Genomic DNA, 56,807 nt, shown 5'->3' with positions numbered 1-56,807 from the left:
TTTGCCGAACGTAACCCTAAAGTGCCTGGTGAACTGCTCTACTTCCCAACACGTATGGATCCGGCGCTGAACAACATGGCGGATGAACGCCCGCAGACGGGCAAGCTGACGATTCTGGTCGGCAACTCCGGCGATGCGAGTAATGAGCATATTGCCGCCCTGCAGGCGATCCACCGTCAGTTTGGCGATACGGTCAATATCATTTTGCCGATGGGCTATCCGGCGAATAACGAGGCTTATATCGCCGCAGTACGCAGCGCCGGGCTGGCGCTCTTCAGCGCTGACAACCTGCGCATTCTCGATGAGAAAATGGATTTTGATGCCTATCTCGGGCTGCTCGCGCAGTGCGATCTGGGCTATTTCATTTTTGCCCGCCAGCAGGGGATCGGTACGATGTGTCTGCTGATTCAGGCGGGCGTGCCCTGTGTGCTGAACAGGGAAAACCCTTTCTGGCGCGATATGGTGGCGGAAGGCATTCCCGTTCTCTTTACCGGCGATGCGCTGGATGAGGCGGTGATTCGTGAGGCCCGCCGCCAGCTGTTAGCGGTGGATAAAAACGCCATCGCCTTTTTCAGCCCACATTACGAAACGCTGTGGCACAACGCGCTCCTTAACGCTGCGGGGATCAACGGATGAGCCCACTCGAATTTTGCGGACTGTTTGTTATCTGGTTGCTGGCGACGCTGTTTATCGGCACGCTAACCTGGTTCGAATTTCGCCGCGTACGTTTTAACTTTAACGTCTTCTTCTCGCTGCTCTTTTTGCTGACCTTCTTCTTCGGTTTTCCGCTGACCAGCGTGCTGGTGTTCCGCTTCAACGTTGGCGTTGCGCCGCCGGATATCCTGATGCAGACGCTGCTGGCGGCGGCCTGCTTCTATGGCATCTACTATGTGACCTATAAAACGCGGCTGCGCGCCTCGTCGTCGCTTACGCCGCGGCGTCCGCTCTTTACTATTAACCGGGTAGAGGCGCATCTGACGTGGGTGATCCTGATGGTCATCGCGCTGGTGAGCGTTGGCATCTTCTTTATGCACAACGGGTTTTTACTCTTCCGTCTGCACTCCTATAGCCAGATTTTCTCCAGCGAAGTCTCCGGCGTAGCGCTGAAGCGCTTCTTCTATTTCTTTATTCCGGCGATGCTGGTGGTCTACTTCCTGCGCCAGAATGCCCAGACCTGGCTCTTCTTTTTGGTCAGCACCGTGGCGTTTGGCCTGCTGACCTACATGATTGTTGGCGGTACGCGCGCCAATATCATCATTGCCTTCGCCATCTTCCTGTTTATCGGCATTATTCGCGGCTGGATCTCGTTGTGGATGCTGGCGGCGGCGGGCGTGCTCGGTATTGTTGGCATGTTCTGGCTGGCGCTGAAACGCTACGGGCTGGATGTGCGCGGTGATGAAGCGTTTTACACCTTCCTCTATCTGACGCGCGATACCTTCTCGCCGTGGGAAAACCTCGCGCTGCTGCTGCAAAACTACGACAAGATTGAGTTTCAGGGGCTGGCGCCAATTGTGCGCGACTTCTACGTCTTTATCCCCACCTGGCTGTGGCCATCGCGCCCGGGTGTTGTGCTTAACACCGCGAACTACTTTACTTGGGAAGTGCTGAATAACCACTCAGGGCTGGCGATTTCGCCAACGCTGATTGGCTCTTTAGTGGTGATGGGCGGCGCGTGGTTTATTCCGCTGGGTGCGGCAGCGGTGGGGCTTATTATCAAATGGTTCGACTGGGTTTATGCCCTGGGCAACCGGGAAACGAACCGCTACAAGGCGGCGATCCTGCACAGCTTCTGCTTCGGGGCGATCTTCAACATGATTGTGCTGGCGCGTGAAGGGCTGGATGCGTTCGCCTCTCGTGTGGTCTTTTTCCTCGCCGTTTTCGCTTTCTGCCTGCTGGCGGCGAAACTGCTGTACTGGCTATTCGATAGCGCCGGGTTGATACAGCGTCGCGGCGCGCGCGCGGTCAAGCCGCTCTCCCAGTTGTAAAAGGATCAAACATGACGGATAAGACGGCGGCACCGCTGTATGATCTGCGCGGCCTGAAGTTGATTGGCTGGCGCGATATGCCCCACGCGCTGGATCATCTCTTCGGTGACGGGCGCGTAGAGCAGGGCACGCTGGTGGCAATCAATGCCGAAAAAATGCTGACGCTGGAAGATGATGCCGAGGTTCGCGCGCTGATTGAGGCGGCGGAGTTTAAATACGCCGATGGCATCAGCGTCGTGCGCTCAATACGCAAAAAGTTTCCGCAGGCGCAGGTCTCCCGCGTGGCGGGTGCCGATTTGTGGGAAGCGTTAATGGCGCGGGCAGGGGAGACGGGCACGCCGGTCTTCCTGGTGGGCGGTAAGCCGGACGTGCTGGCGCAAACCGTGCAGAAACTGCGTGACCAGTGGCAGGTGAATGTTGTGGGTTGCCAGGATGGCTACTTCAAACCCGAGCAGCGCGAGGCGCTGTTTGCAGCCATTCGCGACAGCGGGGCGAAGATCGTCACCGTGGCGATGGGCTCGCCGCGGCAGGAGATTTTTATGCGTGACTGTCGCCTTGTCTGTCCGGATGCGCTCTATATGGGCGTCGGCGGCACTTACGATGTCTTTACCGGACATGTTAAGCGCGCACCGAAATTCTGGCAGAACCTCGGCCTTGAGTGGCTATACCGTCTGCTGTCGCAGCCTTCGCGCCTGAAACGCCAGCTCCGTCTGCTGCGTTATTTACGCTGGCACTACAGCGGAAAACTCTGAACCCCTCCGGCGGCGCAATGCGCTGCCTTTCCCTCTCTGGCTGCTCTTTTATTGTGCGCTACCAGGATTTTTTATACACATCGTTTGCCATTTCCGTCGATTTAAGAAACCATTCGCTCTCTCATTGCAGCGCCGCGCTGATTTTGCGCCCTCCCTTTCGCGGGGCGGAGCAGTATCGCCTGCGATGAGATGAGGGAAACTCATAACAATAACCCGCGATGCGGGCGAAGCAAGAAGCAAATACAACAGAGGATTTATGGCCGAAAAACAACCCGAACTTCAGCGTGGGCTGGAGTCTCGTCACATTGAATTAATTGCCCTTGGCGGCACCATCGGCGTTGGCCTGTTTATGGGCGCTGCCAGCACCCTGAAGTGGGCTGGCCCGTCAGTTCTGCTGGCCTATATTATTGCCGGACTTTTCGTCTTCTTTATTATGCGTTCGATGGGCGAAATGCTCTTCCTTGAACCGGTCGCCGGGTCGTTCGCCGTCTACGCTCATCGTTACATGAGCCCCTTCTTTGGTTATCTCACCGCCTGGTCCTACTGGTTTATGTGGATGGCGGTAGGGATTTCGGAAATCACCGCCATTGGCGTCTATGTCCAGTTCTGGTTCCCGGATCTCGCCCAGTGGATACCAGCCCTGATTGCCGTTGGGCTGGTAGCGCTGGCGAACCTCGCGGCGGTGCGCCTGTATGGCGAGATTGAGTTCTGGTTTGCGATGATCAAAGTCACCACCATCATTGTGATGATCATCGTGGGCCTGGGCGTGATTTTCTTCGGCTTTGGCAATGGCGGTCACTCCATCGGCTTTAGCAATCTCACCGAGCATGGCGGCTTCTTCGCCGGCGGCTGGAAAGGGTTCCTCACCGCGCTCTGTATTGTTGTCGCCTCGTATCAGGGCGTTGAGCTGATTGGTATTACCGCGGGTGAAGCGAAAAACCCGCAGGTGACGCTGCGCAGTGCGGTAAGCAAGGTGCTGTGGCGCATCCTGATTTTCTATGTCGGCGCAATCTTCGTTATCGTCACTATCTTCCCGTGGAATGAAATTGGTACCAACGGCAGCCCGTTCGTCCTGACCTTCGCGAAAATCGGTATTACCGCGGCGGCAGGTATTATCAACTTTGTTGTGCTGACGGCGGCGCTCTCCGGCTGTAACAGCGGCATGTACAGCTGTGGCCGTATGCTCTATGCACTGGCGAAGAACCGCCAGTTACCGGCAGCGGTTGCCAACGTCTCGAAAAACGGCGTGCCGGCGGTGGGGGTGACTATCTCGATTATCATCCTGCTCATCGGTTCATGCCTGAACTACATCATTCCTAACCCGCAGCGCGTGTTTGTCTATGTCTATAGCGCCAGCGTGTTGCCGGGCATGGTGCCGTGGTTCGTGATCCTGATTAGCCAGCTGCGTTTTCGCAAGGTTCACAAAGAGGCGATTGCCAGCCATCCGTTCCGCTCGATGCTGTTCCCGTGGGCGAACTGGCTCACCATGGCCTTCCTCGTCTGCGTGCTGATTGGCATGGGATTCAATGAAGACACCCGTATGTCGCTGTTTGTCGGCGTGATCTTCCTGGCTGCCGTGACGCTGGTATATAAGCTATTTGGCTTCGATCGCCGTGCGGCAACGCCCCGGATGGGTGAATAAGAGACAAAGTGCGCAAAGCATAACCAAACGCGCATTTTTCTTCAAAAAAGCACTAGACAGCTGCCCCCGAAGTCCGTACTATCCACCCCCGCAACGGCGCTACGCGCCCGTAGCTCAGCTGGATAGAGCGCTGCCCTCCGGAGGCAGAGGTCTCAGGTTCGAATCCTGTCGGGCGCGCCATTTTAACCCGGCGCTTGAGCTGCGGTGGTTCGTGAATTATCACGATACCGCGTGAACAGATTTACAGTGGTGGCTATAGCTCAGTTGGTAGAGCCCTGGATTGTGATTCCAGTTGTCGTGGGTTCGAGTCCCATTAGCCACCCCATTATTTAGCAGTAAAAAGTTTCGTGGCGATGCGAAGGTGGCGGAATTGGTAGACGCGCTAGCTTCAGGTGTTAGTGTCCTTACGGACGTGGGGGTTCAAGTCCCCCCCCTCGCACCACAACTTTGATTGAACAAAAAAGTCAAAAAGCAGTAAAAACGGCGAGTAGCGCAGCTTGGTAGCGCAACTGGTTTGGGACCAGTGGGTCGGAGGTTCGAATCCTCTCTCGCCGACCAATTTTGAACCCCGCGTAAGCGGGGTTTTTTGTTTTCTGCGGTTCAGGTTTTCCTCATTTTCTCCCTGTTGCTCTTCAGCGACATTCTCATCAGGCGCTGTCGCCTATCAGCTACATGTAACCTATTGATTAAAAACCCTTTACCCAAAATGGCGTAGATATGTCGTCCCATAGCGACACATTGTGTCTGCACAGAAGCGTGTGAAGGCGCTCACTGCCCGCCAGCAGCCTGAATATAGAGGTTTATTAAAAGGTTGCGCGATATAACGTTTATTAATGCAGGGTTGGCACGCTATGTGCAATAATACTGGCGTAGATGCTCATTCCATCTCTTATGTTCGCCTTCTGGCCTCATAAACCCAGGAATGACGCAGAGCCGTTTTATGGTGCTTATCGTCCACCGAGAGATGTCGCTTCGGCCTCATCAAACACCATGGGCATAACGTTGAGTGAAGCACCCATTAGTTGTCAAAGACCTGTTTTAACGCCTGTCAGTGTATGCTGACAGGCGTTTTTTTATGGCGGGAGAAAGGAGAGGCTTCGCGCCACAGATAAACACTGTAACGCGAAGGGAAGGGCTTAAGCGGGCGGATTGTTCTGCAGCGTTAACAGCAGGCCATCGCGACGCATTGTTGCGGCCTCTTCAGGCTGGCGCAGGCGGTCGAGACAGTCTGCGAGCCAGGCGTAATCAAACGCATCCGGGCGCTGTTTCAGCGCAGCGCGGAATGCAATCGTCGCTTCCTGCCACTCACCATGTTTCATCAGCGACTGACCGAGCGTGCTCCACAGCAGCGGGCGATCGCCCTGCGTTTTGATCTGCTGGCGCAGCACTTTTTCAACCTGTTCCGGGTTATTAGTCTTCAGACGCGGGATCACCAGCACCAGACGATCGTCATACTGCCGCTTCAGGCCGTCGAGAATGATCTCCTGCGCGGTGTCATGATCGTCACACTCAATTAAGTGCTCCGCCATTGCCACCTGCAGCGCCACCTGATGACGCGTTTTACGGCTCTGATTCTTCCACCAGCCCTTCAGACCATCGCTGCCCTGATCGGCACGCGCCTGATCCATAATGCCGATCCACGCCTGCTGTTGCAGCATGTCGCGGTGCTCTTCATCGCCAACGTTAGCTTTCGCCATCGAAGGAATGATATCGAGCAGCGACGTCCACGCACCGGTGCGAATATAGGCCTGTTCCGCCAGACGCAGCACTTCCGGGTGGCGCGGCGCGATCTCCAGCAGTTTATCGACGCCGTGACGCGCAGCATGGTTCTCATTGCGCGCCAGTTGCAGACGAACGCGGGTGATCTCGACCGGAATCGGGTCATTCTCTGCCAGTTCGGCAGCGCGCTGGAGGTGCTGGTTAGCGCGCATTTCATCGCCGCGCTGCTGGGCGGCTTCCGCTGCCAGCAGATAGTTAACCAGCGGTTGTTCCGCGTGATCGGCATTTTTCGACATCAGCTTCTCAACCTGCTGATAATCGCCTTCCGCCAGCTTCAGCAACGCCTGTTCTGTCTGCTTGCGCGCGCGACGGCGCTTACGACCCATAAACCAGCCGCGGGTATGCGCGCCGGTACGGAAGATCCGACGCAGCAGCCACTCCAGGGCAAAGAAGACCACCAGCGTCAGCACCAGCATGATCGCCAGACCCGTGACGCTGGTTTCAATGTTGTAGTTATCCGTCTGGATCAGCACATAACCCTGATGCCCGGCGAGCATCGGGCCCAGCACGATCCCGGCGAGAAGCAGTGCAAAGAGCAATAATACTTTCAGCATGATTATTCTCCCTGCGCTGCATCGGCGGGCGCGGCGGGCGCCTGTTCAGACGGCACAGCGGGCTGCGCGAGCAGGTTGCGCACGCGGGTCTGCATCAATTTTTCCAGAATCGGCTGGCTCTGGAGCGATTCGGGCAGCTCCATGGCGATAGATTGCTGGCCGAGCTTATCCACCTCTTCGAGAAACGCTTTGGTGGCCGCATCGTCCGTATCGTAGTAGGCGCGAACCCACGTCGACACGTTATCCAGCGCCTGTTTATAGGTCTCTTCCTGATGACGCGGAACGGCCTGCGCCGCGACCAGCAGGCGCGAGCGGATGTTCTCACGCAGATAGACATCCTGATTCGGCGCTAACAGCGGCACGGCGGTTTCATCGCGGCGGCGAATGGTAATAAAGCTGTCCATAAAGTTGCGCCAGCTTTTTTGCAGGTTAACGCGCCACTCGCTGATGGAGCTTGAGAGCTCGCCGCTGTCGGAATCCATCGGCGAATCATCGTCGTTATTGTCGGCGAGTCGCAGGTTATCGATCTGGTTGGAGAGCTGGTTCAGCTTGAGAATGGCCCCGTCATAATCGACCTGCGTCACGGAGGAGAGACTGGCGATATCGTCGGTGATGGCACGACGTGCAGTAATCAGGCTCGGATCGTTCATATCCGCAAGACTTGCGTCAGCGCTTTTCAGCAGCGCGGCCGCGGTGGTGACATCCTGATCGCTCCACAGCTTACGGCCCGCCAGTTTGACGAGGAAATCAGCCTGCGCCAGCTGCCAGGTTTTGGCATCGGAGCCGGAGATGGTCGCGACTTTCTGCTGAACTTCATCAAGCTGCTTCGCCAGCGCTTCGCTTTGGCGTTTTTCTGCCGCCAGCGCATCAGCCTGCTGTTTAATCACCCCTTCCAGCTCAGTACGCTGCTTATCCTGCGTCTGTTGTAGCGCGATCAGCTGGTCGGCGATTTCGCCATTGCTGGTCTGCAGGGTTTTATTTTGATGCTTCACCCAGCCATAAAGCCCGGCGCCCGATGCCAGCGCAATAGCGATGGCGATCGCGCTTAGCGCGAGGCTGGTCCTGTTAGCGCGTCTCTTCTTCTCTGCTTTCTCCGGCAGCGGCGTTACGCCGTCAGCCGCTTTGGTCTCTTCAACCACGGCGGAGGAGTTTTCGTGTTCCGTCATTATGGCTTCCCATTATGAGAGTTATTGTAATGCGCGAAGCAGCGCATCGTTGTCGGCATTGTCAGCGACCTGAATCTCTTGCCAGCCCAGTTCCCGGGCAAGGTTCGCCAGACGTTCGCTTACCACCACCAGGCGGCAGCGAAGTAACCAGTTCTCCCGATACCAGGGAGGAATAAGTGAAAAAAGTTGCTGCAGCATTTCGCCGCTGGTGACCACCAGCGTTGAGACACCCCGCGTATGCCAGCGCATTGCTTCTTCTGCACCGTCATAAAATTTTGCACTGCGTTGATAACACTCGCAAAATTCAACATTCGCGCCGCGCTCAGTTAACGTTTCCGCCAACAGCTCGCGTCCGCCATTGCCCCGTAAGATTAGCGCATGCTTGCCCTGAACATCTTGCAATTCAGGTAATTGTAGCAACACTTCGCTGATTTCCCGGTCGTGAGGGTAGCGCACATCGATACCGCTTACCGTATGCAGCGCGAGCGCAGTGGTCCGCCCAATGGCAAACCAGGCCGGTTCCGTCGGGAAGGAGAGGCCAGCCTGCTGCAAATGGGCATGCGCGAAGGAGACAGCGTGCTGCGACAGCACAAACGCAAGGTCATTCGCGCCGAGCCTGGCAAGCTTACCGGGTAATAAAGGCAGCTCACGACCCGGCGTGAATTCAATCAACGGAAAGCTCCAGGCCACCAAACCCAGTGTGCGCAGTCGGCTCACTAACTCTTCCCCGGAGGGAGAGGGACGGGTGACCAGGATACTCATGCGGGGGCTTCTCCGTTGTAAATATCAGCAAGAATGGCGCGCGCGCCGTTATCCAGCAGCTCTTCGGCCAGCGAAATACCCATTTTTACTGCATCTTCCGGTTGGCCACGACGCTCGCCGCGTATCATCGTCGAACCATCCGGCGCGCCAACCAGCCCGCGCAACCAGAGTTCGCCGTTAATCAATTCAGCATAGCTGCCGATTGGCACCTGGCAGCCGCCTTCAAGACGGGTGTTCATCGCCCGCTCGGCTTTAACGCGGATTGCGGTCTCATCATGATTCAGCGGCTGCAGCAGCGCGCGGGTGCGCGCATCGTCAAGACGGCACTCAACGCCTACCGCGCCCTGGCCGACGGCCGGGAGTGAGATTTCCGGCGGCAGCGCCCAGCGTACGCGATCGCTAAGACCCAGGCGGTTAAGACCGGCGACGGCGAGGATAATCGCATCGTATTCGCCGTTATCGAGCTTGCTCAGGCGGGTGCCAACGTTGCCGCGCAGCGAGCGGATCACCAGATCGGGGCGCAGCGCAGCCAGCTGACACTGGCGACGTAAACTTGAGGTGCCGACAATACTGCCTGCGGGCAGTTCGTCCAGAGACGTATAACGGTTAGAGACAAAGGCGTCGCGCGGATCGTCGCGTTCGCAAATCGTCACCAGACCAAGTCCATCGGGAAAGTCGACCGGGACATCTTTCATTGAGTGCACGGCGATGTCGGCGTGGTTGTCGAGCAGCGCCCGTTCAAGCTCTTTGACGAACAGGCCTTTGCCACCCACTTTCGCCAGCGGCGTATCGAGGATCACATCGCCGCGCGTGACCATCGGCACCAGCTCAACGGCTAACCCCGGATGGCTCGCTTCAAGGCGCGCTTTTACATAATGTGCCTGCCAGAGCGCAAGCGGGCTTTGCCGTGTGGCAATTCTTAAAACATTGTCTACCATGCTTGATACCGTCAATTTCGTCCGTTGACCATCCTAACACTGTTGCATTAGGGTGTCAGTGTTCACGGTCGATTGCGGGTCTCGCGCCGCGCAACAGGCGCAGCGCGGGATGTAATTCGGAATTTACAGAGTGCGTTTAATGCTAAACTGGTTTGTAGCGCATCTTTCTTTACGGTCAATGAGCAAGGTGTTAGATTGATCACGTTTTAGACCATTTTTTCGTCTGTCCTCCCATAACGATAACGACGAAAAAAGGGCAACGGCTACTTTTGGATTTTCTGTCTACGCACCCCTTTTCAAGCTGCGGCCTACAAAACATCAGCATGAAGGTGTGTATAAAACATCAGGCGATATGTCTTGTACCTCTATATTGAGACGCTGAAACAGCGACTGGATGCCATTAATCAACTGCGTGTGGATCGCGCGCTTGCTGCCATGGGCCCTGCTTTTCAGCAGGTTTACAGTCTGCTGCCGACATTACTGCACTATCACCATCCGCTGATGCCTGGCTACCTTGACGGTAACGTTCCCAATGGCATTTGCCTCTACACGCCTGATGAAAACCAACTCCACTACCTGAACGAACTTGAGCTGAACCGTGGCCTGCCTGCGCAGGATGCGCCGACCGGCGAGCTGCCGATCACCGGCGTCTACTCCATGGGCAGCACCTCTTCGGTTGGGCAGAGCTGCTCTTCCGATCTCGATATCTGGGTCTGCCACCAATCCTGGCTCGATAACGACGAGCGCCAGCTGTTACAGCGTAAATGCAGCCTGCTGGAGAGCTGGGCGGCTTCCCTTGGCGTGGAAGTGAGCTTCTTCCTGATTGATGAGAACCGCTTCCGCCATAATGAAAGCGGCAGCCTCGGCGGCGAAGATTGCGGCTCAACGCAGCACATTTTACTGCTCGATGAGTTCTACCGCACCGCCGTGCGCCTGGCAGGTAAACGTATTCTTTGGAATATGGTGCCGGGCGACGAAGAGGAGAATTACGACGATTACGTCATGACGCTCTACGCGCAGGGCGTGCTGACCCCGAACGAGTGGCTCGATCTGGGCGGCTTAAGCTCGCTCTCGGCGGAAGAGTATTTCGGTGCCAGCCTGTGGCAGCTCTATAAGAGTATCGACTCGCCCTATAAAGCGGTGCTGAAAACCCTGCTGCTCGAAGCCTACTCCTGGGAATATCCGAATACCCGCCTGCTGGCGAAAGATATCAAACAGCGCCTGCACGATGGTGAGATCGTCTCCTTCGGTCTCGATCACTACTGCATGATGCTTGAGCGCGTCACCCACTATCTGGAAGCGATTGAGGATCCGACGCGTCTTGACCTGGTACGTCGATGTTTCTACTTAAAAGTGTGTGAAAAACTGAGCCGCGAACGCGCCTGCGTCGGCTGGCGCCGCGAAGTGATCACGCAGTTAGTGAAAGAGTGGGGCTGGGACGAAGCGCGCCTCGCAATGCTTGATAACCGCGCTAACTGGAAAATCGATCAGGTGCGCGAAGCGCACAATGAGCTGCTTGATGCGATGATGCAGAGCTACCGTAACCTGATCCGCTTTGCCCGCCGTAATAATCTGAGCGTCTCCGCCAGCCCGCAGGATATCGGGGTCTTAACCCGTAAACTCTACGCGGCGTTTGAAGCGCTGCCGGGCAAAGTGACGCTGGTGAACCCGCAGATTTCACCGGATCTCTCCGAACCGAACTTAACCTTTATTCATGTGCCGCCGGGCCGCGCCAACCGTACCGGTTGGTATCTCTACAACCGTGCGCCGAACATGGACTCCATCGTCAGCCATCAGCCGCTGGAGTATAACCGCTACCTGAATAAGCTGGTCGCCTGGGCGTGGTTCAATGGCCTGCTGACATCGCGTACGCGCCTGTTTATTAAGGGCAACGGCATTGTCGATCTGCCGAAGCTGCAGGAGATGGTTGCTGATGTCTCGCACCACTTCCCGCTGCGCCTGCCTGCGCCGACGCCGAAAGCGCTCTACAGCCCGTGCGAAATCCGCCATCTGGCGATTATCGTCAACCTGGAGTACGACCCGACCGCGGCGTTCCGTAACCAGGTGGTGCACTTTGATTTCCGTAAGCTTGATGTCTTCAGCTTCGGCGAGCAGCAAAACTGCCTCGTTGGCAGCGTCGATCTGCTCTACCGCAACTCGTGGAACGAAGTGCGTACTCTGCACTTCAACGGCGAGCAGGCGATGATTGAAGCGCTGAAAACCATCCTCGGCAAAATGCACCAGGATGCCGCGCCGCCGGATAGCGTCGAAGTGTTCTGTTATAGCCAGCATCTGCGTGGCCTGATCCGCACCCGCGTGCAGCAGTTGGTCTCTGAATGTATCGAGCTGCGTCTCTCGACGACGCGTCACGAAACCGGGCGCTTTAAAGCGCTGCGCGTGGCGGGGCAAACCTGGGGCTTGTTCTTCGAGCGCGTGAATGTTTCGGTGCAGAAGCTGGAAAACGCTATCGAGTTTTACGGTGCCATCTCCCACAACAAGCTGCACGGTTTGTCGGTGCAGGTGGAGACCAACCACGTCGAGTTACCGGCGGTGGTGGATGGTTTTGCCAGCGAAGGGATTATTCAGTTCTTCTTTGAAGAGGCGGGGGAAGAGGGCTTTAACATCTATATTCTGGATGAGAGCAACCGCGCCGAAGTGTATCACCACTGCGAAGGCAGCAAAGAGGAGCTGGTGCGCGACGTAAGCCGCTTCTTCTCCTCTTCCCACGATCGTTTTACCTACGGCTCAAGCTTTATCAACTTCAACCTGCCGCAGTTCTACCAGATTGTGAATGTTGAAGGGCGTGCGCAGGTGATACCGTTCCGCAACCAGGCGATCAGCACCGCATCGCCAGCCAATCAGGATAACGCCGCACCGCTGTTGCAGCAGTACTTCTCCTGATATTGCTGCCCGGTCTCCCGGGCAGTGGGTCTTAGCGGAAAGTGACGCTTTCGCCTGCTTGCTGGCTTGCCGCCTGCTCCAGCAGATCCCAGAAGGTTTCGCCGCTGCGATCGCAGACCCACTCATCCCCTTTGAGATTGAAATGGTAACCGCCCTGTTTTGTCGCCAGCCACACCTGGTGCAGCGGCTCCTGACGGTTAATAATGATTTTACTGCCGTTCTCAAAGCTGAGGGTTAATACGCCGCCGTTGATTTCACAGTCGATATCGCTATCGCCGTCCCAGTCATCCAGGCGTTCTTCGATGGTGAGCCACAGGCCGTCGGCGAGGCGATGAAATTCTGAATCGTTCATTCTGCTTTCCTGTTTTTTATGATGGCCGCAGTATAACGCGAAACATTTCCCGTTGCCCTAAACGTGCAAACTCTTGCTTTTGTGTCTTCTCCTGCGATGATAGAGCGCAGTAAGAATCAACTCACAGGCAACGATAATGAAAGATCTGTTTCGCACGCTGGCCGTAGTGCTGACTCTGTTCAGCCTGACGGGCTGTGGTCTGAAAGGGCCGCTCTACTTCCCTCCGGCCGATAAAACCGCGCCGCCGCCAACCAAAACGCAGGAGAGCACGATCCAGCCTACTATTCCAAATAGTAACGATCGGGGCGATACCGGCTCGCCGACCCAGGTGAATTATTGACGTTACCGCTCTGTACCCGCGTAAATGGAGTAGATAATGCAGTTCTCAAAGATGCATGGCCTTGGCAACGATTTTATGGTCGTCGACGCGGTGACGCAGAATCTCTTTTTCTCCCCGGAGTTGATCCGTCGTCTGGCGGATCGCCATCTTGGCGTAGGCTTCGATCAGCTGCTGGTGGTTGAGCCTCCTTACGATCCAGAACTCGATTTTCACTACCGTATTTTTAACGCTGACGGCAGCGAAGTGTCGCAGTGCGGCAACGGCGCGCGCTGTTTCGCCCGTTTTGTGCGCCTGAAAGGTTTGACCAATAAACGTGACATTCGCGTCAGTACGGCGAACGGGCGTATGGTATTGAGCGTAACGGAAGATGAGCTGGTGCGCGTTAATATGGGCGAACCGAACTTCGAACCGTCGCAGGTGCCGTTTCGCGCGAACAAAGCTGAGAAGACCTATATTATGCGCGCGGCGGAACAAACCGTGCTCTGCGGCGTCGTATCGATGGGCAACCCGCACTGTGTTATTCAGGTCGATAGCGTGGAAAACGCGCCGGTAGAGACGCTGGGACCGGTGCTGGAGAGCCATGAGCGCTTTCCTGAACGCGCCAATATCGGCTTTATGCAGGTCGTCAAAACCGATCATATCCGCCTGCGCGTTTTCGAGCGCGGCGCAGGTGAAACGCAGGCGTGCGGAAGCGGTGCCTGCGCAGCCGTTGCCGTCGGCATTCAGCAAGGCTTGCTGGCGGAAAGCGTTCGTGTGGAGTTACCGGGCGGTCGACTTGATATCGCCTGGAAAGGCCCGGGCCAACCGCTGTACATGACTGGCCCGGCGGCACATGTCTATGACGGGTTTATTCATCTATGAAGCAACCAGGGGAAGAATTGCAGGAGACGCTGACGGAGCTGGAAGATCAGACCGTTGCCGACTATTTGGTGCGCCATCCTGACTTCTTTATCCGTAACGCGCGGCTGGTGGAACAGATGCGCGTGCCGCATGCGGTGCGCGACACGGTTTCTCTGGTGGAGTGGCATATGGCGCGCTCGCGCAACCACATCAACGCGCTGGAAGAGAACATGACGCTGCTGATGGAGCAGGCGAGCGCCAACGAAGGGCTCTTTTATCGCCTGCTGCGTCTGCAAAGCCGGCTGGCTTCCGCGCCAAGCCTTGATGAGATGCTGAACCGCCTGCACCGCTGGGCGCGTGATTTAGGGCTGGCAGGGGCCACGGTGCGCCTCTTTCCGGATCGCTGGCGTCTCGGCGCACCGTCGCGCTACACCCATCTCTCCCTCTCGCGTCAGGCGTTTGAGCCACTGCGCATTCAGCGCCTTGGTCACCAGCATCACTATCTGGGATCGCTCAACGGGCCGGAGCTGTTGCTGCTGTTGCCGGAAGCGAAAGCCATCGGTTCAGTGGCGATGTCGCTGATGGGGCAAGATGGCTCGCTCGGCGTGGTGCTGTTCAGCAGCCGCGATCCGCACCATTATCAACATGGTCAGGGTACCCAGCTGCTGGAGGAGATCGCGCAGATGCTGCCGGATCTGCTTGAGCGCTGGATCGCGCGCGCATGACCGCTTCGCCGCTCTTCCCGCTCGTTACCCGCTTTTTGCGTTACCTCGGCGTTGAGCGCCAGCTCAGCCCGATCACCCTGCGTAACTATCAGCGCCAGCTGGACGCCATTATGGCGATGGCGGACGATCTCGGCCTCAAAAGCTGGCAACAGTGCGATGCGGCTACGGTGCGCTCAATTGCCACCCGCAGCCGCCGCAAAGGGCTGGGCGCGGCGAGTCTCGCGCTACGGCTCTCGGCACTGCGCAGCTTCTTCGACTGGCTAGTGAGCCAGGGCGAGCTGCCCGCCAACCCGGCGAAAGGGATCTCGGCACCGAAAGCCGCGCGCCATCTGCCGAAAAATATCGATGTCGATGATGTAAACCGTCTGCTGGAGATCGACATTAACGATCCGCTGGCGGTGCGCGACCGCGCGATGCTGGAAGTGATGTACGGCGCGGGCCTGCGTCTGTCGGAACTGGTCAATCTCGATATCAAACACCTCGATCTGGAGAGCGGCGAAGTGTGGGTGCTCGGCAAGGGCAGTAAAGAGCGCCGCGTGCCGATAGGCCGCAACGCGGTGAGCTGGGTTGAGCACTGGCTCGATCTGCGCGAATTGTTTGGCGCGCAGGACGATGCGCTGTTCCTCTCAAAGCTCGGCAAGCGCATCTCGGCGCGCAACGTGCAGAAACGGTTTGCCGAATGGGGCATTAAGCAGGGGCTGAACAGCCATGTTCATCCGCATAAACTGCGCCACTCCTTTGCCACTCATATGCTGGAGTCGAGCGGCGATCTGCGCGGCGTGCAGGAGCTGCTCGGGCACGCCAATTTATCCACCACCCAGATCTATACCCATCTTGATTTTCAACACCTTGCTTCGGTCTACGATGCGGCGCATCCGCGCGCAAAACGGGGGAAATAATGCGTTTTTACCGCCCACCAGGCGAGATCTCGGCGATCACTTTCGACCTGGACGACACCCTTTATGACAACCGGCTGGTGATCCAGCGTACAGAGCAGGAGTCGCTGGCCTTTTTGCAGGGCTACCACCCGGCGCTCAGCACGCTGGAGAACAGCGAGTTCAAGCGTCTGCGCCAGGCGCTGCGCGAAACCGAGCCGGATATCTATCACGATGTCACCGAGTGGCGGCGACGTGCCGTTGAGCGCGCTATGCTCGATGCCGGGCTGACGGCAGCAGAGGCCGCGGCCGGTGCCGAAGCCGCCATGGCCAACTTTGCGCACTGGCGCAGCCGCATTGATGTCCCGGACGAGACCCACGACACGCTGGCGAAGCTGGCAGAAAAGTGGCCGCTGGTGGCGATCACTAACGGTAATGCGCAGCCGGAGCTATTCGGGCTCGGCGACTATTTCAAATTTGTTCTGCGTGCCGGGCCGGACGGGCGTTCGAAACCCTTTAGCGATATGTATCACCGCGCCGCTGAGCGTCTTGGCGTGCCCATTGGCAACATTTTGCACGTTGGCGACGATCTCACCACCGACGTTGCGGGCGCGATCCGCTGCGGCATGCAGGCCTGCTGGATCAAACCCGAGGGCGCAGATCTGCTGCAAGCCAGCGACAGCCGGCTGTTGCCACATATGGAAATTTCGCGGTTGGCATCCCTCACTACGCTGATATAATCACCCATTGTTCTGTATAAAATACCAGGGTTTTGGTGGCGGGCGCGGCGCGAATACGCCCACGCAAACCGGACCCTGGTACGCGAAGCGCCACCGGCGTTTTGTTCAATTCCTGATGACTACGCGACGGTACCTATGGACGTTTCTTATCTGCTCGACAGCCTCAATGACAAACAGCGCGACGCCGTAGCGGCGACACGCAGCAATATGCTGGTGCTGGCGGGAGCGGGAAGCGGCAAGACGCGCGTGCTGGTACACCGTATCGCATGGCTGATCACCGTAGAGAACTGCTCGCCCTTCTCGATTATGGCGGTCACCTTTACCAACAAAGCGGCGGCGGAGATGCGCCACCGTATCGGCCAGTTGATGGGCACCACCCAGGGCGGCATGTGGGTCGGCACCTTCCACGGGCTGGCGCACCGGCTGCTGCGCGCGCACCATATGGACGCGAAGCTGCCGCAGGATTTCCAGATCCTCGATAGCGAAGATCAGCTGCGCCTGCTCAAGCGTCTGATCAAAGCGATGAACCTTGATGAGAAGCAGTGGCCAGCGCGCCAGGCGATGTACTACATCAACGGTCAAAAAGATGAGGGCATTCGCCCGCACCATATTCAAAGCTTCGGCAATCCGGTGGAGCAGACCTGGCAGAAGGTCTACCAGGCCTATCAGGAGGCGTGCGATCGCGCCGGGCTGGTCGATTTTGCTGAGCTGTTGCTGCGCGCCCACGAGCTGTGGCTGAACAAACCGCATATTCTGCAGCACTATCGCGAACGCTTTACCAATATCCTGGTGGATGAGTTCCAGGATACTAACAACATTCAGTACGCGTGGATCCGCCTGCTGGCGGGCGATACCGGTAAGGTGATGATTGTCGGCGACGATGATCAGTCGATCTACGGCTGGCGCGGCGCGCAGGTGGAGAACATCCAGCGCTTCCTCACCGATTTTCCCGGCGCGCAAACCATTCGTCTTGAGCAGAACTACCGCTCTACCAGCAATATTCTGAGCGCCGCCAACGCCCTGATTGAGAACAACAATGGGCGTCTGGGGAAAAAGCTGTGGACCGAAGGGACCGCCGGCGAGCCAATCTCCCTCTACTGCGCGTTTAACGAGCTGGATGAAGCGCGTTTCGTGGTTAATCGCATCAAAGCCTGGCAGGACAACGGCGGCCAGCTGACGCAGTGCGCCATTCTCTATCGCAGCAACGCCCAGTCGCGCGTGCTGGAAGAGGCGTTACTGCAGACGAGCATGCCCTATCGCATCTATGGCGGCATGCGCTTCTTCGAACGTCAGGAGATTAAAGATGCGCTCGCCTATCTGCGCCTGATCGCTAACCGTAACGATGACGCCGCGTATGAGCGCGTGGTGAATACGCCGACGCGCGGCATTGGCGATCGCACTTTAGACGTTGTTCGCCAGACCTCCCGTGAGCGCCAGCTGACGCTGTGGCAGGCGACCCGCGAGCTGCTGCAAGAGAAAGCGCTGGCGGGCCGTGCGGCGGGCGCGTTGCAGCGTTTTCTTGAGCTAATCGACGCGCTGGCGCAGGAGACGGCGGATATGCCGCTGCATGTGCAAACCGACCGGGTGATCAGCGATTCCGGCCTGCGCGCGATGTACGAGCAGGAGAAGGGCGAAAAAGGCCAGACGCGAATTGAGAACTTAGAGGAGCTGGTCACCGCAACGCGGCAGTTCAGCTACAACGAAGAAGATGAAGATTTAATGCCGCTGCAGGCGTTCCTCTCTCACGCGGCGCTGGAAGCGGGCGAAGGGCAGGCGGACACCTGGCAGGACGCGGTGCAGTTGATGACCTTGCACTCGGCGAAGGGGCTTGAGTTCCCGCAGGTGTTTATTGTCGGCATGGAAGAGGGGATGTTCCCGAGTCAGATGTCCCTTGACGAGGGTGGTCGTCTGGAAGAGGAGCGCCGTCTGGCCTATGTCGGCGTCACGCGCGCGATGCAAAAACTGACCTTAACCTACGCAGAAACGCGTCGGTTGTATGGTAAAGAGGTTTATCACCGCCCTTCGCGCTTTATCGGCGAGCTGCCGGAAGAGTGCGTTGAAGAGGTACGTTTGCGCGCCAGCATCAGCCGCCCGGTCAGCCATCAGCGGATGGGCACGCCGGTGGCGCAGAGCGATACGGGCTATAAGCTTGGTCAGCGCGTGCGCCACGCCAAATTTGGCGAAGGCACGGTGGTGAATATGGAAGGCAGCGGCGAGCACAGCCGCTTGCAGGTGGCGTTCCAGGGGCAGGGTATTAAGTGGTTAGTCGCCGCCTATGCGAAGCTCGAAACCGTGTAACCTTCAGAAAAATATCATCATTTTGTAATATTCTGCTAGCCTTATACGCTGAAGGGCAAATATTGCTCTTTAGCGTTTCGTTGCGTGTTGACGCCTCCTGAGTGCTGGCGTAACATGCGCGCACGATCACGCTAAGAGGACATTCGCCTTGGACACACCCAGTAGATGCTGGCTCAATTTCCTGGATTTCAGGAACAACTCCTAAGGCTTTCTCCTCACGCTGATGGCCTTAGAGGTTGTCGGCGACCCGCTTTATCCCCGTCGCGCTGAGTCAGACTGTTTAATGGTCTGAAACCCCAATTGTTTCTTGTGTGCCCTGCGAACTGTCCGATATTTTTTGCATTGGGAGTCCCGGCCATGCTGAGCGCATTTCAACTGGAAAACAATCGTTTAAGCCGTCTTGAGGCTGACGAAATCAAACACCTCGCCAGCTCGGTTTGGGTGGATTTGGTCGAGCCGGACGATGATGAACGTACCCGCGTGCAAACGGAATTGGGCCAGAATCTGGCTACGCGACCTGAACTGGAAGACATCGAAGCCTCGGCGCGTTTTTTCGAAGACGAAGACGGTCTGCACATCCACTCCTTCTTCTTTTATGAAGATGCGGAGGATCACGCAGGCAACTCAACGGTAGCATTCACCATTCGCGAAGGGCGTCTCTTTACCCTGCGCGAGCGCGAACTGCCCGCGTTTCGTCTCTACCGTATGCGCGCCCGCAGCCAGGAGATGGTTGACGGCAACGCCTACGAGCTGCTGCTCGATCTCTTCGAAACCAAAATCGAACAGCTGGCGGATGAGATTGAAAACATCTACAGCGATCTGGAAAAGCTCAGCCGCGTCATTATGGAAGGGCAGCAGGGCGATGAGTATGACGAAGCGCTCTCAACGCTTGCGGAGCAGGAAGATATCGGCTGGAAAGTGCGGTTGTGTCTGATGGATACCCAGCGTGCGCTGAACTTCCTGGTGCGCAAAGCGCGTTTACCGGCGGGTCAGCTTGAGCAGGCGCGCGAGATCCTGCGCGATATCGAATCGCTGCTGCCGCATAACGAATCCCTGTTCCAGAAGGTGAACTTCCTGATGCAGGCGGCGATGGGTTTTATCAATATCGAGCAGAACCGAATCATCAAGATCTTCTCGGTGGTATCGGTGGTGTTTCTGCCGCCAACGCTGGTGGCATCAAGCTATGGGATGAACTTTGAGTTTATGCCTGAGCTGCACTGGAGCTTCGGCTACCCCGGCGCGATTATCTTTATGATCCTCGCCGGCCTTGCTCCCTACCTCTACTTCAAACGCCGCAACTGGCTTTGAGGCGATAAAAAAAGGTTCAGCCTGTGCTGAACCTTTTTTCTTTACAGGCCCCAGGTCTGGATGCCTTTAACCTTATATTCGTGATACCAGACATTCGTTCGCATCATGATAAGCATGGGTACGATAAAGGAGAGGAAAGGGAAACCTATAAGAGCGGCGACTAATAATCCCAGTACGTTCAGCCCAATAGAGGTCAGCGCTTTTTTCCACAGGCCCAGGATAAAGAGATAAATACAGCCGAAGAAGAATGCGTAGAAGTTTTGGTTAACAGTTACTTTCTCCCCAAATTTCATCTGCTTAAACGCTTGTTTCCACGCCGGAGTAGGACGCCAGAATCCGGGGTAACCATTCTTTTCAAAAAAGGCGAAGCGATATTTCCACGTATCGCTCAGCGATTCATCTTTCTGGTAGTCATAGTCGTTGATAGTACTCATTTTCCTCTCCTGAAAAATCCTGTCTTTTAAACTAATTAGCTGTTTTTACTTCCGTTGGCGCGAACATAAACATAAAAAATACCAGGCCGTCGAACCAAATATAGAGCTGAGCGCCGAGCAGCAGATATTCATCATCCAGCACGAAACCTGCCGCGGAGACCACTGGCGAAATGAGATAAACCAGGATCGACAAAATGACGACATAACGCCCCTTTAATCCACTATCCCGGCAGCGCTGCGCATTGATATTGATCTTCACCCACGTGTAAACCAGCAGGCAGAGCAGTGGCAGTATGGGAAGCTTCGCCACGCTAACCATGGCAATTAAAAAAACAATATGCAGAAGCATAAAAGTAAGGAAATAGGGCTTACGCGCGAGGCATGCCTTGCCTGTTGGCCAAAAAATCCTGCGGATCATTTTTCCGGGTCGTCCTGAATAGCGTAATAATAAAGCGGCGAACATACCATTCAGTAGATTAATATGCGACGCGACGATCGAATAACCCACGAATATTTGTAGGTAGCGGGCGGCAATTCCGCCCGCCTGATTTGTTCCCTAAGCGGAATTAGCGTGTTTTACGCAACGCGCGCTGGGTATAAAGGGCATCCATTACGAAGATCGCCAGTGCCACCCAGATAAAGCCAAAGGTCACCATCTTATCCGCGCCGGGATGCTCACCGTAAAAGGTCACCGCCAGCAGGAACATCAGCGTCGGGCCGATGTACTGAAAGAAACCGAGGGTTGAGAGGCGCAGACGCGTTGCCGCCCCGGTAAAGCAGAGCAGCGGCACGGTGGTCACCACGCCCGCCGCGATCAGCAGCAGATTGAGCGACAGGCTGTTTTGCGACATATGGCTGGTCGGGCTATCGGTAATACCGAACAGCCAGATGGCCGCCACCGGCAGTAACCATAAGGTCTCTATCAGCATGCCGGTTTGCGCCTCAACGGCGATTTTCTTTCGCAGCAGACCGTAAAAGGCGAAGCTAAAGGCGAGGCCAAGGGCAATCACCGGCAGCGAGCCAAAGGTCCAGAGCTGCACCAGCACGCCGAGCGCGGCGAGGATCACCGCCAGCCACTGCATACGACGAAAACGCTCGCCCAGGAAAAGCATCCCCAGCAGGATATTGACCAGCGGGTTAATAAAGTAGCCGAGGCTCGCTTCCAGCATATGGTTATGGTTGACCGCCCAGATAAACAGCAGCCAGTTACCGCCCACCAGCACCGCAGAGACTGCCAGCAGCAAAATCTTTTTCGGCGTTTGCAGCAGCGCTTTCACGCTCTTCCACTGGCGGCTTACGCTTATCAGCGCCAGCATAAAAAAGAAGGACCAGATGACGCGGTGAGTCAGGATCTCATCGGCGGGAACATACCAAATCACTTTGAAGTAGGCGGGCGCGATGCCCCAGATAAAATAAGCGGCGAGCGCAAGTAATACGCCAAGCCGCGTCTGCTTTGCATCCATCAGAAAGACTCGTTGCGAAAATGTAACCGCATGGTACCCGATTTCGCAGGCCTGCTCACCCCACCATATAGGTAGCGGTTGCGCTGGCGATATGCACCTGCTCCTCGTTATGTAACTCCACGCGTGCAACCGCGACCTTATTACCGGCACGTAACAAACTGCTGCTGGCAGTAAACCGCGTACCGCGGCCGGGTCGCAGATAATCAACACGCAGATCAATCGTCCCCATGCGCGCCAGGCGCTGGCGCAGCTCCTCTTCGCTAATGGTTTCATGGCGGGTGAGGGTGCTGCCGACGCATACCAGCCCGGCGGCGACATCCAGCGCAGAGGCAATCACTCCGCCGTGGAGAATGCTCTGCGCCCAGTTACCGACCATCATCGGCTGGTTATTGAAATGCAGTTCTGCGAAGGCTTTTTCATAGCGCCCCAGCTCCAGGCCTAACGCACGGTTGTAGGGCATGTGATAGACAAAAATCTCGCCCACCATTTGCAGGGCTTGATCGGCGGTAAGAACGGCTGACATATCAATCTGATCCGATGAGTTAATAGAGTGTTAATTTTATGCTCAATGTTTGTTGATTGCTACTTTAAGAGCGATAGACGAGCAGTGACGCAAGAAATATGTAGAATACGTGCGGATAAGACTATTAACTAACTCAACAATAATTCGGAGCTTAAACCGATGCGCACCTGGCCGGGGTATATTTTCGCAGTGCTGGCACTGCCGTTTATGGCACTCGCACAAGAAGCAACCATCAAAGAAGTTCATGATGCGCCCGTTGTGCGCGGCAGCATCATCGCGAATATGTTGCAGGACCACGATAATCCGTTCACGCTCTATCCGTATGAATCCAACTATGTGCTTTATACCGATACCAGCGATCTGAATAAAGAAGCGATCCGCTCCTACAACTGGGCTGACAACGCGCGTAAAGATGAAGTGAAGTTCCAGATAAGCCTGGCCTTCCCCTTCTGGCGCGGCATTCTCGGGCCAAACTCAGTATTAGGCGGCTCCTATACGCAAAAATCCTGGTGGCAGCTCTCCAACAGCGGCGAGTCTTCTCCCTTCCGTGAAACTAACTATGAACCGCAGCTGTTCCTCGGTTTCGCCACGGATTACCGATTTGCCGGTTGGACGCTGCGTGACGTGGAAGTTGGTTTCAACCATGACTCCAACGGCCGCTCCGATCCCACCTCGCGCAGCTGGAACCGTGCTTACACCCGCCTGATGGCGCAAAACGGTAACTGGATGGTGGAAGTGAAGCCCTGGTATGTCGTAGGCTCCACGGACGACAACCCGGATATCACCAAATATATGGGTTACTACCAGCTGAAAATCGGTTACGAAATTGGTGAAGCGATCCTCAGCGCGAAAGGGCAGTACAACTGGAATACCGGCTACGGCGGCGCAGAAATCGGCCTCAGCTACCCGGTAACCAAACACGTTCGCCTCTATACTCAGGTTTACAGCGGCTATGGCGAATCGCTGATTGATTATAATTTCAATCAGACCCGCTTCGGCGTGGGCGTGATGCTCAACGATCTGTTTTAAGGCATTGCAGTTTCAGTCACAGGCGCTGAAAATAGCGCCTGTTTTTATTTCAGGCAAATGGGGTCAATGTGGCGCAGGCGGAAGTATTGAATCAGGAATCGCTGGCTAAACAGGTTTTACAAGAGACCTTTGGCTACCAGCAGTTCCGCCCTGGCCAGCAGGATATTATCGACACCGTGCTTGGCGGTCGCGACTGCCTGGTGGTGATGCCGACCGGCGGCGGCAAATCGCTCTGTTACCAAATTCCGGCGCTGGTGCTGGAAGGGCTGACGGTCGTGGTCTCGCCGCTTATCTCGCTGATGAAAGATCAGGTCGACCAACTGCTCGCCAACGGCGTGGCGGCGGCCTGTCTCAACTCGTCCCAGAGCCGCGAGCAGCAGCTTGAGGTGGTAAACGGCTGTCGCAACGGGCAGATCCGTCTGCTCTATATCGCGCCTGAACGCCTGATGCTCGACAACTTCCTTGACCAGCTGCGTCAGTGGAACACGGTGCTTATCGCCGTCGACGAAGCGCACTGTATCTCCCAGTGGGGACACGATTTCCGCCCGGAATACGCCGCGCTCGGCCAGCTGCGCCATATGCTACCCAACGTGCCTTTTATGGCGCTTACCGCGACCGCCGATGACACCACGCGCCGCGATATTGAGCGTCTGCTCAGCCTTAACGATCCGCTGATTCAGGTCAGCAGTTTCGACCGCCCAAACATTCGCTACATGCTGATGGAGAAGTTTAAGCCTCTCGACCAGCTGCTGCGCTATGTGCAGGAGCAGCGGGGCAAATGCGGCATCATTTACTGCAACAGCCGGGCGAAAGTGGAAGATACCGCCGCGCGCTTACAGGGCCGGGGCTTCAGCGCCGCGCCTTATCACGCCGGGCTGGAGAACGAGGTTCGCGCGCGGGTGCAGGAGCAGTTCCAGCGCGATGACCTGCAAATTGTGGTCGCTACCGTCGCCTTCGGCATGGGTATTAACAAACCCAACGTCCGCTTTGTGGTGCACTTCGACATTCCGCGCAATATCGAATCCTACTACCAGGAGACCGGTCGCGCCGGGCGCGATGGCCTGCCCGCAGAAGCGATGCTGTTTTACGATCCGGCAGATATGGCCTGGCTGCGCCGCTGCCTGGAGGAGAAGCCCGCCGGGCCGTTGCAGGATATCGAGCGTCACAAGCTCAACGCGATGGGCGCCTTTGCTGAAGCGCAAACCTGCCGTCGCCTGGTGCTGCTCAACTACTTTGGCGAAGGGCGTCACGCGCCGTGCGGCAACTGCGATATCTGCCTCGATCCGCCGCGCCAGTACGACGGTTTGCAGGATGCGCAGAAAGCGCTCTCCGCCATCTATCGCGTGAACCAGCGCTTCGGGATGGGTTATGTGGTTGAGGTGCTGCGCGGCGCGAATAACCAGCGTATCCGCGAGATGGGCCATGACAAGCTGCCGGTCTACGGCATCGGGCGCGAGCAGAGCCACGAACACTGGGTAAGCGTCATTCGCCAGCTGATCCATTTAGGCTTCGCTATGCAAAATATCGCCCAGCACTCGGCGCTGCAACTCACGGAAGCGGCGCGTCCGGTTCTGCGCGGTGAGGTGCCGCTGATGCTGGCGGTGCCGCGTATGGTGACGCTGAAGCCGAAGGTGATGCAGAAGGCGGCGGTCGGCAATTACGATCGCAAGCTGTTCGCCAAACTGCGTAAGCTGCGTAAAGCGATCGCCGACGAAGAGAACATCCCGCCGTACGTGGTGTTTAACGATGCCACGCTGATTGAGATGGCGGAGCAGATGCCGCTTTCGCCGGGCGACATGCTGAGCGTCAATGGCGTCGGCACGCGTAAACTGGAGCGTTTCGGCCAGGAGTTTATGGCGCTGATCCGCGCCCATGTCGACGGCGATGAAGAGTAGTCAGCCTGCGGGAAAAGTGTCAGGATAGCCTTTCACTGAATCTTTTCTCGCGAGTTCGCTATGTTAACGCTCTTTCTCTCCGTCATGACAGTGCACTTCATTGCGCTGATGAGCCCCGGTCCTGATTTCTTCTTTGTTTCTCAAACTGCCGTCAGCCGCTCGCGCAAAGAAGCGATGCTGGGCGTGCTCGGCATCACCGCCGGTGTAATGGTGTGGGCAGCGGTCGCGCTGCTTGGCCTCAACCTGATCCTCGCGAAAATGGCCTGGCTGCATAGCATCATTATGGTCGGCGGCGGGCTCTATCTCTGCTGGATGGGCTTCCAGATGCTGCGCGGCGCGCTGAAGAAAGAGACGGCGAACAGCGATGCGCCGCAGGTTGAGCTGGCGGCGGGCGGCCGTAGTTTTGTGAAAGGCTTGCTGACCAACCTCGCGAACCCGAAAGCGATTATCTACTTCGGATCGGTCTTCTCGTTGTTTGTTGGCGACAGCGTCGGCGCTCACGCGCGCTGGGGCATCTTTGTGCTGATTGTGGTAGAGACCTTCGCCTGGTTTACGCTGGTTGCCAGCGTCTTTGCGTTACCGCGCGTGCGTCGCGGCTATCAGCGAATGGCGAAGTGGATCGATGGCGTCGCCGGTGCGCTCTTCGCCGGGTTTGGTATCCATCTGATTATTTCCCGCTGATGCGAATTGCCGGATGGCGCGTGCGCTTATCCGGCCTACAAAGGTCACTACCTGATTTTGCATATGCCGGATGGCGCTTGCGCTTATCCGGTCTACAAAGGTCACTACCTGGTTTTGCATATGCCGGATGGCGCTGACGCTTATCCGGCCTACAAAGGTCACCACCTGGTTTTGCGTAGGCCGGATAAGGCGCAGCCGCCATCCGGCAAACAGACCGCACTCACGCGTGCCTTGCTGACGCCAATAACGCCCCCACCAGCACAAACAGCGATCCGAACACTTTATTCAATGCCTTCATCTGATGCGGGCCTTTGATCCACCCCGCGATGCGCCGCGCCAGCGTGGCATAACCAATCATCACAATGATATCGACCACGATGGTCGTCGCCCCAAGCACAACATACTGCATCACCTGCGGCTGATTGGGCGCGATAAACTGCGGGAAGAGGGCGGCGAGAAACACAATGCTCTTCGGGTTGGTGAGGTTCACAAACACCGCACGTTTAAACAGCCGCCCGCGTGATTGCGTCTGCGCCAGGGTATGGAGATCGAGCGCGCCTGCGGCGCGCCACTGCTGAATACCGAGCCACACCAGATAGGCTGCGCCCGCCCACTTCAGCACCTCAAACGCCAGCACCGAGCGGGAAAAGAGCGTGCCCAGACCGATCCCGACCAGCACGATATGGATGCCCAGCCCGGTCTGCAAACCGGCAATTGAGGCTGCCGCGCCGCGATAGCCGTGGCTAATAGAGGTGGTCATGGTATTGATCGCCCCGGAACCGGGGGAGAGGCTTAAAATCAACGATGTCAGCAGGTAGGCGAACCACCACTCGAAGGTCATGAGAAATTCCCTGGTTGTCGGTTTTTATGCCACAATACGCCATTGTCTGTGGAATTTGCTATTGGTCACAAAAAAACGATTTTACATGGCTAAAAGGGGCAAAATCCCGATGTTTCGGCAAAAAAAGGCGTGGGAAAGCAGAGAAAAAGCGTTCGCCGCATTCACCATGGGTCCGTTAATGGACTTCTGGCGATCGCGTGAAGAGGACGTGTTTACCGGCGTGGACGACGTGCCGGTCAGTTTTGTTCGTTTTCGCGCCCAGAGTAACGATCGAGTGATCGTGATCTGCCCTGGCCGTATCGAAAGCTACGTAAAGTATGCCGAACTGGCTTATGACCTGTTCCACCTTGGTTACGACGTGCTGATTATCGATCACCGCGGCCAGGGTCGCTCCGGGCGCATGCTGCCCGATGCGCACCGCGGTCATGTGGTGAAATTTAGCGACTACGTCGAGGATTTAGCCGCCTTCTGGGAGCAGGAAGTTGCCAGCGGCCCGTGGCGTAAACGCTATATTCTGGCGCACTCAATGGGCGGCGCGATCTCAACGCTCTTTTTACAGCGCTACCCGCACGCCTGCGACGCCATCGCGCTCTGCGCGCCGATGTTCGGCATTGTTATTCACCTGCCGGATTGGGTGGTGCGTCCGCTGCTGGAGTGGGCTGAGAGCTACCCGAGCATCCGCGACGGTTACGCTATCGGCACCGGCAGCTGGCGTCCGCTGCCCTTCGCCATCAACGTGCTGACCCACAGCCGCGAGCGCTACCGCCGTAACGTTCGTTTCTACGCCGATGAACCGACCCTGCGCGTCGGCGGCCCAACCTGGCACTGGGTGCGCGAAGGCATTCTCGCGGGCGAACAGGCGCTGGCAGGGGTGGAAAAAGATGCCACGCCGACATTACTGATTCAGGCAGAAGAGGAGCATGTGGTCGATAACCGCATGCATCAGCGCTTCTGCGAACGCCGCGCCGCCGCCGGTCACCCCTGCGAAGGGGGGAAACCGCTGGTCATCGAAGGCGCGTACCATGAGATCCTTTTTGAAAAGGACGCCATGCGCTCAGTCGCGCTCAACGCCATCGTCGATTTTTTCGATCGACATAACTGATGATTTATTGAGGTTAAATTTTCTTATGTACCAGGTTGTTGCCTCTGATTTAGACGGTACGCTGCTCTCTCCCGACCACACACTGTCGCCTTTCGCCAAAGAGACCTTAAAACTGCTGACCGCGCGCGGTGTGAACTTTGTCTTCGCTACCGGCCGCCACCACGTTGATGTCGGGCAGATCCGCGATAATTTAGATATCAAAGCCTACATGATCACCTCCAACGGCGCGCGCGTGCACGATACCGACGGAAACCTGGTCTTCACCCATAACCTCGACCGCGATATCGCCGCCGATCTCTTCGGCATGATGCATAACGAGCCGGAGATCATCACTAACGTCTACCGCGACGATGAGTGGTTTATGAACCGCCACCGTCCGGATGAGATGCGCTTCTTCAAAGAGGCGGTGTTCAAATACGCGCTCTACGAGCCGGGTTTACTGGAGCCGGAGGGCGTCAGCAAAGTCTTCTTCACCTGTGACAACCACGAAAAACTGCTGCCGCTGGAGCAGGCGATCAACGCCCGCTGGGGTGACCGCGTCAACGTCAGCTTCTCCACTTTGACCTGCCTGGAAGTGATGGCGGGCGGCGTATCGAAAGGCCATGCGCTGGAAGCGGTAGCGCACGCGCTGGGCTACAGCCTGAAAAACTGCATCGCCTTCGGCGACGGTATGAACGATGCCGAAATGCTGTCGATGGCGGGTAAAGGCTGCATTATGGCCAACGCCCATCAGCGGCTGAAACAGCTCCATCCGGAGCTGGAAGTGATTGGCACCAACGCCGATAACGCCGTGCCGAAATACCTGCGCAAGCTCTACCTTGGCCAAGATTGACAACTGTTCGATAAATAAACAGTCGTCAACCAAATAGTCAAACTTTGTACACCTGAGTTCGCTACAATGCGTGTCCTTTCACTTGAGAGACATTCATTGTGGCGTTACTGATCATCACCACCATTCTGTGGGCCTTCTCGTTTAGCCTGATTGGCGAGTACCTTGCCGGGCATGTCGACAGCTACTTTTCGGTGCTGATGCGCGTCGGGCTGGCGGCACTGGTCTTTTTACCCTTCCTGCGCACACGCGGCCATAACCTGCAAACTATCGGCTTGTATATGCTGGTGGGTGCGCTGCAGCTTGGCATCATGTATCTGTTCGGCTTCCAGGCCTATCTCTACTTAACGGTCTCCGAGTTCCTGCTCTTCACCGTGTTCACCCCGCTCTATATCACGCTGATTTACGACCTGCTGAGCAAACGCAGGCTGCGCTGGAGCTACCTGCTGAGCGCCGGGCTGGCGGTGATTGGCGCGGCGATCATCCGCTATGACAAAGTGAGCGATCACTTCTGGACGGGGCTGATCCTCGTGCAACTGGCGAATATTAGCTTTGCGATTGGCATGGTGGGGTATAAGCGCCTGATGGAGACGCGACCGATGCCGCAGCACAACGCCTTTGCCTGGTTCTATCTTGGCGCGTTTGTGGTGGCAGCAGTAGCGTGGCTGATAATGGGCAACCCGCAGAAATTACCCACCACCACGTTGCAGTGGGGCGTGCTGGTGTGGCTGGGCGTCGTGGCGTCCGGGCTCGGTTACTTTATGTGGAACTACGGCGCGACGCAGGTGGATGCGGGCACGCTCGGCATCATGAACAATGTGCATGTTCCTGCGGGGCTGCTGGTCAATCTTGCCATCTGGCAGCAGCAGCCGCACTGGCCCAGCTTTATTATTGGTGGTGCGGTGATAATGGCTTCGCTATGGGTACATCGCCGTTGGGTCGCTCCGCGCTCCGCACAAACGGCAGATGATCGCAGGCGTGATTCCGCGCTGAGCGAATAAACGCTTCCGTTACCGGCTGACGCTGCTCGCCGTCGCGTACCGCGGCGTACAGCCGGCTCCACAATCCCTCGCCGAGGGTTTTGGTCACAATCAGACCCTGGCGCTCAAAACTCTCCACCACCCAGTGCGGCAGCGCCGCAATCCCCATGCGTGCGGAGACCATCTGAATCAGCAGCAGCGTGTTATCGACGCTTTTCAGCGACGGGCTGACGCCTGCCGGTTGCAGAAAGTGCCGCCAGATATCAAGCCGGCTGCGCTGCACCGGATAGATGAGCAGCGTTTCACTGGCGATATCTTCCGGCGTGATATGCGCCACTGCTGCCAGCGGATGATCCGGCGCCAGCACCAGTCGCACTTCAAAATCAAACATCGGCGAATAGTGCAGGCCGCTGCGCGGCAGAATGTCGGAGGTGAGCACCACATCCAGCTCGCCCTGTTGCAAAGCGGGCTGCGGATCGAAGGTAACGCCAGATTTGAAATCCATCTCCACCTGCGGCCAGCTCTGGCGGAAATTCTCAAGCGCGGGGGTCAACCACTGAATACAGCTATGGCACTCAATGGCGATGCGTAAGGTGGTTTGCTGCGGCTCATTGCAGGCTTGCAGCGCGCGGCTAATCTGCGGCAGCACCTGATTAGCCAGTTGCAGCAAAATTTCCCCCTGCGGCGTAAAACGCAGCGGCTGGCTTTTACGCACAAACAGACGAAAACCGAGGCGCTGTTCCAGATCGCTGAACTGATGGGAAAGGGCGGATTGCGTCTGGTGCAGCGTTGCCGCAGCGGCAGCCAGCGATCCGCTATTTCGTAACGCTTGCAGCGTTTTCAGGTGCTTAATTTCGATCATGAAACTCTTTCACTCCGGCATGAATATTTTACGCTTGAGGAATACACAGTACATTCACATTATGGATGTGTAAACATCTGGACGTCCAAATCCTGCGTCTTTCGAATTAACGGTGCGTTGGCTGCGCTCATTCACCCCGGTCACTTACTTCAGTAAGCTCCCGGGGATTCATGAACTTGCCGCCTTCCCTTAATCCGAAATCCTTTGGATTAACTAATTGAAGAGGCTAATAAAATGACAGTAATCAACCACACCCTCGGTTTTCCTCGTGTTGGTCTGCGTCGTGAGCTGAAAAAAGCGCAAGAGAGCTACTGGGCCGGCAACGCCAGCCGTGAAGAGTTACTGGCGGTGGGCCGCGAGCTGCGCGCTCGTCACTGGGAGCAGCAGAAAGAAGCGGGTGTCGATCTGCTGCCGGTCGGCGACTTCGCCTGGTACGACCATGTTCTGACCACCAGCCTGCTGCTTGGCAACGTGCCGGCTCGTCATCAGAACAAAGACGGCTCTGTCGATATCGATACCCTGTTCCGCATCGGTCGTGGTCGTGCGCCGACCGGCGAACCGGCGGCAGCAGCGGAAATGACCAAATGGTTTAACACCAACTACCACTACATGGTGCCGGAATTCACCCAGGGCCAGCAGTTCAAACTCACCTGGACCCAACTACTGGACGAAGTAGACGAAGCGCTGGCGCTCGGCCACAACGTCAAGCCGGTGCTGCTTGGCCCGGTCACCTACCTGTGGCTGGGCAAAGTCAAAGGCGAGCAGTTCGACCGCCTGAGCCTGCTGAACGATATTCTGCCGGTCTACCAGCAGGTGCTGGCAGAGCTGGCGAAACGCGGCGTCGAGTGGGTGCAAATTGACGAACCGGCGCTGGTGCTGGAGCTGCCGCAAGCCTGGCTTGATGCCTTTAAACCGGCTTACGACGCGCTGAGCGGCCAGGTCAAACTGCTGCTGACCACCTATTTTGAAGGCGTTACGCCGAACCTCGATACCATTACTGCGCTGCCGGTGCAGGGGCTGCATGTTGATCTGGTTCACGGCAAAGATAACGTTGCGGAGTTGCATCAGCGCCTGCCGGCCGACTGGCTGCTCTCTGCCGGGCTGATTAATGGCCGTAACGTCTGGCGCGCCGATCTCACTGAGAAGTACGCGCAGATCAAAGAGCTGGTCGGTAAACGCCCGCTGTGGGTTGCCTCCTCCTGCTCGCTGCTGCACAGCCCCATCGATCTGAGCGTAGAAACCCGCCTCGATGAAGAGGTGAAAAGCTGGTTCGCCTTCGCCCTGCAAAAATGCCAGGAGCTGGCGCTGCTGCGCGATGCGCTCAACAGCAGCAATACCGACAAACTGGCGGAGTGGAGCGCCCCGATTCAGGCGCGTCGCCACTCAACCCGCGTGCACAACACCGCCGTTGCGAAACGCCTGGCGGCGATCACCGCACAGGACAGCCAGCGTCAAAGCCCCTACGCCGAACGCGCTCAGGCGCAGCGCGCCCGCTTTAATCTGCCAGCATGGCCGACCACCACTATCGGCTCCTTCCCGCAAACCACTGAAATTCGTGGCCTGCGTCTGGATTTCAAAAAGGGCAACCTCGACGCCAATAACTACCGCACCGGTATCGCGGAACATATTAAACAGGCGATTGCCGAGCAGGAGCGCCTGGGGCTGGACGTGCTGGTGCATGGCGAAGCCGAGCGTAACGACATGGTCGAGTACTTCGGTGAAAACCTCGACGGTTTCGTCTTTACGCAAAATGGCTGGGTGCAGAGCTACGGCTCCCGCTGCGTAAAACCGCCGGTCGTCATCGGTGATGTCAGCCGTCCGCAGCCGATTACCGTTGAGTGGGCGAAGTATGCCCAGTCGCTGACCGATAAACCGGTCAAAGGGATGCTTACCGGCCCGGTGACCATTCTCTGCTGGTCCTTCCCGCGTGAAGATGTCAGCCGTGAAACCATCGCCAAACAGATTGCGCTGGCGCTGCGTGATGAAGTGGCGGATCTGGAAGCTGCGGGTATTGGCATCATCCAGATTGATGAACCTGCCCTGCGCGAAGGGTTACCGCTGCGTCGCAGCGACTGGGATGCCTATCTGCAATGGGGTGTTGAAGCCTTCCGCCTTAACGCCGCAGTGGCGAAAGATGAGACGCAGATCCACACCCACATGTGTTACTGCGAGTTCAACGACATCATGGACTCTATCGCCGCGCTGGATGCCGACGTTATTACCATCGAAACCTCCCGTTCCGACATGGAGCTGCTGGAGTCCTTCGAAGAGTTCGAATACCCGAACGAAATCGGGCCGGGCGTGTATGACATTCACTCGCCAAACGTCCCGAGCGTTGAGTGGATCGAGGCGCTGTTGCAGAAAGCCGCGCAGCGTATCCCGGCAGAGCGTCTGTGGGTCAACCCGGACTGCGGCCTGAAAACCCGCGGCTGGCCGGAAACGCGCAGCGCGCTGGCGAACATGGTAAAAGCCGCGCAGAACCTGCGTCAGCAGTAATCAGCCTTACCGCGCCGCTGTTAAAAACGGCGGCGCGTCATTGCCTTAGCGCACCTTATCCCGCCTTCGTAACATGATTGTCAAACTCCCTTGTTTTAATCGTCGCAACGAAAACAGCGGGAGAGATCCATGAATAACAAACGTGTGCTGGCAGCAGTTGTGCTGGCTCTCATCAGTGCCTCGTCATGGGCAAAATCAACCTTAACGCTCTATACCAGCCAGCCGAATGACGATGCGCAGATGACCGTCAGCGCCTTCGAAAAAGCGCACCCGGATATTGAAGTGAAGTGGATCCGCGACGGCACCAGCAAGCTGATTGCCCGCTTGCAGGCAGAGTTAGCCGCCGGAAGCGCCGCGCCGGATGTGCTGCTGATTGCCGACAGCGTGACCATGGAATCACTCAAAAAACAGAACCTGCTGGCAGCTTATAAATCGCCTGAAGCTGTGCGCTTCGACCCGCAGCTGTTTGATCAAGAGGGCTATTACTACGGTACCAAAGTGATCACCACCGGTATTGCCTACCACACCAAAGCGCCGCTCAAACCGACCTCATGGCTGGATCTGCTCAAACCTGAAGTGAAAAACATGACCACGCTGCCGAGCCCGCTTTACTCCGGCGCGGCGCAGATCCACCAGGCGACGCTGATGAACGACCCGGCGCTCGGCTGGCAATACTACGAAAAACTGAAACAGAACGGTGCGATGCCGCAAAGCGGCAATGGTGCGGTGATGAGCGCCATCGCGTCCGGCAGCAAAGCCTATGGCGTGCTGGTGGATTACCTGGCGATCCGCGAAAAAGCCAAAGGCGCGCCGGTTGAGTTTCTCTTCCCGAAAGAGGGCGTAAGCGTTGTTACCGAACCGGTAGCGATGATGAAGGGAACCGAGAACCCGCAAGGGGCGAAAGAGTTTATCGATTTTGTCCTCTCGGACGCGGGTCAGAAACTGGTGCTGCAACAGGGTTACCTGCCTGCGGATGCGACGTTGCCGGTGCCGAAAGGCTTCCCGCCGCGTGACAGTATCAAACTGATGCCGTTTGATGCGGCGAAAGCGCTGGCCGAGACCGAGGCGAATAAAAAACGCTTCGCCGATCTCTTCGGTAACCGTTAAACGATGAGTAGCGCAATCGTGCCGAACAGCAGCGGCGGCGCAACCAAAGGGCTGCTCTGGCTGTTGCTGTGCCTGGTGGCGCTGCTGAGCCTGTTGCCCAGCCTGCGGCTACTGCTCTCGGCGCTGGTTGACTGGCGGCAGGGGAGTGACAGCAGCCTGTGGCGCGTGCTCAGCAACCCGGCAACCTGGCTGGCGCTCTGGCACAGCCTTTACACCAGCGGGCTTGGCACACTGCTGTCGCTGCTGCTCGGTAGTCTGTTCGCCTTCTGCCTGGCGCTGACCAACATCCGCCTGAAACAGATGTGGGTGTTTCTGTTTATGTTGCCGATGATGATCCCGCCGCAGGTCACGGCCCTAAGCTGGCTGCAACTCTTCGGCCCCGGCAGCATTCTGCTTAACAGCCTCGGTATCGCGCCAGGGTTTGGCAGCAGCAACCCGCTCTACTCGCCGGAAGGGATTGCGCTGCTGCTTGGCATTCAGCATGCACCGCTGGTGTTTCTCGCGCTGCGTACGCAACTGCGCGCGCTGCCGCAGGAGCATATTGAAGCGGCGAGGCTTAACGGCGCATCATTATGGCGCGTGTTTATCGATATTGTGCTGCCGCTGTGCCGCACCGCGCTGTGGGCCGGGGCGGCCATCGCTTTTGTCTCGGCGCTGGGCAACTTCGGTATTCCGGCAATGCTCGGCATTCCCATCTCCTATTTCGTGTTGCCGATCCATATCTACCAGACGCTGGCAAGCTTCGGCCCCTCAATGCTCAATGACGTGGCGGCGCTCTCGCTGCTGATGGGCGTGCTGGCGATTGGCATTGTGATGCTCCAGAGCCGGATGCAGCGGCGCTATGCCTTACCGCTGATTGGCACAACCGGGCGCGCGATCGCCTTCAGGCTGGGAAGCGGGCGGCTGGCCGTTGAAGTGCTGCTCGGCGCAGTGCTGTGCGCGATCCTGCTTGCGCCCCTGCTGGCGCTGATCGCCACGTCGCTGGTGCCGACGCTCGGCGTGCCGCTGAACAGCGAGACCTTCACCCTCACCGCCTGGCACAACCTCTTCACCGGGCAGAGCGCTACGGCGCGCGCCCTCGGCAACAGTTTTCTGCTATCAGTTTCAGCCGCGCTGGTGCTGATGCTGGTTAGCCTGCCGCTGGCGTGGCTGCTGGTGCGCTACCCGAACCGCCTGCTGCGCGGTTTGCACAGCATAATTGATATTCCCTACACGCTGCCGGGCGTGGTGCTGGCGATCGCCTGCATTCTGCTCTTCGCCCGCCCGCTGCCGCTGCTTGATATCGCGCTCGGCGGCACGCTGACGATTATCTTTTTGGCCTATCTGGCGCGCTTTCTGACGGTCTGCTTGAAGCCGGTGCACAGCAGCATGCTGCAACTTGACCCGGCGATGGAGGAGGCGGCAAGCCTGGCGGGCGCGGCCTTCGGCCAGCGTCTGCGTCATATCGTCTTACCACTGCTGGCCCCGGCAGCATTCGCCGGTGCGCTGCTGGTGTTTCTTACGGCGGTGAATGAGTTAACCGTTTCGGCGCTGTTATGGAGCGCGGGAAAGGAGACCATCGGCGTGGTGATTTTCAACCTTGATGAGAGCGGCGATAAGGTGCTGGCCTCGGCGCTCTCCGTGCTGGTGGTGGCGCTGGTCGCACTGGTGATGCTGCTGCTCGGCGCGCTCGGGCGCTATCTACCGAAAGGAGTGATCCCATGGCAGAACTGAAGCTCGAACGGCTCAGCAAAGTGTTTGGCGAGCAGGCGGTGGTGCGGGATCTGACCTTAACGCTGCCGCAGGGCGCGTTTACCGCGTTGTTAGGCCCCAGCGGCTGCGGCAAAACCACCACGCTGCGCATTCTCGCCGGGCTGGAGACATTAAGCGACGGGCGTTTGCTGCTGGGTGAACGCCTGCTGGCGGATAAAAGCCACCATACGCCGCCGGAACAGCGCGATATGGGGATGGTATTCCAGTCCTATGCCCTGTGGCCGCATATGACGGTGGCAGAGAATGTCGGTTATCCACTAAAGCTGCGCAAAGTAAACGGTGCCGCGCGGCAAAAACAGATAATGGCGGCGCTGGAGGTGGTTGAACTCGGGGCGTATGCCGGGCGTGCGCCCCACGAACTTAGCGGCGGACAGCGCCAGCGTGTTGCGCTGGCCCGCTGCCTGGTCTCTGAGCCGCAAGTGGTGCTGCTGGATGAGCCATTAGCCAATCTCGACAGGCACCTGCGCGCCACCATGGAGCAGACGTTTCGGGAGTTTCATCGCCGTACCGGTGCCACTTTTGTCTATGTCACCCACGATCAGGCAGAAGCGATGGCGCTGGCGAGCCATATTGCGGTGCTGCACCAGGGCGAGTTGATGCAGTGGGGCGCACCGCAGGATCTCTACCAGCAGCCGAAAAGTGGCTGGGTCGCGCGCTTTATTGGCAAGGGCAGCGTGCTGACGCTGGCGACGCCCGCCGGAGATCAAAAGCTGGACAGCGCCTCGCTGCATCATGGCTTATCCCAGAGCGGGTATGGCGCGCAGCAACCGGTGCTGGTGCGCCCGGAGCATGTGCAGATTGCCGGGGAAGGGTTAAGCGCGCAGGTGGAGAGCTGTATTTATCAGGGCGAGCGCTATTTGCTGGCGCTACGTTTAGCGGACGGGCAGGGGCTGACGGCGTTTCATCACGCCGCGCTGCAACCGCAGCAGCCAGTCTGCGTGCGTTTACTACAGGGTTGGAAGCTGGAGGCGGCATAGGGAGCCGCCTCCGTGCTTGAAGACTACTTTTTCGCGTACTGCGCAAACCACGCCAGCATGCGCTGCCAGCCGTCGGCGGCAGATTCCGCATGGTAGCTTGGGCGATAGTCGGCATTGAAGGCGTGACCCGCTTCCGGGTAGACGATGATCTCCGCGTTGGCATTCGCCGCGCGCAGCGCCTGGCGCATCGTCTCCACGCTCTCCTGCGAGATACCGGTATCCTGCGCGCCATAGAGGCCGAGCACCGGCGCGGTCAGATCGGTGGCGATATCGACCGGGTGTTTCGGCGAATTCAGGGTTTTTTCGCCCGTCAGCTTGCCATACCACGCCACCGCCGCTTTCAGCTGCGGGTTGTGCGCCGCGTAGAGCCACGCAATGCGGCCGCCCCAGCAGAAGCCGGTCACCAGCAGTTGATGGGCGTCACCGCCGTTGCGTGCCGCCCAGTTGGCGACGTGGTCGAGATCGGCCAGCACCTGCGCATCCGGCACTTTGCTGACCAGCCCGCTAAAGAGCGTGGGGACGTCGGCAAAATCATTCGGATCGCCCTGGCGGAAATAGAGCTCCGGCGCGACGGCAAGATACCCCTCCAGCGCCAGCCGGCGGCAGATATCGCGAATATGTTCATGGACGCCAAAAATCTCCTGCACGACGATAACAATCGGCAGCGGGCCCTCGGCATCTTTTGGTCGGGCGTGATACGCGGGCATGGTGTCGCCCTGCGTTGGAATGGAAGTTTCGCCTGCGATCAGCCTCTCTTCCGGCGTGTGAACCGTGGTTGACGCAAGCGGTGAAGCCGCAGGCGCAAAGCCCGGCTGTTTGGTGGTGGTCATGAGATTCTCCCTACCCTTTATTAGCGCTCCCCTAACTATAGTCATGAAGACCAGGGCATGCGCAATCGCCGTGCGCAGGCTATCTTTGCTGCTGAGTTAGCGGGCATAACGTGTTAGTGTGACGAAAGTCACTATTTTATGGAAATTGAGTGCAATCAATTTCATTCATGGTGACAGCAGTCACGAAAACAAGCGCGTGGCTTCTGTAAAGTACCGTTTTACCTCCCCCCGATAATACCGACCACAGAGGAGTCTGTTATGTCCAAGTCTGATGTTTTTCACCTCGGCCTCACTAAAAACGATTTACAAGGGGCTACCCTGGCCATCGTCCCTGGCGATCCGGAGCGAGTGGAAAAGATCGCCGCGCTGATGGATAAGCCGGTCAAGCTGGCCTCTCACCGCGAATTCACCAGCTGGCGCGCCGAGCTGGATGGCAAAGCAGTGATCATCTGTTCTACCGGTATCGGCGGTCCTTCTACTTCCATCGCCGTTGAAGAGCTGGCGCAGCTGGGCATCCGCACCTTCCTGCGCGTCGGTACCACCGGCGCGATCCAGCCGCATATCAACGTCGGCGATGTGCTGATCACCACCGCCTCCGTGCGTCTTGACGGTGCCAGCCTGCACTTTGCCCCGATGGAGTTCCCGGCGGTGGCTGATTTTGAGTGCACCACGGCGCTGGTGGCCGCAGCCGATGCGATTGGCGCGACTAAACATATCGGCGTGACCGCCTCGTCTGACACTTTCTACCCGGGTCAGGAGCGTTATGACACCTTCTCCGGCCGCGTGGTGAAAAGCTTTAAAGGCTCGATGGAAGAGTGGCAGTCAATGGGCGTAATGAACTATGAAATGGAGTCCGCTACGCTGCTGACCATGTGTGCAAGCCAGGGGCTGCGCGCCGGGATGGTTGCCGGGGTGATCGTTAACCGCACCCAGCAGGAGATCCCGAACGCGGAAACCATGAAGAAGACCGAAAGCCACGCGGTGAAAATTGTGGTCGATGCCGCGCGTCGACTTCTGTAATCCCGCTTCCAGATTTACAAGGCCGACGCGTTCGGCCTTTTTTATTTGCGTAATGCCTCGCAGAAAAGCCCTTCCAAACTGGACGTTTATACAGCACAATCCCGACGGAATGGGTGATGAAGAGGGAGCGGAATGGAGAGTTCAATCATCGTACTGGCAGCCGTGGCGCTGGCAGGGTTACTGGTCGGCTGGCTGGCCGCAAGCTGGCGCGGTGCGCAGCAGCAGGCGGAGTTGCTCGCCGAGCAGCGCGATGTCTTCAGTGAACTGAGCGCCGCCCGCCAGCAGATCGCCCAGAATAGCCACTGGCGCGAAGAGTGCGAGCTGCTCAATAACGAACTGCGCAGCCTGCAACATATCAACAGCTCGCTGGAAGCGGATCTGCGTGAAGTCACCACCCGGCTTGAATCCACCCAGCTGCATGCGGAAGAGAAACTGCGCCAGATGCACAGCAGCGAGCAGCGTCTGAGCGAGCAGTTTGAAAACCTCGCTAACCGTATTTTCGAGCAGAGCAACCGTCGCGTTGACGAACAGAACCGCCAGAGCCTCAATGGCTTACTCACCCCGCTGCGCGAGCAGCTCGACGGTTTTCGCCGTCAGGTGCAGGAGAGCTTCGGCCAGGAGGCGCGCGAACGACACACTCTGGCGCATGAGATCCGCAACCTCCAGCAGCTGAATGCCCAGATGGCGCAGGAAGCCATCAACCTCACCCGCGCGCTGAAAGGCGATAACAAAACCCAGGGCAACTGGGGCGAAGTGGTGCTGACTCGCGTGCTTGAAGCCTCCGGCCTGCGCGAAGGGCATGAGTATGAGACCCAGGTCAGCATGGAGAACGAGAGCCGCGCGCGCGCGCAGCCGGACGTGATTGTGCGCCTGCCGCAGGGCAAGGACGTGGTGATCGATGCCAAAATGACGCTGGTGGCCTACGAGCGCTACTTCAACGCCGAGGATGAGTTTTCCCGCGAAGCGGCGCTGCAGGAGCACATCACCTCCGTGCGCGGTCATATTCGCCTGCTGGGAAGGAAAGATTATCAGCAGCTCTCCGGCCTGCGCAGCCTGGATTACGTCCTGATGTTTATCCCGGTGGAGCCCGCCTTCTTAATCGCCCTCGACAGGCAGCCGGAGCTGATTACCGAGGCGCTGAAAAACAACATTATGCTGGTCAGCCCGACCACGCTGCTGGTTGCCCTGCGCACCATCGCCAACCTGTGGCGTTACGAGCACCAGAGCCGCAACGCGCAGCAGATCGCAGAGCGGGCGAGCCGCCTGTATGACAAAATGCGCCTCTTCGTCGACGATATGACCGCGATTGGCCAGAGCCTGGAGAAGGCGCAGGATAACTACCGCCAGGCAATGAAAAAACTGAGCTCAGGGCGCGGCAACCTGCTGGCGCAAACTGAGGCATTCCGTGGCCTTGGCGTCGAGATCAAGCGCGAGATTAATCCGGAATTGGCCGCGCAGGCGCAGGAGCAGGACGAAGAATTTCGTCTGCGGGCAGGACAAGACGCGTTTAACGATCATAATCAAGACAAGGGATTAGATATGGCGACGCCGCCCGAAGAGGCTGCGGCGAAGGCCTCTTCGGGCGGTTGAAACGTAGGGCAATCGCGTCCAATCTGATACACTTCATCAACAAATCCTTAAATAGCAGGCACTAAGATGGCGGAAGATTCAAAAGAGACAACACACTTTGGTTTTCAGACCGTCGCCAAGGAAAATAAAGCCGATATGGTGGCGCATGTTTTCCATTCGGTTGCGTCAAAATACGATGTGATGAACGACTTAATGTCGATGGGCATCCACCGCTTATGGAAGCGATTTACCATCGATTGCAGCGGCGTGCGCCGTGGGCAGAAAGTCCTCGATCTGGCGGGTGGCACCGGCGATCTCACCGCAAAATTTTCTCGTCTGGTTGGCGAAACCGGCCAGGTTGTGCTGGCGGATATCAACGAGTCGATGCTGAAGATGGGCCGCGAAAAGCTGCGCAATCTCGGTGTTATCGGCAACGTTGAATATGTGCAGGCGAACGCCGAAGCGCTGCCATTCCCGGACAACACTTTCGACTGCATCACCATCTCCTTCGGTTTGCGTAACGTTACCGACAAAGAGAAAGCGCTGCGCTCCATGTTTCGCGTGCTGAAGCCGGGCGGCCGTCTGCTGGTGCTGGAGTTCTCCAAACCGGTTATCGAGCCGCTGAGCAAAGCCTACGATGCTTACTCCTTCCACGTTCTGCCGCGCATTGGCCAGATGGTGGCTAACGATGCGGAGAGCTACCGTTACCTGGCTGAATCCATCCGTATGCATCCCGATCAGGACACCCTGAAAGCGATGATGCAGGATGCTGGTTTTGAAAACGTCGATTACTACAACCTGACCGCCGGTATTGTTGCCCTGCACCGTGGCTACAAATTCTGACAGGAGTGCGTATGCCCTTTAAGCCGATGGTGGCCGCGGGAATTGAACGCGTGCTGAATACCTTTTTTTACCGCGACAGCGCGCTGAAAGCGGCGCGCCAGCGTCTCTACGGCAAAGTGCTGCGCGTGGTGGTGCAGGAGTTTTCCGCGCCGATTGTGCTGGTCTTCAGCGAGCGCCAGGTTGATGTGCTGAGCGAGTGGGAAGGGGAAGCCGACTGTTCGGTCATTACCCGCCTTAACGTGCTGCCAAAGCTGCGCGACCGTCAGCAGCTCACCGCGCTTATCCGCAGCGGTGAACTGGAAGTGCAGGGCGATATTCAGGTCGTACAAAACCTCTCTTCACTGATGGATCAGGCCGAGTTTGACCCGGCGGAAGTGCTTGCGCCGTGGACCGGCGACATTGCCGCTGAAGGTATCAGTAAATTTCTGCGCGGCGGCGCACGCCTTTTTCGCCACGGCTTTACGCGCCAGCAGCGCTATCTCTCTGAAGCCTTAACGGAAGAGTGGCGCGTGGCACCGGGCGCGCTGGAAATCGCCTGGTTTGCCGAAGAGACAGCGGCCGCTGAACGTGCCGCGGACGCCTTAGCCAAACGACTGGATAAACTGGAGGGCAAATGACGCCTGGAGAATTACGGCGACTCTATTTCATCATCCAGACTTTTTTGAGTTACGGGCTTGATGAGCTCATCCCCAAAATGCGTCTTACCCTGCCGCTGCGTCTGTGGCGCAGAACCCTCTTCTGGATGCCCAACCGGCATAAAGAGAAGGAGCTGGGTGTACGTCTGCGCCTCGCGCTGCAAGAGCTTGGGCCGGTATGGATTAAATTCGGGCAGATGCTCTCCACCCGCCGCGATCTCTTCCCACCGCTGATCGCCGATCAGCTGGCGATGCTGCAGGATCGCGTCGCGCCCTTCGACGGAAGGCTGGCAAAAAAGCAGATTGAAAAAGCGATGGGCGACCGCCCGGTTGAGGAGTGGTTTGACGATTTCAATATTGAACCGCTGGCATCAGCCTCCATCGCGCAGGTGCATACCGCACGGCTGAAAGAGAATGGCAAAGAGGTGGTGATCAAAGTGATCCGCCCGGACATTCTGCCGATCATCAAAGCGGATCTGCGCCTGATCTACCGCCTGGCAGGCTGGGTTCCGCGCCTGCTGCCGGATGGCCGCCGTCTGCGCCCGCAGGAAGTGGTGCACGAATATGAGAAGACGCTGATCGACGAACTCGATCTGCTGCGCGAATCGGCTAACGCTATTCAGCTGCGCCGCAACTTTGAAAACAGCCCGATGCTCTATGTGCCGGAAGTCTATTCCGACTACTGCAGCCAGAACATGATGGTGATGGAGCGCATCTACGGCATTCCGGTTTCTGATGTCGCGGCGCTGGAGAAGAACGGCACCAACATGAAGCTGCTGGCTGAACGTGGTGTGCAGGTCTTCTTCACTCAGGTGTTCCGGGACAGCTTCTTCCATGCCGATATGCACCCTGGCAACATTTTCGTTAGCTACGATCACCCGGAAGATCCGCAATACATCGGCATTGACTGCGGTATCGTCGGCTCGCTGAACAAGGAAGATAAGCGCTATCTGGCGGAAAACTTTATCGCCTTCTTCAACCGTGACTACCGCAAAGTGGCGGAGCTGCACGTTGATTCAGGGTGGGTACCGGCAGATACCAACGTTGAAGAGTTTGAGTTTGCCATCCGTACCGTCTGCGAGCCGATCTTTGAGAAGCCACTGGCAGAGATCTCGTTTGGTCACGTGCTGCTGAACCTCTTCAACACCGCGCGCCGCTTCAATATGGAAGTGCAGCCGCAGTTGGTACTACTGCAAAAAACTCTGCTCTACATTGAAGGGGTAGGGCGTCAGCTCTATCCGCAGCTCGATTTGTGGAAAACGGCGAAGCCTTTCCTTGAAACGTGGATCAAAGACCAGGTTGGCTTCCCGGCGCTGGTGCGGGCAATCAAGGAGAAGGGCCCCTTCTGGATCGAAAGAATGCCGGAAGTTCCTGAACTGATCTTCAACGGATTGCAGCAAGGAAAACATTTGCAACAAAGCGTTGATAAAATTGCCCGAGAGTTAGAGGTCAACCGCGTACGGCAGGGGCAGTCCCGCTATCTGTTTGGCATCGGTGCGACGCTGCTGTTAAGCGGCACGTTATTGCTGATAACCCGTCCTGAGCTGGCAAATAATCCGTTGTGGTTAATGGGCGGCGGGCTGCTTGTCTGGCTGCTGGGCTGGCGTAAGACGCGCTGACATGATGCGCCCTGGCCATGCCGGTCAGGGACATGCAGCCCGGGGCATAACGTGTATACTGTGGCCTCTTTCTAACATCGTCTCTTAGAGGGGAAGTGAGTATGGGTAGTATCGGCATTTGGCAGTTGGTGGTTATTGCAGTCATCGTTGTGCTGCTGTTCGGCACCAAAAAGCTCGGCTCGATTGGCTCCGATCTCGGTGCTTCGATCAAGGGCTTCAAAAAAGCGATGAGCGACGATGATAAAAAAGAGAGTGAGGCAAAATCGGCACAGGATGCAGATTTTACCGCGAAAAACCTCTCTGATACCCGTAACCCCGACGTCGTGAAGAGCGACGAAAAACGTCACGATAAAGAGCAGGTGTAAGTCGTGTTCGATATAGGTTTTGGCGAATTATTACTCGTTTTTATCATTGGTCTGGTGGTGCTGGGGCCGAAGCGTTTGCCCGTTGCAGTGCGCACTGTGGTTGGCTGGATCCGCGCCCTGCGCTCGCTGGCGACCACCGTACAGAACGAACTGACGCAGGAGCTTAAGCTGCAGGAGTTCCAGGACAGCCTGAAAAAGGTGGAGAAAGCGAGCCTGGACAACCTGACGCCGGAGTTGAAAGAGTCGATGGACGAGCTGCGCCAGGCGGCGGAGTCGATGAAGCGCACCTACAGCGCCAACGACGCGGAAAAAGCGAGTGACGAAGCGCATACCATCCATAACCCGGTGGTGAAAGATTACGAAGCGCAGCATGAAGGCGTTACGCCTGGCGTTGCTGAGCATCAGGTGAGCGCGCCGCAACAGGCTCCCCAGGAAGTGCCGGAAGAAACTGCCCCGGCAAAAATCTCTCTGGCGAAAACCGCTGCGCCGGTTTCCGACTCCACCCCCTCTGCAAGTGATAAGTCCTGAACATGGCCGTAGACGATACCCAACCGCTGATCGCGCACCTGATTGAGCTGCGTAAACGTCTGTTGAACTGCATCATCGCGGTGATGGTGATTTTCCTCGCGCTGGTCTACTTCGCGAATGATATCTACCAGCTGGTCTCCGCGCCGCTGATCAAACAGATGCCGCTGGGCGCGACGATGATCGCCACCGATGTCGCCTCGCCCTTCTTCACGCCGATCAAGCTCACCTTTATGGTGTCGCTGATCCTCTCCGCGCCGGTTGTGCTCTACCAGGTGTGGGCCTTTGTTGCCCCCGCGCTCTACAAGCATGAGCGCCGCCTGGTGGTGCCGCTGCTGGTCTCCAGCTCGCTGCTGTTCTATATCGGTATGGCATTCGCCTACTTCGTGGTCTTCCCGCTGGCGTTTGGCTTTTTGACCCACACCGCGCCGGAAGGGGTACAGGTCTCGACCGATATCGCCAGCTATCTCAGCTTCGTAATGGCGCTGTTTATGGCCTTCGGCGTCTCGTTTGAAGTGCCGGTCGCCATTGTCCTGATCTGCTGGATGGGCGTCACCACGCCGGACGATCTGCGGCAGAAGCGCCCCTATGTGCTGGTTGGCGCGTTTGTTGTCGGCATGCTGCTGACGCCGCCGGATGTCTTTTCGCAAACGCTGCTGGCGATCCCGATGTACTGCCTGTTTGAAGTCGGCGTCTTTTTCGCCCGCTTCTACGTCGGGAAGCGTCGCGTGCCGGACGATGAGAGCGAAACGGAAACCACCGAAGAGTAATAATCAGCCGCCCGCCAGGGCGGTTGTTGTATGGGAAACAGCATGTTTGATATTGGCGTAAATTTAACCAGCTCGCAGTTTGACCGTGATCGGGACGATATTGTCTCCCGTGCGCAGGCGGCGGGCGTGACCGGGATGTTAATAACCGGTACTAACCTGCATGAGAGCCAGCAGGCGCAGCAACTGACGCAGCGCTATGCGCGCTGCTGGTCGACCGCTGGTGTACATCCGCATGACAGCAGTAGCTGGACGGAAGAGACCGCGCAGGCGATTCGTGCTCTGGCGGCGATGCCGGGCGTGGTGGCGATCGGCGAGTGCGGGCTCGATTTCAACCGTAACTTCTCAACGCCGCAGGAGCAGGAGCGGGCGTTCAGCGCCCAGCTGGCATTGGCCGCCGAGCTTAATCTGCCGGTATTTTTGCACTGTCGCGATGCCCATCAGCGTTTTCTCACCCTGCTGGATCCGTGGCTCGATAAGCTCCCCGGTGCGGTACTGCACTGTTTTACCGGTTCGGCGCACGAGGCGCAGGAGTGTGTTGCGCGCGGTCTCTATCTGGGGATTACCGGTTGGGTGTGCGATGAGCGGCGCGGGCTGGAGCTGCGCGAAGTGGTGCCGATGATTCCTGCCGATCGGCTGATGATTGAGACCGATGCGCCCTGGCTGCTGCCGCGCGATCTTAAACCGAAGCCCGCTTCCCGCCGTAACGAGCCTGCTTTACTGGGGCATATCCTGAGCACGGTCGCCGAACTGCGCGGTGAAACGCCGCAGGCGCTGAGTACTGCGACGGATGAGAACGTGAAGCGACTATTCGGGATTGCGTTTTAAGCGGTCAGGCTTTGCGGAAATCGGTGTTTTTCACACTCTGCAAAACTTGCTTATTAAGAAGGTGCAGCAGCAGCATGGAGCGCGCTTCGCCATCCGGCTCTTTGAAGATCGCCTGCAACCCTTCGAGCGCACCTTCCGTAATTACAACGCTGTCGCCAGGGTAAGGGGTTTCCGGGTCGGTGATCCCTTCCGGCTGATACGCTTCAAGCTGCTGGATCACCGCGTGGGGAACGCTTGCCGGATGCATACCAAAACGCACAAAGTGGCTGACGCCGCGCGTCGCGTTGATGGTCGTGGTGTGTATGACCTCTGGATCGAATTCCACAAACAGGTAGTTTGGAAAGAGAGGCTCTTTCACCGTTGTCCGCTTGCCACGGACAATCTTTTCCAGCGCAATCATCGGCGTCAGACAGGAGACTGACTGGCGTTCCAGGTGTTCCTGGGCGCGCTGAAGTTGGCCTCGTTTGCAGTAGAGTAGATACCAGGATTGCATAATGACTCTTTTCCGTAAGTTCGGCCGCAAGAATATCAAAACCACCGCATGATGGCTAAGGTGATTATAACGCTGACTGAGCAATGCCGTTGTATTTCACGCCTATTTAACAAAAATACAGCAACCTTAGGACGAACACCGTATAATAAAGCGCTTATCTGGAGGCAATCATAACCCCATGAAATACACCGATCTTCGCGACTTTCTGACACTACTTGAGCAACAGGGCGAGCTGAAACGCATCGCGCTTCCGGTTGATCCCTATCTGGAAATGACGGAAATCGCCGATCGCACGCTGCGTGCGGGCGGTCCGGCGTTGTTGTTTGAAAACCCGAAAGGCTACGCGATGCCGGTGTTGTGCAACCTCTTCGGCACGCCGCGTCGTGTCGCATTGGGCATGGGGCAGGATGATGTCAGCGCGCTGCGCGACGTTGGCAAACTGCTGGCGTTTCTGAAAGAGCCGGAGCCGCCGAAAGGGTTCCGCGATCTCTTCGATAAGCTGCCGCAGTTCAAGCAAGTGCTGAACATGCCGACCAAACGTCTGCGTGGTGCGCCGTGTCAGCAAAAGGTGGTGCAGGGCGATGCGGTCGATCTGCACACCATCCCGATTATGCAGTGCTGGCCGGAAGATGCCGCGCCGCTGATCACCTGGGGTCTTACCGTCACTCGCGGGCCGCACAAAGAGCGCCAGAACCTGGGGATCTACCGCCAGCAGCTGATCGGCAAAAATAAGCTGATTATGCGCTGGCTCTCGCACCGCGGCGGCGCTCTCGATTTTCAGGAGTGGCAAAATGCCCGCCCGGGCGAGCGTTTCCCGGTTGCCGTGGCGCTGGGTGCCGATCCGGCCACCATTCTTGGCGCCGTGACGCCGGTGCCGGATACCCTCTCTGAATATGCCTTTGCCGGGCTGCTGCGCGGCAATAAAACCGAAGTCGTGAAGTGCATATCAAACGATCTGGAAGTGCCCGCCAGCGCCGAGATCGTGCTGGAAGGCTATATTGAAGCGGGTGAGATGGCGCCGGAAGGGCCGTATGGCGATCACACCGGCTACTATAATGAAATCGATAATTTCCCGGTGTTTACGGTTACGCATATCACGCAGCGTGAAGATGCGATCTACCACTCCACCTACACCGGACGGCCGCCGGATGAACCCGCGGTGCTGGGCGTGGCGCTGAATGAAGTGTTTGTGCCGATCCTGCAAAAGCAGTTCCCGGAGATTGTTGATTTTTATCTGCCGCCGGAAGGGTGTTCCTATCGCCTGGCGGTAGTGACTATCAAGAAGCAGTATGCCGGGCACGCCAAGCGCGTGATGATGGGCGTCTGGTCTTTCCTGCGCCAGTTTATGTACACCAAATTTGTGATCGTGTGCGATGACGATGTTAACGCCCGCGACTGGAACGATGTGATCTGGGCGATCACCACCCGCATGGACCCTGCGCGGGATACGGTGCTGGTGGAGAATACGCCGATCGATTATCTGGATTTTGCCTCGCCGGTTTCCGGGCTTGGTTCAAAAATGGGACTGGATGCCACCAATAAATGGCCCGGCGAAACCGACCGTGAGTGGGGTCGCCCGATCAAGAAAGATCCCGAGGTGACGGCGCGAATCGACGCCATCTGGGATGAACTGGCCATAATGAACGCCGAAAAATAGACCCGACAGAGAGAGCGCATGACAACCTTAAGCTGTAAAGTGACCTCGGTAGATGCCATCACTGATACCGTGTATCGCGTCCGTTTAGTGCCGGAAGCGGCATTTTCATTTCGTGCAGGCCAGTACTTGATGGTGGTGATGGATGAGCGCGACAAGCGCCCCTTCTCCATGGCGTCGACGCCGGATCAGCACGACTATATCGAACTGCATATCGGTGCTTCCGAGTTGAACCTTTACGCAATGGCGGTGATGGATCGCATCCTGAAAGAGCGCGAAATCGTTATCGACATTCCCCACGGCGATGCCTGGCTGCGCGACGATGAAGAGCGCCCGATGGTGCTGATTGCCGGTGGGACAGGTTTCTCCTATGTGCGCTCTATTCTGCTCACCTCACTGGCGAAAACGCCGGACCGCGATATCACCATTTACTGGGGCGGGCGTGAAGCGAAGCACCTCTACGATCTTTCCGAACTGGAAGCGCTGTCGGTTACCCACCCGAATCTGAATGTAGTGCCAGTAGTAGAGCAGCCGGATGAAGAGTGGCGCGGCCGTTCAGGCACCGTACTCGCCGCCGTGCTGCAGGATTTCGGCTCCCTCTCCGGGCACGATATCTACATTGCCGGCCGCTTCGAGATGGCAAAAATCGCCCGCGATCTCTTCTGTAACGAGCGCGGCGCGCGTGAGGATCGGTTGTTCGGCGACGCGTTCGCGTTCATCTGATTTTATCTTTGCCCTTGCCGCCATAGCGGCGTTGGCTGCCTTCGTTCACCCCGGTCACATAGTTATCTATGCTCCCGGGGACTCTCTCAGTTGCCGCCTTGCTCTGACGACAATGGCTTCGATAAAACCGCGTTGTTTGCCCTTGCCGCTATAGCGGCATTGGGCGCCTTTCGTATTACGCCATAAAAAAAACCGCCCCTGACAGGCGGTAAAAACGGCAACTAAATATTATCTCTTTCAGCATATACGCCGGATGGCGGCGCAAGCGCCTTATCCGGCCTACGGGCGTGTTTTGTAGGCCGGGCAAGCGCAGCGCCCCGGCATAGGTGATGCGTTATACGCGCTCAAACACCGTGGCGATCCCCTGACCCAAACCGATACACATCGTTGCCAGACCAAGATGGGCATCTTTGCGCTCCATCAGGTTGAGCAGCGTGGTGCTGATACGGGTACCGGAGCAGCCCAGCGGGTGACCGAGGGCGATCGCGCCGCCGTTGAGGTTGATCTTCTCGTCGATCTGCTCCATCAACCCCAGATCCTTAATGCACGGCAGGATCTGCGCGGCAAACGCTTCGTTCATCTCAAACAGATCGATATCGCTGGCGGTCAGCCCGGCTTTTTTCAGCGCCAGCTGCGACGCCGGTACCGGGCCGTAACCCATGATTGATGGATCGCAGCCGACCACCGCCATCGAGCGGATTCGCGCGCGCGGCGTTAAGCCAAGCTCGCGAGCGCGGCTTTCGCTCATCACCAGCATCGCCGATGCGCCATCCGACAGCGCCGATGAGGTACCGGCAGTGACGGTGCCGCTGACCGGGTCGAACGCCGGGCGCAGCGTAGAGAGCGCTTCAACGGTGGTTTCCGGGCGGATCACTTCATCGTAGTTAAACTGCTTGAGCACCCCGTCAGCGTCATGCCCGCCGGTGGGAATGATCTCGTTTTTGAACGCGCCGGATTGCGTGGCGGCCCAGGCGCGAGCATGAGAGCGGGCGGCGAAAGCATCCTGCATCTCACGGCTGATACCGTGCATGCGCGATAACATTTCCGCGGTCAGCCCCATCATTCCCGCCGCTTTAGCAACGTTACGGCTCATACCCGGGTGGAAATCGACACCGTGGTTCATCGGCACGTGGCCCATATGTTCCACGCCGCCCACCAGGCAGACCTGCGCATCGCCGGTCATGATCATGCGCGCGGCATCATGCAGCGCCTGCATCGACGACCCGCACAGGCGGTTGACCGTGACCGCCGGAACCGAGTGGGGGATCTCCGCCAGCAGCGCGGCGTTACGGGCAATGTTGAAGCCCTGTTCGAGGGTCTGCTGGACACAGCCCCAGTAAATATCGTCAATCGCACTCGCCTCAAGCGCCGGGTTGCGCGCCAAAAGGCTACGCATCAGGTGCGCAGAGAGATCTTCCGCGCGAACGTGGCGAAAGGCGCCGCCTTTTGAACGGCCCATCGGGGTACGTACTGCATCGACAATGACAACCTGTTCCATTGTGACTCCTTAAGCCGTTTTCAAAGCGCCAACCGGGCGCGCAGGTTCAACCGCGGGATAGTAAGGCTCGTTGTGGCGGGCCTTTTCACGTAACCCGGCCGGGACGTCATACAGCGGCCCAAGGTGCTGATACGCTTGCGCCATATCGAGGTATTTCGCGCTGCCAAGCGTATCGAGCCAGCGGAAAGCGCCGCCGTGGAACGGAGGGAAGCCAAGGCCATACACCAGCGCCATATCCGCTTCAGCCGGGCTGGCGATAATGCCTTCCTCAAGGCAACGCACCACTTCATTGACCATCGGGATCATCATGCGGGCGATGATCTCCTGATCGGTGAACTCATGGCTGCCCTGACGCACATCGCTCAGCAGGCTTTCAACAGCGCTATCTTCCTCTTTCTTCGGTTTGCCTTTGCTGTCCTCTTTATAGCGCCAGAAACCGAGGCCATTCTTCTGCCCGAAGCGGTTTGCCTCAAACAGCGCGTCGATGGCGTCGCGGTAATCTTTCTGCATACGCTGCGGGAAACCGGCGGCCATTACCGCTTGCGCATGATGCGCGGTATCAATGCCGACAACGTCGAGCAGGTAGGCCGGGCCCATCGGCCAGCCGAACTGTTTCTCCATCACTTTGTCGATTTTGCGGAAGTCCGCGCCATCCCGCAGCAACTGGCTGAAACCGGCAAAGTAGGGGAACAGCACGCGGTTGACGAAGAAGCCGGGGCAGTCGTTGACCACAATCGGCGTTTTACCCATCTTGCTCGCCCAGGCCACCACTTTGGCGATGGTCTGATCGGAGGTTTTCTCGCCGCGGATCACTTCAACCAGCGGCATGCGGTGCACCGGGTTAAAGAAGTGCATGCCGCAGAAGTTCTCCGGGCGTTTCAGCACGCTTGCCAGCTCGCTGATAGGAATGGTGGAAGTGTTAGAGGCCAGCACCGTATCCGGGCGAACTTTCTCTTCTGTTTCCGCCAGCACCGCTTTTTTCACTTTCGGGTTTTCTACGACCGCTTCGACAACCACATCCACGCGTTCGAACCCGGCGTACTCCAGCGTTGGCTGGATGGTGGCGATCACCTTCGCCAGCTTGAGTCCGTCGATTTTGCCGCGCTCAAGCTGTTTATTCAGCAGCTTGCCTGCTTCATTAATGCCGAGGCTGAGCGACTTCTCATTAATATCCTTCATTAACACCGGCACGCCTTTCCAGGCAGACTGGTAGGCAATGCCACCGCCCATAATGCCCGCGCCCAGCACGGCCGCCTGTTTTGGCGTCTCGACATCGGCGGTGAGCTTCTTCGCTTTGCCTTTGACGAATTGATCGTTAAGGAAGATGCCAACCAGCGCGCGCGCTTCTTTACTGTGCGCCAGCGGGACAAAACTCTGGTTCTCCAGCTTTAACGCCTCGTCACGCCCCAGCTTCGCCGCCGCTTCAATGGTTTTCACCGCGGTGATCGGCGCAGGGTAGTGTTTTCCGGCGGTCTGCATCACCATGCCTTTGGCAATGGTGAAACTCATCGAGGCTTCGATTTTGCTGAGCTTCAACGGCTCAAGCTTCGGCTGACGCTTCGCTTTCCAGTCGAGATCGCCATTAATCGCCTGGCGCAGAATGGCGACAGCGCCTTCACGGATCTTCTCTGGTTTGACGATGCCATCGACAAGGCCAATTTTCAGCGCCTGTTCAGCATCAACATCTTTGCCGGCGGCGATAATCTCCAGCGCGCTATCGGCACCCAGCAGGCGCGGCAGACGCACCGAGCCGCCAAAGCCCGGCATAATACCGAGCTTAGTTTCCGGCAGGCCAATGCGCAGATCCGGCGTCGCCAGGCGGTAGTCGGTTGCCAGCACACATTCGCAGCCGCCGCCGAGGGCGTAACCGTTGACCGCAGAGAGGGTCGGCACCGGCAGATCTTCCAGGCGGTTAAAGACGCTGTTGGCGAAATGCAGCCACTGGCTCAGTTGCTCCTGAGGAACCTGGAAGAGGGAGAGGAATTCGGTAATGTCGGCACCGACGATAAAGGCCGCTTTCTCCGAGCGCAGCAGCAGCCCTTTTAAATCTGTTTGCTTCTCCAGCACGTCCAGCGCTTCGCCGAGGCTGGCGACGGTGGCGGTATCAAGCTTATTCACTGAGCCGGGCGCATCGAACACCAGTTCGGCAATGCCATCTTCCAGCCAGTTGAGGTACAGGTTATTGCCTTTGTAGAGCATGTCAGTCTCCAGAATTCAGCAGTGATCTGGTCATACCAGATGAAGCGGAGTGTGGTTTTTATGTTAATAAATTGCAAATGAGTCATTAAAAAAATGCAGCATCGATCACGCTCGGCGGAAATCACTCACATAAAAGGAGGTGTGCTAAGATGCGACAACTTGTGGTCTTGATTAACAAAAGGAAAGACGATGGATTCGCTGGCAGCGCTGTATAAAAATCATATTGTTACCCTACAAGAACGCGCGCGTGACGTGCTGGCGCGCAGTAATCTTGATGCGTTACTGATTCACTCTGGTGAGCTATTTAACGTCTTTCTTGATGACCACCCTTATCCCTTTAAAGTGAACCCGCAATTCAAAGCCTGGGTGCCGGTGACGCAGGTACCGAACTGCTGGCTGCTGGTGGATGGCGTGAATAAGCCGAAGCTGTGGTTCTATCTGCCGGTTGATTACTGGCATAACGTTGAGCCGCTGCCGACCGCTTTCTGGACCGAAGAGGTTGAGGTGATTGCACTGCCGAAAGCCGATGATATCGGCGGCCAGCTGCCTGCCGCACGCGGCAATATCGCCTATATTGGCCCGGTGCCTGAGCGCGCGCTGAAGCTCGATATCGCCGCCAGCAATATCAACCCGAAAGCGGTGATTGATTACCTGCACTACTATCGCGCCTATAAAACGGATTACGAGCTGGCCTGTATGCGCGAAGCGCAGAAGACCGCGGTGATCGGTCATCGCGCGGCGCATGAAGCATTCCAGTCCGGGATGAGCGAGTTCGACATCAACCTGGCCTACCTGACCGCCACCGGGCATCGCGATACCGATGTGCCGTACGGCAATATCGTGGCGCTTAATGAACATGCCGCAGTGCTGCACTACACCAAACTCGATCACCGTGCGCCCGCCGAGATGCGCAGTTTCCTGCTGGATGCTGGTGCGGAATATAACGGTTATGCCGCCGATTTAACGCGCACCTGGGCGGCGAACAGCGACACCGACTTTGCGCAGCTTATAAAAGATGTGAATGAAGAGCAGCTCGCGCTGATCGCCACACTGAAAGCGGGCGTTAACTACGTTGACTACCATGTTCAGTTCCATCAGCGCATCGCGAAACTGCTGCGTCGCCATCAGATCGTCACCGATATCAGCGAAGAGGCGATGGTTGAGCAGAACATCACCGGGCCGTTTATGCCGCATGGCCTCGGTCACCCGCTCGGTTTGCAGGTGCATGATGTCGGTGGCTTTATGCAGGATGACACCGGGACCCATCTGGCCGCGCCGTCGAAATATCCTTACCTGCGCTGCACGCGCGTGATGCAGCCGCGTATGGTCGTCACCATCGAGCCTGGGATCTACTTTATTGAGTCGCTGCTGGCACCGTGGCGCGATGGCCCGCTCGGCAAGCACTTCAACTGGCAGAAAATTGAGGCGCTGAAGCCGTTTGGCGGCATCCGTATCGAAGATAACGTTGTCATCCATGAAAATGGTACTGAGAACATGACGCGGGATCTGAAGCTGCCGTAATGGAGAGTTGGCCTATTCCGGCGGCGCCGGTCACCTTTAGCGAGGAGATCAAAAAGAGCCGCTTTATTACTCTGCTGGCGCACACGGATGGCGTCGAGGCGGCAAAGGCATTTGTCGAGTCCGTGCGCGCTGAACACCCGACGGCCCGCCACCACTGCGTGGCGTGGGTTGCCGGTGCGCCAGATGATTCACAGCAGTTAGGCTTTTCTGACGATGGCGAGCCGGCAGGGACGGCGGGCAAGCCGATCCTCGCGCAGCTGATGGGTAGCGGCGTTGGGGAAATTACCGCGGTAGTGGTGCGTTACTATGGCGGCGTGTTGTTGGGTACCGGCGGGCTGGTGAAGGCCTATGGCGGCGGCGTGCAGCAGGCGCTCACGCAGCTCACCACCACCCGCAAAATGCCGTTAACCGAATATACTTTGTGTTGCGATTATGCACAGCTTGCGGGAGTCGAATCGCTGCTCGGGCAGTTCGATGGGAAAATTGTCTCCAGCGACTATCAGGCCAAAGTGCAGCTACGTGTCGCACTTGCGCAGAGTCATCTGGTCGCCTTTTCGGCAAAGCTGGCTGATTTTAGCCGTGGCGCATTGCAATTGTTAAAAACTGAAGAATAATCGCCACCTGATTTTCTGAACACCATAGGAAGCGGCAGAGATGCATTTTCGCGCCATAACCCGAATCGTTGGACTGCTGGTCATCCTCTTTTCCGGAACGATGATCTTACCTGGACTGGTAGCCCTTATTTACCGTGACGGCGCGGGGCGCGCGTTTACCCAGACCTTTCTCGCCGCGCTGGTGATTGGCTCCATCTTATGGTGGCCGAACCGCCGTGAGAAAGGGGAGCTGAAATCCCGCGAAGGGTTTCTGATCGTGGTGCTCTTCTGGACCGTGCTGGGCAGCGTCGGTGCGCTGCCCTTTATCTTCTCGGAAAGCCCGAACCTGACGGTGACCGACGCCTTTTTTGAATCCTTCTCTGGGTTGACAACCACAGGAGCGACAACGCTGGTGGGGCTGGATTCGCTGCCGCACGCGATTCTCTTTTATCGCCAGATGCTGCAATGGTTCGGCGGGATGGGGATCATTGTGCTGGCCGTCGCCATTCTGCCTATTCTTGGCGTCGGCGGTATGCAGCTCTATCGCGCCGAGATGCCGGGGCCGCTGAAAGACAATAAGATGCGCCCGCGTATTGCGGAAACGGCGAAGACGTTGTGGCTTATCTATGTGTTACTGACGGTGGCCTGTGCGCTGGCGCTGTGGTTTGCCGGTATGCCAGCGTTTGACGCTATTGGGCACAGCTTCGCCACTATCGCTATCGGTGGCTTCTCGACGCACGATGCCAGTATCGGCTATTTCGACAGCCCGACGATTAACACCATTATTGCTATCTTCTTACTTATCTCCGGCTGTAACTACGGTTTGCACTTCTCTCTGCTGAGCGGGCGCAGCCTGAAAGTGTACTGGCGCGATCCGGAGTTTCGCATGTTTATCGGCGTGCAGCTGACGCTGGTGGTCATCTGTACCGTGGTGCTCTGGTTCCATGATGTCTACACCTCGGCGCTGACCACGGTGAACCAGGCTTTCTTCCAGGTGGTCTCCATGGCGACCACGGCTGGCTTTACCACCGACAGTATTGCCCGCTGGCCGCTGTTCCTGCCGGTGCTGTTGTTATGCTCGGCGTTTATCGGGGGTTGTGCCGGTTCAACGGGAGGTGGCCTGAAAGTGATCCGCATCTTGCTGCTCTTCAAGCAGGGGAACCGTGAGCTGAAGCGTCTGGTGCACCCGAATGCGGTTTACAGCATCAAGCTCGGCCAGCGCGCGCTGCCGGAACGTATTCTTGAAGCGGTGTGGGGATTCTTCTCCGCGTATGCGCTGGTCTTTATTGTCAGCATGCTGGCGATTATTGCCACCGGCGTGGATGATTTCTCCGCCTTCGCTTCGGTTGTGGCTACGCTCAATAACCTGGGGCCGGGGCTGGGCGTGGTGGCAGACAACTTCGCCAGTATGAACCCGGTGGCAAAATGGGTGCTTATCGCCAACATGTTGTTTGGTCGTCTGGAGGTCTTCACCCTGCTGGTGCTGTTTACCCCCACTTTCTGGCGCGAATAAGGGAGCGTTACGTGAAAACATTGATTCTTTTCTCTACCCGGGATGGGCAAACGCGAGAGATTGCCTCTTACCTCGCCTCTGAACTGAAAGAGCTGGGCGTTTATGCCGATGTGGTGAACCTGAACCGCACGCCGGAGATTGAGTGGGCGAAGTATGACCGCGTAGTGATTGGGGCCTCTATTCGCTACGGTCATTTCCACCCGGCGCTGGAGAGCTTTGTTAAAAAACATCTGCAAACGCTTAATACTCTGCCGAGCGCGTTCTACTCCGTTAACCTGGTCGCGCGTAAACCAGAGAAGAGTTCGCCGCAGACCAATAGCTATACGCGCAAGTTCCTTCTTTCGTCTCCCTGGAAGCCAGATCACTGCGCTGTGTTTGCCGGTGCGCTCCGTTACCCGCGTTATCGCTGGTACGACCGCTTTATGATTCGGTTGATCATGAAGATGACGGGGGGAGAAACGAACACCAGTCAGGAGGTGGTCTATACCGACTGGCAGCAAGTAGCGAATTTTGCTCGCGAAATTGCTCAGTTAAAAAGCAAAACGCCCGTTTAATGGGCATTGCGACCGAAAAATAAGCGAACGAAAACTTTTTTGAAATTAGGGGTTGTCAGCAGGAATTAACTCCCTATAATGCGCCTCCACTGACACGGCACAACGGCAAACACACCGGCCTGTCAGGTGA

The 56,807-nt window shown here is 57.4% G+C and carries 53 protein-coding genes and 4 tRNA genes (1 of these 57 running past the window's edge); 42 read left to right on the top strand and 15 right to left on the bottom strand.

What is annotated here, in order from left to right; genetic code table 11:
- The 8 genes from ABIC80_RS22825 to ABIC80_RS22790 form a co-directional block, all read left to right on the top strand.
- On the top strand, window positions 1-636 hold the 3' portion of the coding sequence (locus ABIC80_RS22825; protein WP_429178639.1) for a TDP-N-acetylfucosamine:lipid II N-acetylfucosaminyltransferase. 444 nt of this gene lie to the left of the window's left edge; the window shows 636 of its 1,080 coding nt (coding positions 445-1,080); the start codon falls outside the window, past its left edge; the stop codon is at window positions 634-636.
- Entirely contained in the window at window positions 633-1,985 is a 1,353-nt protein-coding gene (gene wzyE / locus ABIC80_RS22820) for an ECA oligosaccharide polymerase (RefSeq protein WP_042714906.1), read from the top strand. Before ABIC80_RS22825 ends, wzyE begins: the two co-directional genes overlap by 4 nt.
- A gap of 11 nt (window positions 1,986-1,996) precedes the next feature.
- Window positions 1,997-2,737 (top strand): lipopolysaccharide N-acetylmannosaminouronosyltransferase, encoded by a 741-nt coding sequence (gene wecG / locus ABIC80_RS22815; protein ID WP_076770425.1) that lies wholly within the window; start codon window positions 1,997-1,999, stop codon window positions 2,735-2,737.
- Between the two features lie 256 nt (window positions 2,738-2,993).
- On the top strand, window positions 2,994-4,379 hold the full coding sequence (gene thrP, locus ABIC80_RS22810) for a bifunctional threonine/serine APC transporter ThrP (RefSeq protein ID WP_200135334.1): 1,386 nt from the start codon (window positions 2,994-2,996) through the stop codon (window positions 4,377-4,379).
- Between the two features lie 103 nt (window positions 4,380-4,482).
- Window positions 4,483-4,559, top strand: a tRNA-Arg gene (locus ABIC80_RS22805).
- Between the two features lie 69 nt (window positions 4,560-4,628).
- Window positions 4,629-4,704, top strand: a tRNA-His gene (locus tag ABIC80_RS22800).
- Between the two features lie 30 nt (window positions 4,705-4,734).
- Window positions 4,735-4,821 (top strand) — tRNA-Leu (locus ABIC80_RS22795).
- A 39-nt stretch (window positions 4,822-4,860) separates the two neighbouring features.
- Window positions 4,861-4,937, top strand: a tRNA-Pro gene (locus ABIC80_RS22790).
- A 578-nt stretch (window positions 4,938-5,515) separates the two neighbouring features.
- Here ABIC80_RS22790 and hemY read toward each other — a convergent pair.
- The 4 genes from hemY to hemC are packed head-to-tail and all read right to left on the bottom strand — an operon-like array spanning window position 5,516 to window position 9,578.
- Window positions 5,516-6,712, bottom strand: coding sequence for a protoheme IX biogenesis protein HemY (gene hemY / locus ABIC80_RS22785; protein ID WP_042713026.1), 1,197 nt, complete (start codon window positions 6,710-6,712; stop codon window positions 5,516-5,518).
- Window positions 6,713-6,714: 2 nt separating this feature from the next.
- Window positions 6,715-7,878: a uroporphyrinogen-III C-methyltransferase gene (gene hemX, locus ABIC80_RS22780; protein ID WP_200580782.1), complete on the bottom strand. Its 1,164-nt coding sequence runs from the start codon at window positions 7,876-7,878 to the stop codon at window positions 6,715-6,717.
- 21 nt (window positions 7,879-7,899) lie between these two features.
- Window positions 7,900-8,640 carry a uroporphyrinogen-III synthase gene (gene hemD, locus ABIC80_RS22775; protein ID WP_413312396.1) on the bottom strand — a complete coding sequence of 247 codons (741 nt, stop codon included), beginning with the start codon at window positions 8,638-8,640 and terminating at the stop codon, window positions 7,900-7,902.
- Window positions 8,637-9,578 carry a hydroxymethylbilane synthase gene (gene hemC / locus ABIC80_RS22770; protein ID WP_429178637.1) on the bottom strand — a complete coding sequence of 314 codons (942 nt, stop codon included), beginning with the start codon at window positions 9,576-9,578 and terminating at the stop codon, window positions 8,637-8,639. The genes hemD and hemC overlap by 4 nt, the downstream gene beginning before the upstream one ends.
- A gap of 357 nt (window positions 9,579-9,935) precedes the next feature.
- Here hemC and cyaA point away from each other — a divergent pair, with 357 nt between their 5' ends.
- The gene (gene cyaA / locus ABIC80_RS22765) at window positions 9,936-12,479 is read left to right on the top strand and encodes a class I adenylate cyclase (RefSeq protein WP_023479540.1); all 2,544 of its coding nucleotides are present in this window, start codon (window positions 9,936-9,938) and stop codon (window positions 12,477-12,479) included.
- A gap of 31 nt (window positions 12,480-12,510) precedes the next feature.
- On the opposite strand, the gene cyaY is transcribed toward cyaA, so the two are convergent.
- A complete protein-coding gene (gene cyaY, locus ABIC80_RS22760; RefSeq protein ID WP_200135337.1) occupies window positions 12,511-12,831 on the bottom strand; it encodes an iron donor protein CyaY in 321 nt (106 codons plus the stop codon).
- Between the two features lie 136 nt (window positions 12,832-12,967).
- On the opposite strand from cyaY, the gene lptM reads away from it, so the two are divergent.
- The 8 genes from lptM (at window position 12,968) to corA (ending at window position 19,957) form a co-directional block, all read left to right on the top strand.
- Window positions 12,968-13,171: an LPS translocon maturation chaperone LptM gene (gene lptM, locus ABIC80_RS22755; protein ID WP_042714296.1), complete on the top strand. Its 204-nt coding sequence runs from the start codon at window positions 12,968-12,970 to the stop codon at window positions 13,169-13,171.
- 36 nt (window positions 13,172-13,207) lie between these two features.
- A complete protein-coding gene (dapF, locus tag ABIC80_RS22750; RefSeq protein WP_023479551.1) occupies window positions 13,208-14,032 on the top strand; it encodes a diaminopimelate epimerase in 825 nt (274 codons plus the stop codon).
- Window positions 14,029-14,736, top strand: a complete 708-nt coding sequence (locus ABIC80_RS22745) for a DUF484 domain-containing protein (protein WP_042714298.1) — start codon at window positions 14,029-14,031, stop codon at window positions 14,734-14,736. Before dapF ends, ABIC80_RS22745 begins: the two co-directional genes overlap by 4 nt.
- Window positions 14,733-15,635: a tyrosine recombinase XerC gene (gene xerC, locus ABIC80_RS22740; protein WP_124970845.1), complete on the top strand. Its 903-nt coding sequence runs from the start codon at window positions 14,733-14,735 to the stop codon at window positions 15,633-15,635. Before ABIC80_RS22745 ends, xerC begins: the two co-directional genes overlap by 4 nt.
- Window positions 15,635-16,351 (top strand): 5-amino-6-(5-phospho-D-ribitylamino)uracil phosphatase YigB, encoded by a 717-nt coding sequence (gene yigB, locus ABIC80_RS22735; RefSeq protein ID WP_094419070.1) that lies wholly within the window; start codon window positions 15,635-15,637, stop codon window positions 16,349-16,351. Before xerC ends, yigB begins: the two co-directional genes overlap by 1 nt.
- 135 nt (window positions 16,352-16,486) lie before the next feature.
- Window positions 16,487-18,649 carry a DNA helicase II gene (gene uvrD / locus ABIC80_RS22730; RefSeq protein ID WP_042714303.1) on the top strand — a complete coding sequence of 721 codons (2,163 nt, stop codon included), beginning with the start codon at window positions 16,487-16,489 and terminating at the stop codon, window positions 18,647-18,649.
- A 148-nt stretch (window positions 18,650-18,797) separates the two neighbouring features.
- Window positions 18,798-18,854, top strand: coding sequence for a YsgD/CorL family protein (gene ysgD / locus ABIC80_RS22725; RefSeq protein ID WP_353656052.1), 57 nt, complete (start codon window positions 18,798-18,800; stop codon window positions 18,852-18,854).
- Window positions 18,855-19,006: 152 nt separating this feature from the next.
- Window positions 19,007-19,957, top strand: coding sequence for a magnesium/cobalt transporter CorA (corA, locus tag ABIC80_RS22720; RefSeq protein ID WP_023479615.1), 951 nt, complete (start codon window positions 19,007-19,009; stop codon window positions 19,955-19,957).
- Between the two features lie 41 nt (window positions 19,958-19,998).
- Here the strand turns inward: corA and ABIC80_RS22715 are convergent, their stop codons facing one another.
- The 4 genes from ABIC80_RS22715 to yigI all read right to left on the bottom strand — a co-directional run bounded on the left by ABIC80_RS22715 (window position 19,999) and on the right by yigI (window position 22,377).
- Window positions 19,999-20,391, bottom strand: a complete 393-nt coding sequence (locus tag ABIC80_RS22715) for a DUF2628 domain-containing protein (protein WP_139567411.1) — start codon at window positions 20,389-20,391, stop codon at window positions 19,999-20,001.
- 31 nt (window positions 20,392-20,422) lie between these two features.
- Window positions 20,423-20,809, bottom strand: a complete 387-nt coding sequence (locus tag ABIC80_RS22710; RefSeq protein WP_076770420.1) for a hypothetical protein — start codon at window positions 20,807-20,809, stop codon at window positions 20,423-20,425.
- Between the two features lie 148 nt (window positions 20,810-20,957).
- Window positions 20,958-21,854, bottom strand: coding sequence for an EamA family transporter RarD (gene rarD / locus ABIC80_RS22705; RefSeq protein WP_023479586.1), 897 nt, complete (start codon window positions 21,852-21,854; stop codon window positions 20,958-20,960).
- Window positions 21,855-21,909: 55 nt separating this feature from the next.
- Entirely contained in the window at window positions 21,910-22,377 is a 468-nt protein-coding gene (yigI, locus tag ABIC80_RS22700; RefSeq protein ID WP_023479602.1) for an acyl-CoA thioesterase YigI, read from the bottom strand.
- Between the two features lie 159 nt (window positions 22,378-22,536).
- Here yigI and pldA point away from each other — a divergent pair, with 159 nt between their 5' ends.
- The 3 genes from pldA to rhtC all read left to right on the top strand — a co-directional run bounded on the left by pldA (window position 22,537) and on the right by rhtC (window position 25,982).
- Window positions 22,537-23,406 (top strand): phospholipase A, encoded by an 870-nt coding sequence (gene pldA / locus ABIC80_RS22695; RefSeq protein WP_313278087.1) that lies wholly within the window; start codon window positions 22,537-22,539, stop codon window positions 23,404-23,406.
- Window positions 23,407-23,474: 68 nt separating this feature from the next.
- A complete protein-coding gene (recQ, locus tag ABIC80_RS22690) occupies window positions 23,475-25,301 on the top strand; it encodes an ATP-dependent DNA helicase RecQ (protein ID WP_042714310.1) in 1,827 nt (608 codons plus the stop codon).
- A 60-nt stretch (window positions 25,302-25,361) separates the two neighbouring features.
- On the top strand, window positions 25,362-25,982 hold the full coding sequence (rhtC, locus tag ABIC80_RS22685; RefSeq protein WP_279794860.1) for a threonine export protein RhtC: 621 nt from the start codon (window positions 25,362-25,364) through the stop codon (window positions 25,980-25,982).
- 220 nt (window positions 25,983-26,202) lie between these two features.
- Here the strand turns inward: rhtC and rhtB are convergent, their stop codons facing one another.
- Window positions 26,203-26,823, bottom strand: a complete 621-nt coding sequence (rhtB, locus tag ABIC80_RS22680; RefSeq protein WP_042714313.1) for a homoserine/homoserine lactone efflux protein — start codon at window positions 26,821-26,823, stop codon at window positions 26,203-26,205.
- Between the two features lie 109 nt (window positions 26,824-26,932).
- Here rhtB and pldB point away from each other — a divergent pair, with 109 nt between their 5' ends.
- The 3 genes from pldB to ABIC80_RS22665 all read left to right on the top strand — a co-directional run bounded on the left by pldB (window position 26,933) and on the right by ABIC80_RS22665 (window position 29,755).
- Entirely contained in the window at window positions 26,933-27,925 is a 993-nt protein-coding gene (pldB, locus tag ABIC80_RS22675; protein WP_023479539.1) for a lysophospholipase L2, read from the top strand.
- 25 nt (window positions 27,926-27,950) lie between these two features.
- A complete protein-coding gene (gene yigL / locus ABIC80_RS22670; RefSeq protein WP_429178635.1) occupies window positions 27,951-28,757 on the top strand; it encodes a sugar/pyridoxal phosphate phosphatase YigL in 807 nt (268 codons plus the stop codon).
- A 98-nt stretch (window positions 28,758-28,855) separates the two neighbouring features.
- Window positions 28,856-29,755, top strand: coding sequence for a carboxylate/amino acid/amine transporter (locus ABIC80_RS22665; RefSeq protein WP_429178633.1), 900 nt, complete (start codon window positions 28,856-28,858; stop codon window positions 29,753-29,755).
- On the opposite strand, the gene metR is transcribed toward ABIC80_RS22665, so the two are convergent.
- Window positions 29,643-30,596 (bottom strand): HTH-type transcriptional regulator MetR, encoded by a 954-nt coding sequence (metR, locus tag ABIC80_RS22660; RefSeq protein WP_054803671.1) that lies wholly within the window; start codon window positions 30,594-30,596, stop codon window positions 29,643-29,645. The genes ABIC80_RS22665 and metR overlap by 113 nt on opposite strands.
- A 234-nt stretch (window positions 30,597-30,830) precedes the next feature.
- Between metR and metE the strand changes: the two genes are divergently transcribed.
- From metE to ABIC80_RS22640, 4 genes are all read left to right on the top strand, one after another.
- The gene (metE, locus tag ABIC80_RS22655) at window positions 30,831-33,092 is read left to right on the top strand and encodes a 5-methyltetrahydropteroyltriglutamate--homocysteine S-methyltransferase (RefSeq protein WP_429178631.1); all 2,262 of its coding nucleotides are present in this window, start codon (window positions 30,831-30,833) and stop codon (window positions 33,090-33,092) included.
- A gap of 129 nt (window positions 33,093-33,221) precedes the next feature.
- Window positions 33,222-34,199, top strand: coding sequence for an ABC transporter substrate-binding protein (locus ABIC80_RS22650; RefSeq protein ID WP_429178629.1), 978 nt, complete (start codon window positions 33,222-33,224; stop codon window positions 34,197-34,199).
- A gap of 3 nt (window positions 34,200-34,202) precedes the next feature.
- Window positions 34,203-35,912, top strand: coding sequence for an ABC transporter permease (locus ABIC80_RS22645; protein ID WP_429178627.1), 1,710 nt, complete (start codon window positions 34,203-34,205; stop codon window positions 35,910-35,912).
- Window positions 35,900-36,928 carry an ABC transporter ATP-binding protein gene (locus ABIC80_RS22640; protein WP_429178625.1) on the top strand — a complete coding sequence of 343 codons (1,029 nt, stop codon included), beginning with the start codon at window positions 35,900-35,902 and terminating at the stop codon, window positions 36,926-36,928. Before ABIC80_RS22645 ends, ABIC80_RS22640 begins: the two co-directional genes overlap by 13 nt.
- Before the next feature lie 23 nt (window positions 36,929-36,951).
- Here the strand turns inward: ABIC80_RS22640 and ABIC80_RS22635 are convergent, their stop codons facing one another.
- Complete coding sequence (locus ABIC80_RS22635) at window positions 36,952-37,758, bottom strand: dienelactone hydrolase family protein (RefSeq protein WP_139966942.1); 807 nt, start codon at window positions 37,756-37,758, stop codon at window positions 36,952-36,954.
- Window positions 37,759-38,016: 258 nt separating this feature from the next.
- Between ABIC80_RS22635 and udp the strand changes: the two genes are divergently transcribed.
- The 9 genes from udp (at window position 38,017) to tatD (ending at window position 45,929) form a co-directional block, all read left to right on the top strand.
- Window positions 38,017-38,778 carry a uridine phosphorylase gene (gene udp / locus ABIC80_RS22630; protein ID WP_042716347.1) on the top strand — a complete coding sequence of 254 codons (762 nt, stop codon included), beginning with the start codon at window positions 38,017-38,019 and terminating at the stop codon, window positions 38,776-38,778.
- 132 nt (window positions 38,779-38,910) lie between these two features.
- Window positions 38,911-40,368 carry a DNA recombination protein RmuC gene (gene rmuC, locus ABIC80_RS22625; protein ID WP_429178623.1) on the top strand — a complete coding sequence of 486 codons (1,458 nt, stop codon included), beginning with the start codon at window positions 38,911-38,913 and terminating at the stop codon, window positions 40,366-40,368.
- Window positions 40,369-40,434: 66 nt separating this feature from the next.
- Window positions 40,435-41,190 (top strand): bifunctional demethylmenaquinone methyltransferase/2-methoxy-6-polyprenyl-1,4-benzoquinol methylase UbiE, encoded by a 756-nt coding sequence (gene ubiE / locus ABIC80_RS22620; protein ID WP_023479593.1) that lies wholly within the window; start codon window positions 40,435-40,437, stop codon window positions 41,188-41,190.
- Window positions 41,191-41,201: 11 nt separating this feature from the next.
- On the top strand, window positions 41,202-41,807 hold the full coding sequence (ubiJ, locus tag ABIC80_RS22615) for a ubiquinone biosynthesis protein UbiJ (protein WP_023479619.1): 606 nt from the start codon (window positions 41,202-41,204) through the stop codon (window positions 41,805-41,807).
- Window positions 41,804-43,444: a ubiquinone biosynthesis regulatory protein kinase UbiB gene (ubiB, locus tag ABIC80_RS22610; protein WP_042716352.1), complete on the top strand. Its 1,641-nt coding sequence runs from the start codon at window positions 41,804-41,806 to the stop codon at window positions 43,442-43,444. The genes ubiJ and ubiB overlap by 4 nt, the downstream gene beginning before the upstream one ends.
- Before the next feature lie 101 nt (window positions 43,445-43,545).
- Window positions 43,546-43,809: a Sec-independent protein translocase subunit TatA gene (gene tatA, locus ABIC80_RS22605; protein ID WP_042716354.1), complete on the top strand. Its 264-nt coding sequence runs from the start codon at window positions 43,546-43,548 to the stop codon at window positions 43,807-43,809.
- 3 nt (window positions 43,810-43,812) lie between these two features.
- The gene (tatB, locus tag ABIC80_RS22600; RefSeq protein ID WP_054803670.1) at window positions 43,813-44,337 is read left to right on the top strand and encodes a Sec-independent protein translocase protein TatB; all 525 of its coding nucleotides are present in this window, start codon (window positions 43,813-43,815) and stop codon (window positions 44,335-44,337) included.
- A gap of 2 nt (window positions 44,338-44,339) precedes the next feature.
- Window positions 44,340-45,104: a Sec-independent protein translocase subunit TatC gene (gene tatC, locus ABIC80_RS22595; protein ID WP_023479610.1), complete on the top strand. Its 765-nt coding sequence runs from the start codon at window positions 44,340-44,342 to the stop codon at window positions 45,102-45,104.
- A 30-nt stretch (window positions 45,105-45,134) separates the two neighbouring features.
- Entirely contained in the window at window positions 45,135-45,929 is a 795-nt protein-coding gene (tatD, locus tag ABIC80_RS22590) for a 3'-5' ssDNA/RNA exonuclease TatD (RefSeq protein ID WP_429178621.1), read from the top strand.
- Between the two features lie 4 nt (window positions 45,930-45,933).
- Here the strand turns inward: tatD and rfaH are convergent, their stop codons facing one another.
- Window positions 45,934-46,422, bottom strand: coding sequence for a transcription/translation regulatory transformer protein RfaH (gene rfaH, locus ABIC80_RS22585; protein ID WP_042716360.1), 489 nt, complete (start codon window positions 46,420-46,422; stop codon window positions 45,934-45,936).
- A 178-nt stretch (window positions 46,423-46,600) separates the two neighbouring features.
- On the opposite strand from rfaH, the gene ubiD reads away from it, so the two are divergent.
- Window positions 46,601-48,079, top strand: a complete 1,479-nt coding sequence (gene ubiD, locus ABIC80_RS22580; RefSeq protein ID WP_023479541.1) for a 4-hydroxy-3-polyprenylbenzoate decarboxylase — start codon at window positions 46,601-46,603, stop codon at window positions 48,077-48,079.
- 18 nt (window positions 48,080-48,097) lie between these two features.
- Complete coding sequence (gene fre, locus ABIC80_RS22575; protein WP_023479600.1) at window positions 48,098-48,799, top strand: NAD(P)H-flavin reductase; 702 nt, start codon at window positions 48,098-48,100, stop codon at window positions 48,797-48,799.
- A 334-nt stretch (window positions 48,800-49,133) separates the two neighbouring features.
- Here the strand turns inward: fre and fadA are convergent, their stop codons facing one another.
- Both fadA and fadB read right to left on the bottom strand, forming a co-directional pair.
- Window positions 49,134-50,297 carry an acetyl-CoA C-acyltransferase FadA gene (fadA, locus tag ABIC80_RS22570; RefSeq protein ID WP_023479584.1) on the bottom strand — a complete coding sequence of 388 codons (1,164 nt, stop codon included), beginning with the start codon at window positions 50,295-50,297 and terminating at the stop codon, window positions 49,134-49,136.
- A 9-nt stretch (window positions 50,298-50,306) separates the two neighbouring features.
- Window positions 50,307-52,496 (bottom strand): fatty acid oxidation complex subunit alpha FadB, encoded by a 2,190-nt coding sequence (gene fadB / locus ABIC80_RS22565; RefSeq protein ID WP_312278887.1) that lies wholly within the window; start codon window positions 52,494-52,496, stop codon window positions 50,307-50,309.
- Window positions 52,497-52,685: 189 nt separating this feature from the next.
- Between fadB and pepQ the strand changes: the two genes are divergently transcribed.
- The 4 genes from pepQ to hemG are packed head-to-tail and all read left to right on the top strand — an operon-like array spanning window position 52,686 to window position 56,677.
- Window positions 52,686-54,017, top strand: coding sequence for a Xaa-Pro dipeptidase (gene pepQ, locus ABIC80_RS22560; protein WP_429178619.1), 1,332 nt, complete (start codon window positions 52,686-52,688; stop codon window positions 54,015-54,017).
- Window positions 54,017-54,631 (top strand): IMPACT family protein, encoded by a 615-nt coding sequence (locus ABIC80_RS22555; RefSeq protein WP_429178617.1) that lies wholly within the window; start codon window positions 54,017-54,019, stop codon window positions 54,629-54,631. Before pepQ ends, ABIC80_RS22555 begins: the two co-directional genes overlap by 1 nt.
- 40 nt (window positions 54,632-54,671) lie before the next feature.
- Entirely contained in the window at window positions 54,672-56,123 is a 1,452-nt protein-coding gene (trkH, locus tag ABIC80_RS22550) for a Trk system potassium transporter TrkH (RefSeq protein WP_023479564.1), read from the top strand.
- A gap of 11 nt (window positions 56,124-56,134) precedes the next feature.
- On the top strand, window positions 56,135-56,677 hold the full coding sequence (gene hemG / locus ABIC80_RS22545) for a menaquinone-dependent protoporphyrinogen IX dehydrogenase (RefSeq protein ID WP_042711660.1): 543 nt from the start codon (window positions 56,135-56,137) through the stop codon (window positions 56,675-56,677).
- The last annotated feature ends 130 nt before the right edge of the window (window positions 56,678-56,807 follow it).

The sequence above is a fragment of the Kosakonia sp. 1610 genome (genome assembly GCF_050435845.1).
GTDB lineage: Bacteria > Pseudomonadota > Gammaproteobacteria > Enterobacterales > Enterobacteriaceae > Kosakonia > Kosakonia cowanii.
This window is presented reverse-complemented; position numbering and strand designations above follow the sequence as displayed.

Coding starts and splice junctions, on each gene's coding strand:
- tatD (WP_429178621.1), top strand. CDS start 45,135: ATGGGAAACAGCATGTTTGATATTGGCGTAAATTTAACCAGCTCGCAG.
- fre (WP_023479600.1), top strand. CDS start 48,098: ATGACAACCTTAAGCTGTAAAGTGACCTCGGTAGATGCCATCACTGAT.
- dapF (WP_023479551.1), top strand. CDS start 13,208: ATGCAGTTCTCAAAGATGCATGGCCTTGGCAACGATTTTATGGTCGTC.
- wecG (WP_076770425.1), top strand. CDS start 1,997: ATGACGGATAAGACGGCGGCACCGCTGTATGATCTGCGCGGCCTGAAG.
- pldA (WP_313278087.1), top strand. CDS start 22,537: ATGCGCACCTGGCCGGGGTATATTTTCGCAGTGCTGGCACTGCCGTTT.
- yigL (WP_429178635.1), top strand. CDS start 27,951: ATGTACCAGGTTGTTGCCTCTGATTTAGACGGTACGCTGCTCTCTCCC.
- cyaY (WP_200135337.1), bottom strand. CDS start 12,831: ATGAACGATTCAGAATTTCATCGCCTCGCCGACGGCCTGTGGCTCACC.
- xerC (WP_124970845.1), top strand. CDS start 14,733: ATGACCGCTTCGCCGCTCTTCCCGCTCGTTACCCGCTTTTTGCGTTAC.
- rmuC (WP_429178623.1), top strand. CDS start 38,911: ATGGAGAGTTCAATCATCGTACTGGCAGCCGTGGCGCTGGCAGGGTTA.
- tatA (WP_042716354.1), top strand. CDS start 43,546: ATGGGTAGTATCGGCATTTGGCAGTTGGTGGTTATTGCAGTCATCGTT.
- metE (WP_429178631.1), top strand. CDS start 30,831: ATGACAGTAATCAACCACACCCTCGGTTTTCCTCGTGTTGGTCTGCGT.
- ABIC80_RS22640 (WP_429178625.1), top strand. CDS start 35,900: ATGGCAGAACTGAAGCTCGAACGGCTCAGCAAAGTGTTTGGCGAGCAG.
- corA (WP_023479615.1), top strand. CDS start 19,007: ATGCTGAGCGCATTTCAACTGGAAAACAATCGTTTAAGCCGTCTTGAG.
- yigI (WP_023479602.1), bottom strand. CDS start 22,377: ATGTCAGCCGTTCTTACCGCCGATCAAGCCCTGCAAATGGTGGGCGAG.
- rarD (WP_023479586.1), bottom strand. CDS start 21,854: ATGGATGCAAAGCAGACGCGGCTTGGCGTATTACTTGCGCTCGCCGCT.
- lptM (WP_042714296.1), top strand. CDS start 12,968: ATGAAAGATCTGTTTCGCACGCTGGCCGTAGTGCTGACTCTGTTCAGC.
- hemX (WP_200580782.1), bottom strand. CDS start 7,878: ATGACGGAACACGAAAACTCCTCCGCCGTGGTTGAAGAGACCAAAGCG.
- ABIC80_RS22710 (WP_076770420.1), bottom strand. CDS start 20,809: ATGATCCGCAGGATTTTTTGGCCAACAGGCAAGGCATGCCTCGCGCGT.
- ubiE (WP_023479593.1), top strand. CDS start 40,435: ATGGCGGAAGATTCAAAAGAGACAACACACTTTGGTTTTCAGACCGTC.
- rhtB (WP_042714313.1), bottom strand. CDS start 26,823: ATGACCTTCGAGTGGTGGTTCGCCTACCTGCTGACATCGTTGATTTTA.
- rhtC (WP_279794860.1), top strand. CDS start 25,362: ATGTTAACGCTCTTTCTCTCCGTCATGACAGTGCACTTCATTGCGCTG.
- ABIC80_RS22555 (WP_429178617.1), top strand. CDS start 54,017: ATGGAGAGTTGGCCTATTCCGGCGGCGCCGGTCACCTTTAGCGAGGAG.
- hemY (WP_042713026.1), bottom strand. CDS start 6,712: ATGCTGAAAGTATTATTGCTCTTTGCACTGCTTCTCGCCGGGATCGTG.
- fadB (WP_312278887.1), bottom strand. CDS start 52,496: ATGCTCTACAAAGGCAATAACCTGTACCTCAACTGGCTGGAAGATGGC.
- trkH (WP_023479564.1), top strand. CDS start 54,672: ATGCATTTTCGCGCCATAACCCGAATCGTTGGACTGCTGGTCATCCTC.
- ABIC80_RS22745 (WP_042714298.1), top strand. CDS start 14,029: ATGAAGCAACCAGGGGAAGAATTGCAGGAGACGCTGACGGAGCTGGAA.
- pepQ (WP_429178619.1), top strand. CDS start 52,686: ATGGATTCGCTGGCAGCGCTGTATAAAAATCATATTGTTACCCTACAA.
- yigB (WP_094419070.1), top strand. CDS start 15,635: ATGCGTTTTTACCGCCCACCAGGCGAGATCTCGGCGATCACTTTCGAC.
- metR (WP_054803671.1), bottom strand. CDS start 30,596: ATGATCGAAATTAAGCACCTGAAAACGCTGCAAGCGTTACGAAATAGC.
- ubiD (WP_023479541.1), top strand. CDS start 46,601: ATGAAATACACCGATCTTCGCGACTTTCTGACACTACTTGAGCAACAG.
- hemC (WP_429178637.1), bottom strand. CDS start 9,578: ATGGTAGACAATGTTTTAAGAATTGCCACACGGCAAAGCCCGCTTGCG.
- ABIC80_RS22645 (WP_429178627.1), top strand. CDS start 34,203: ATGAGTAGCGCAATCGTGCCGAACAGCAGCGGCGGCGCAACCAAAGGG.
- fadA (WP_023479584.1), bottom strand. CDS start 50,297: ATGGAACAGGTTGTCATTGTCGATGCAGTACGTACCCCGATGGGCCGT.
- ABIC80_RS22715 (WP_139567411.1), bottom strand. CDS start 20,391: ATGAGTACTATCAACGACTATGACTACCAGAAAGATGAATCGCTGAGC.
- ubiJ (WP_023479619.1), top strand. CDS start 41,202: ATGCCCTTTAAGCCGATGGTGGCCGCGGGAATTGAACGCGTGCTGAAT.
- thrP (WP_200135334.1), top strand. CDS start 2,994: ATGGCCGAAAAACAACCCGAACTTCAGCGTGGGCTGGAGTCTCGTCAC.
- ubiB (WP_042716352.1), top strand. CDS start 41,804: ATGACGCCTGGAGAATTACGGCGACTCTATTTCATCATCCAGACTTTT.
- tatC (WP_023479610.1), top strand. CDS start 44,340: ATGGCCGTAGACGATACCCAACCGCTGATCGCGCACCTGATTGAGCTG.
- ABIC80_RS22635 (WP_139966942.1), bottom strand. CDS start 37,758: ATGACCACCACCAAACAGCCGGGCTTTGCGCCTGCGGCTTCACCGCTT.
- uvrD (WP_042714303.1), top strand. CDS start 16,487: ATGGACGTTTCTTATCTGCTCGACAGCCTCAATGACAAACAGCGCGAC.
- udp (WP_042716347.1), top strand. CDS start 38,017: ATGTCCAAGTCTGATGTTTTTCACCTCGGCCTCACTAAAAACGATTTA.
- rfaH (WP_042716360.1), bottom strand. CDS start 46,422: ATGCAATCCTGGTATCTACTCTACTGCAAACGAGGCCAACTTCAGCGC.
- hemD (WP_413312396.1), bottom strand. CDS start 8,640: ATGAGTATCCTGGTCACCCGTCCCTCTCCCTCCGGGGAAGAGTTAGTG.
- wzyE (WP_042714906.1), top strand. CDS start 633: ATGAGCCCACTCGAATTTTGCGGACTGTTTGTTATCTGGTTGCTGGCG.
- pldB (WP_023479539.1), top strand. CDS start 26,933: ATGTTTCGGCAAAAAAAGGCGTGGGAAAGCAGAGAAAAAGCGTTCGCC.
- ABIC80_RS22650 (WP_429178629.1), top strand. CDS start 33,222: ATGAATAACAAACGTGTGCTGGCAGCAGTTGTGCTGGCTCTCATCAGT.